We start from the raw sequence: 57671 nt of genomic DNA on the forward strand, positions 1-57671 counted from the left end.
GTGAAACGATGCATCGCCGATGGTAGTGTGGGGTTTCCCCATGTGAGAGTAGGTCATCGTCAAGATTAAATTCCAGAACCCCATTTGCGAAAGCAGATGGGGTTTTGTTTTAAGTGAAGGTCATAAATTTTCGCTGGAACGTTACATCAGTAACGGATCGGCTACAGAATTTCTTGACGACCATAGAGTGCTGGAACCACCTGATCCCATCCCGAACTCAGCAGTGAAACGGTGCATCGCCGATGGTAGTGTGGGGTTTCCCCATGTGAGAGTAGGTCATCGTCAAGATTGAATTCCGAAACCCCAGTCTGCTTACGCAGACTGGGGTTTTGTCGTCTAAACCACCGGCACTGAAACGCAGCAGGCCTAGGCTATGAGCGCATCACAGCTCCGGGCACGTTCTTCATCGCACCATCAGCAAAGCCCTGTAAAAACTTTCTGAATCCCTCAGCGCTCACCGGGTTGGCATCTGTAGGCTCGGCAACGATGGTCCAAGTAGCGACGCAGCTTGCACGGCCTTCGGGGGCGACCGTCATCGCGGCCCAAAGCCTGCTAACACCTAGATTGTTGTAGATGGTCGTCCATGTCATGAACATTCCGTCGTCGTCACGAGAGTTAAGTTGCTCGACAACCCGCAGACCACCCTCCTTGAATTTCTTGTAACGGACCGATCCCGGTCCTTCACCAATTACTTCGATGCTTTGAAGCTCCGGTATGAAATGGGTGAAACCACCGAAATCGCCTACGACCTTCCAGACCTCACGCGCAGGTGCGTTAATCGAAATTGCAGAAACCACAGGTTCTCCTCCAGGATTGGTAATCAGCGTATCGGGCGAAAGGGAGCCAAGGGTGTTGAGCGGCTGAATCGCGTTCATGTTGTTCTCCATAACTTAAGGGGAAGTTGCGTTGGGGTGTATCAGATGAAAGCAATCTCTTTCAGGTACTCGCAGCCCTTGCGCAGTAGCGCCGGGGTTTTCGAGGGGTAGCACTCGCCCATTCGCTTAACACCCGCATGAGCGTTCTGGTAGGCGATCATTGATATGTCTCCGATGTCTTCCTCAAACCCATCGAGGTAAAAGCCGAGCACGCCGAATAAAGCGTTCTGGCTGTCAACCCGATTCAACTGGGTTTGCCACTCACTGACACTGACCATCTCGAAATCACTGCCCGCTTCACGAAACGCGCTAACGTAATTGCTCCAGCTCAACGGCTCCGGGTTGTGGAGGTTAAAGACTGCGTGTGCCGGCTGGTAACGACTGGCGTGAAAGCCGATGAATCGGGCGAGGAAGTCGACAGGCATCAAGTCGAAGGTCATGGAGAAATCCGGGACCTGGCCTAGTTGCATCGACCCCTTGAGCATCAGCATCAGGCGATTCTTGTGCGGCTGGCAGACACCGGTCGTGCTGTTGAACGCGATATTACCGGGCCGGTAGATGTTCACCCACGCGCCTCGTTCACGGGCTTGCTGCAAGATCCGCTCGGCGACCCACTTGGAGAGGTTGTAGCCGTTCTTGATGTAGATCGGCGGGGTCTCGGCAGCAGGCGCTTCGAGGACGCGACCGTCAGCTCCGACGGCGCTTGAAGCAGAGAGCGTAGATACAAAGTTGAGCACCTTCTTGCTGCGCCCTTCACACAGCTTCAGGCATTCGAAAATCGGCTCGACGTTATCCTTGGCCAGCGTCTCGTAGTCCTGAACGTGGTTGACGTTGGCAGCGTTGTGCACCAGCGCGCCGAACTCGCGATCCAGCCGTTCGTATACCTCGTCACTTAACCCAAGCTGTGGCCGCGTGACGTCGGCGGCATAAACCCGTACTCGCGTCAGATCCAGATGCTCAAGACGGTTTTCGCGCAGTGCCTGGATAAAGCGGTCTTGAGCCGTCATCCCTGCGCTTTCACGTACCAGGCAGGCAACCTCGGTTGCGCCCCACGCCAACAGCGCTTCGACGATGTGAATGCCGAGAAAACCATTGGCGCCGGTGACGATGACTTTGTGTACGTCGCCCATGCGCTCCACAGGCAGTACCGGCAGCTCGAAGGGCGCCGAAGCATCCCGGAAGGCTTGCGGGCTGACGGTCCATGAGGTGGTGCCGTCACTGTCGAGCAGTGACGCCAGATTGGTCAGCGTTGGCGCCTCGATGAAGCGGTTGATCGGAATGCTGCGGCCGAACCGTTCGCGGATTCCCAGCAGCATCTGCGACAGCAGGATCGAATGGCCACCCAGATTGAAGAAGCTCTCGTCAGTTGATATTTCGTCAGGCGGAAGCTCAAGCAGGTCTGCCCACAACGTAAGAAGAAGCCTCTCGTTTTCGGTGTCGGGCAAACGACGTGGGGCTTGCTCCAGCAGGTTCACTGACAGCTGCAATAGCGCCTTGCGATCGACCTTGCCGTTGCTGGCAAACGGCATGCTCGCCAACTCCGTGTAGGCGGTCGGCCGCATATAGTCGGGCAACAACCCTGCGACGTGGGCCTTGAGCAAATGCCGGGCGGCGTCAGGTTCTACGCCGTGCGGTTGCGCGAGAAATGCCAGGATGCGTCGCTGGTCGTCAATCACCACCGCAACTTGGCGGTACAGCTGGCTGTCGCGCAGGCAATGCTCGATCTCCTCAGGCTCGACCCTGAATCCCCGGATCTTCACCTGGTTGTCACGTCGCCCGGACAACTCGATGCCCGCGCTTGTCCATTTGCCGATGTCCCCCGTGCGATAGGCGCGCACGCTTTGGCCATCACCCAGCGCGACATTCACGTAGCGCTCATCGGTAAGCGCAGGGTTGTTGATGTAACCCAGGCACACGCCTGGACCGACGATGTAGAGCTCGCCGGGCGTCTGGTCCGCGACGGGCTGCATATCCTCGTCGAGAATCAGGACTTGGCTGTTGGCGATCGGGCGACCCAGGTTGCGGTTGCTGCCGCCGGGTTGGAACCGTCCGGCTGTGATCAACACCGTGGCCTCAGTCGGGCCGTAAAGATTATGGAAGTGACATTGCGCTGCCAGGCGCTCAATCACATAGGGCTCGCAGACATCACCGCCGGTGCACAAGTGCTTGAGCTTCAGCGGTCGGTCAATCGACAGGATGCTCAACAGGGCTGGTGGCAGAAACGCGTGACTGAGATTCCGGTCCAGCAGCTCGAACAGTTGCAGCGGATCACGCCGCTGATCGTCGTTCGCCACGATCAGTTCGGCGCCGCTGAGCAGGGTGGGGAATATGTCGATGACCGACGAATCAAAACTCAGCGTCGAGAACTGCAGCACCCGGCTGTGTTCGGACAGCTCGACATAGTGGGCGTACCAGGCCGTGAAGTGGCTCAGGTTGCGCTGGCTGAGCATCACGCCTTTCGGGTATCCGGTTGTGCCCGAGGTGTAGAGCGCCATGCACGGCGCGTCGGTCTCCGGGCGATAACGCATCAGCGACTGCGCCGTCGGCACGATCTCGATGTCGCTGACATCCAGCCCCGGCACAGCAACCCCCGCCAGCGGGTGAGTCCCATCGTGCAACAGCAAACAGGCATGCGCGTTTTCGAGGATGTACTGCTGACGCTGTAGAGGCTGGCTGGGGTCCAATGGCAGATACACCGCCCCGTTGCCCAGAATGGCGAGAATCCCGGCGAACAGTGCCGCCGATTTCGGCATACAAATACCAATTACCACCGGATCAGCTGAAGCGCGCGGCAGCATGCCCTGAATCCGCGCCTGGATCGCGACGCTGTGCGCCCGCAACTGGTCATAGCTGATGCGCTCGCCGTCGATACCCAGCGCAGCGCGCCCGGCGAATTTGCTAAAGCTGCGATCCAGGCGTGCGACCAGCGTTTGCTCGGCAACACGCAGCAACTCTGGCGCCGCAGTGAAGTTGAAGCAGTGCTCGAAGGCCAGTCGGTCCAGTCGTAACAGGCTTTCCTGGCGCTCACTGTGCGGCGGATCGACGCGCTCGGCACGCGCGAAGTACTCGGTATCACGCGAGAACCGGCTGATCAGCAGCGCTACGTTGTCCACCAGCGTAGCGACCGCCACGTCGCGCAACCCGCGTCCGTTGCCGGAAAGCGTGGCAGCCACGGCATGACGTGCGATCAAGCGCTGCGCCGTAGCTGTCCCGAGCCAGCACAATATTTCCAATTCAGGCAGTGCCCGCTCACTCACCGGTGTAAGTCCTACCCGGAGACCAAGATGCACGGCTGCCTTGAACGCGCCCCATTCTGCATAGGGCAGTTCCAGCGTGCCGTCCTCGATGAGGATCGACGCGTCGTTCAGCGCTGTCAGCTCAAGCGTGGCCTCATCGCGCAGGTGGTGAATCAGATGCCCGTGGGCGTCCAGTTCTGCACTCAGCTCACTCATCGCCCGGCTGTGACCGATGAGCACAATTTCCAGGCGCTTCATTGCAAGCCTCCGGCCGGCAGATAGTCGGCAAGGGCGTGCTGGACGCAGGGGGAGTCGAGCATCGAGCTTGAGGTGAAGAAACGCATGATGTTACCCACCAGCGGATGGTGGCGATTGATCGGGAAGCACATCGCCTGTGTTTCTTGCTTCAGCGCCTGCTTGATCGGCTCGATGACCGGCAGGTTGTCGATCAGAACGAAGTCAAAAGACTTCTGAATGTCATTGGTCAAATACTGAGCAATGAACACGGGGAGGATCTGCGCGATCACTTCCTTGTCCTGTTGGGGCGCTGCGTGCCAGTAGATCCTGACCAGCCGCGACCAGAAGCCGGAGTGCCGTCCTTCATCAAGAAGGTGGTCGGCCATGAGGCCTTTGACGGACTGCTTCACCGTGTCGTCCTTGGCGAACGCGGCTACGTCGTTGGTCACGGTGTTCTCGGCGATCGCCACGCAGATGAGCTCGACCGCGCTGCGCAAGTGGTCTGGCGCCAATGCCAGTGCAGCGGGGATGGCTCTGCTGAGTTCGATTTCCTCCGGCAACGGGATCGGCTGGATGCCGGTCAATGCGATGGTTTGCTGCATGAAGTCCATTGCCACCAGCGCGTGGTAATCCTCATCGACGACCACGGTCATGGCGTCGTAGCGGCAAGCGAAGGGAAAGCGGATCGCGAAGTTGTCTTTGGCGATGCTTCGCGCGGTCTTGTCGACGATTTCGGTCTCGAAAATCACGACGTCGTTGATGAACTTGTACAGGCTCTGCACCAGCGCCAGATCGCGCAGATGAGCGCATTCGCGGGTGAACGTCTCGCTAAGCACCAGTGGCTGGCGGCTGAGCGGGTAGATCAGTTTTTCATCGTTTTCGACGATGCGGCGCGGGCGTGTCCGAATCGTCGCGCGGCCTTCCCAGGCATCAACGAATGACAAGTAGTCTTCGGCTTTCATGATGGCGTCCTTGTGTGGGTAACGAGTCGGTGGCGGAGGAGGAAAGGGCTCATGCGCTGACTTCCCGCGCCGTTTCACGCAGGGTCAGTTGCACGGCGTCCCACAGCGCGATGCGGCTGTCGACTGCCGCGATGGCGGCGGCATAGACCTCGTGCTGGTGCTGTTCATTGCCCGCGACTAGCCTGGTCAGCAACGATTCCGCAGCCGGGCCGTGGTCTTCGGAGTCCACCTCGATGTGGCGTTCCAGGTAGTAGCGAAAGGTCGGTGCCTTGTCGGCAGTGATGCCCCAGTCGTCAAGAATCCGCTGGAACATCTGTGGGATAACGCTTTCGCGACCGTGCAGGAACGCGGCAGCCACGCAATGCGCCGGCGCATTCAGCGCGATGTCGAGGGTGTCCCGGACGAAGTGCGTGGCCGCTCGGCCTGCGCCGACGCTATCGAGCGCGGTTTTGTAGTGAATGCCTTCGCGCAACAGTTCGACGAAATGCTCAATGCGCGCGGTGCTTGCGCCGATCTCGCGCATGGCATCCAGGTAGAGCTCGAAATGACTGTAATGATCGTGGCGTCCCGGGCGATCATCCGACTCCTCACCCAACACGATTTCGTTGATGAGCCGTGCTGCCTTCGGGTCTCGCGGCGGCAACCAGGGGAGTCGGGTGCAGGTCAGTTCCTGCTGCAGCCGTTTGGTCAGTGACATGAAGTCCCAGACCGCGAACACATGCACCTCCATGAACCGCTGCAGAGCGTGCAGTGAATCAATTTCGGAAAAAACAGGGTGCGCGCTGAGCACTGATTTCTTTGCGATAAGTTGCTGTTTCAACAGGTCCATTTTTACGTCCTTATGAGAATGAGTGCGTCACACACTCTTTTAATTGCCGAAATTAGCGGTCGTCTTAAGTGCCCGTATAAGAACGGCCGAAATGGACTCCCGTAACTATCGGGCAATAAGAGGCTGCGAACGTTACTTCGTTAATGGTCAACAATCGTGCAGGATTTGATAAGGCATGCTCACGTGGTCTATGCCATCGCTGACCAGCGTTTGTGGGCGAATGGCCCATAAGCGTTGGCGGCCAGAAAACGTTAGAACAGTTTCAAATGGTTTCGCAAATACTTTTTAATATAATTAATAGCGTATAAAAATCCGACATGAGCGAAGGCGATAAAACTTTTAAACATAGTTTTATTGGGGCGAACGCAACCCTTCCGGCTCATTAAGGCCAGAATTGAAATTAATGAACGAATACCTCGTTCAGCGTTGCGCTTTATCGGGCTAATACAGTTTTTTGAGATTTTTTGGTTTGGGCGACATTCGGGGTTTCACTTCAATGTCTCCGCCCAGGGCAATGCTCCTTTTGCCGCTCCATGAGAACTGCCTTCCTTGAAACGGCTGCAGACCGATTCGTCGTTCGAGTGTGCCTGAACACGGCGGTGCACCGCGTCAACGAGGGCCAAGTTTCACGATAGGTGCATTCGCGCCGGCCGAGCGTGGGACGGCCGGCTTTTAGTCGTAGGAGAGTTCAGAAGGAGGGCGTGAAGAGTTGATGCGGAAGGAGAGGGCGGCGGTGTTTCTTCAGCCGCCCAGCAAGCCGAGGTGCGTATTGATGATGTGCAGCAGGCGGTCGCGTTGCGAGCTGAGAAAGTCATGAGTGCCGCGGACTTCGATCAACTCAAACTCGCGACGCGTGAACTCCCGCCATTTCATCATGCTGGCGGCTGTAGCGACCGGATCATCGCTGCCGTAAAGGCCGGTCAACGGGATGTCCAGGCCCTCATCGGCGCAGTGCGACCAGATCTCCGACAGCTTTACGTCGCTGCGCACGACAGGCTCCAGCAGCTTCAGGCGTTTCTTATCCTGCGCGAACGTGTTCGGGAGCACGCCCAACTTGATAAGCGCTTGAATGAAGTCGTCATGCGGCAGCGTGTGCAGATACGGCCAGGGTTGTCGGCTGTCGGGGCTGCGGCAGCCGGAAACGAACAGATGGCGTGTCAGATTCGGGTAATGATTCTGCGCCAGCCTGGCCATTTCATAAGCGACCCGACCGCCGAAGCTATGGCCGTAAAACGCGTGGGGCTGGCTCAGATAGGGCTGCAAGGCGAAGAAGGTGTCTTGCAGCAAGGGCGCCCACTGATCGTAGGGCGTTTCCTTGAGCCGACTGCCGTGACCGGGCAGGCGCAGCGTTACCAGCTCGATGTGATCGGCAAGTCCTTCGGACCAGTCACGAAAATGCTCAGGATCGCCTCCTACGTGAGGACAGCAAATCAGGCGTGTTCTGACGGGTTGTCCGGAATTGACGACCATCAGCCATTTGTTCTTTTCGGCTTGCACTCAGCTTCCCCGAGCCTTGATAAAGGCGTCATAACCGTGGAGCCGGGTCCTTCGGCGCATACGCCGTCATGAACGGCGTTCGTTGATCCCTTGTGCTTCTCGGCCGGTTAGCCGGTAGCAAGCAAGGTCAAGATTGAATACAGCAGTGAATGTTACTGGGTGACGGCACGTTTTCGTGAGGCCGCTGCCGGTTTTGCCTCTTCCGCCTTACGGGCGCTCAAGTAGGCGTTGATGGCCTCAACACCCCGATTCAAGTGATGAGTCAGCGCCTCGATCGTGGCGTCCACTTCACCGGCACCGGCCATTTCCAGTAATTCGTAGTGGTCGTGCTGGGACACTTTGCCCAGGTTCATTTGCTTGAGATTGAAGCGCAGGAAACGCTCTTCCTCGTTCAAGCCGTCTTCGACCAGTTTGAGCAGGCGCGTGTTGTGCGCCCTGGAATACAGCGCCATGTGGAACTGGCGGTTGAGCGTGCCCATGATGCTGTAGTCGGTTTCGACCTCAAGCTGTTCGATGTACCCACGCGCCGTAGTGATGTCTTCGGCGGTCAGGAGCGGGATCGACTGGCGCAGGGCCTCGGACTCCAGCAGGATGCGCAACGCATAGGCATCCGTAGCATCCTCGTTGATCAACGGGGCAACGACCGCACCTTTGTGGGTCTCGACGCGCAGCAACGATTGAGCTTCCAGCTGACGCAGCGCCTCGCGGACGGGCATGCGGCTGACACCGAAAAGCGTCGCCAGCTCTTGCTGGCGCAGGGCGATGCCTGCCGGGAGGCGTCCTTCAAGAATAGCGCTGCGCAGTTTTTCTTCGATGACGGCACGCGCCAGATGCGCAGGCGGCTGCTCATCACCCAAGGTTTCCCGCAGAAATTGCTCTTTCTCAGTCCTGCGCATGCTTGATCTTCTTCGGCTGACCAGTTATTGGATCCAATGAAACACTAGAGATCGCCGCTGTCCTTGTCAAACTTTGATACAAGTTTAGCAGCCGGTCTCGGCGCGGCATTCTACAAGGGATTGAGCGTACAGGTATTGCCATCAATCGGGGATTGAGAACGGGATGCCCGGCCTCGATGACGCAAGTCCTTCGCGGCAACCGAGGCTGGCTTCGCAGTCAGTCTGTGTCAGATATAACGGCCCGTTACGAAATGCTGCACATCATTGAAACCCGGCGTGGAGGCATGCCCGGGTGTCACGAGGGAGTCGATGAACGCTTCGTCCTCGGCAGTGATGTTCACGCTGAGCGCTTTGGTGTAACTGTCCCATTGGTCCTCGGTGCGTGGCCCGACAATGGCAGAGGTCACGGCCTGATTGTTCAGCACCCAGGCGATGGCGAATTCGACCAGCCCTACGCCTTTGGCCTGGGTATACGCCTGCAGTTTCTGGGCGATGTGCAAGGACTCGCTGCGCCACTCGGTTTCCAGAATGCGCTTGTCCTGACGGCCGGCGCGGGTGCTGCTGTCCGGCGTTACGTCGGGGGCGTACTTGCCACTCAACACGCCGCGCGCCAGCGGGCTGTAGGGCACGACACCCAAGCCGTAGAACTTCGCCGCAGTGATCTGTTCCAGCTCGGCCTGACGGTTGACGATGTTGTACAGCGGTTGGCTGATCACCGGTTTGTCGACGCCCAGGCGCTGAGCGACGTTGACCACCTCAGCGATGCGCCAGCCGCGGAAGTTAGACACGCCCCAGTAACGGATCTTGCCCTCCCGGATCAGATCGCCGATGGCAGACACGGTCACCTCGAGTGGCGTGTTGTGGTCTTCCTTGTGCAGGTAATGAATGTCGATGTAATCGGTGTCGAGACGGCGCAGGCTGGATTCAATTTCATTGAAGATGTGCTTGCGATTAAGTCCGCTGGAGTTAGGGGCGGTATTGCCCGAACTGCTGCCGACTTTGGTGGCGAGTACCCACTCGCTGCGCCGTTTGGCGATGGCCTCGCCAACGATTTCCTCAGACCGGCCGGCGTTGTAGACGTTGGCCGTGTCGATGAAATTGACGCCTTCATCCCAGGCCTTGTCGATGATGCGCAGGGATTCTTCGGTGCCGGTCTGCACGCCGAACATCATGGAGCCCAGTGTCAGCGTTGAAACCTGGAGGCCGGATTGGCCAAGGGTGCGGTATTTCATTGCTCGATATCCTTTTCGTCGGGGAAGTGGAAATCAGGACAGTCTGGGACAGGCTTGCAAGGCGTCTCGTAAAGACCGATCAGACCGACAGCTCAAGGCCGGACATACTCACCTGTTTGGGCGGGTTTTGAAAAGTGACAAATTGACGGAACCGCGTGTGGCCGAGCGCGGGCTCAGAGCGCGATGTCTGCGTGAGCAAGCTTCGCGTGTCGCCCAGCCAGAAAGCACAACGTGCCGCCCATGGCGGTCAGGCACGCAAGGACATAAAACATGGTCGGCGCTGGGCTATTGATCAATAAGTAACCGCAGATCACCGGGCTCAACGCTCCGCCGAAGGCCGCCAGATTCTGCGCACCCAGGTAACTGCCGCGAAGGTGATCGGGCGCAATGGTGTCGACGAACAGGTATTCGGCGGGGTAAATGATCATCTCGCCTAACGTGAAGACGAACATCGCAGCGCACCAGGCCAGGGTCGTTTCGGCAAAACTGAAGCCGATGAGCCCGATCGCAAATAAAGCTGTGCCGAGGCAGATCCAGTACCGCAGTTGCTCGCGTTTTAGAAAACGGCCGATCTGGTACTGCATCAGGATGACTGTTACCGCGTTGCACGCCAGCACGGCTGACAGGATTTTCAACGCCTGTTCCGCCGTATGCGTGACCAGCAGAAACTGCGACAGGTACAACGTATACCGGCCATGCACGATGGTGCTGAGCAAGCTGCCGCCCGTGAACAGGATCAGCGTGCGGTCGTTTTTCAGCGTGATCAGGGTGTCGAGAAAGCTGCGCGGTGGGTGTTCGGTATCAGCGACTGTGCGCGGGATGCCGAGCATCAGGAAAAGACTGCAGAACGCGATGGCGCTGGCGATGAAAAACGGCGCTAGCGGCAGGTGTCCGGCAATGACCACGCCGAGCATCGGGCCTGTGGCGTAGCCGATGTTGGTGAGGGTGTAGCGCAGCGAGAACACCTTCGCCCGCTGCCCGATGGGAAGGTTTTCGCTGATGATTGCTTTGGAGCCGATGAGAAACAGCGCCGACGCCGTTTCAGTGATCACTAGCGTCAGGGTCGTCAGATAAACGTTATGGGCGAAGGTCAGCAGTGAGAAGCCCACAGCACTGGACAGCATCGCCAGGATGAGCAATTTGCGCTTTTCCAGCCGGTCGATGATGTAACCACCGTACAGCCCCAGCAGCGTAGCGATGAACACCGCGATGCCCATCAGCAGCCCGACGTCTTGCTGGTTGAGTCCCAGTCTTGTGCTGAGGAACAGTGACAGCAACGGGGTGGTCATCGCCCGGCTCATGACGATAGTCAGCGAGCAGATCATCAACCGGCGGATGACGAGGGAGTAGGTGGTCATTGGTGTTTTTCCGTCCTTGTTCAAGCCTCGGCGCAAATCCTTTGCGGGAGCACCGGTAAGGCGCTCCCACATGGGCGGCGTTCGCTGTCCGACCGTCTACTACTGACCTTGATTCATCCCGACCTTGGTCACCGCGCCCTGTTCCAGCTCCCACTTTTTGAGGATTTTGCCGTAGGTGCCGTCGTCTACCATGGCCTGCATCGCTTCGGCGATGGCCGCCGCCAGTTCAGGGTTGGACTTGCTGACGCCCAGGCCGGTGAACTGTTTCGAGATCGCCAGACCGAGCGGCTTGTACGTGTCCTTCTCCTGGGACATCAGGTAAGGAATGGTTTCGCTGCCCTGCATCGCGGCGTCAAGCCGGCCCTGCCGGAGCTGCGCGCGGGCATCTGCCGAGCCTTCGGAGCCACTGACGATGATCGCCGGCTTGCCTTTCGCTTCGCAGTTTTCCTTGCTCCACGCCGCGATTTCCGCAGGCCAGGTGGTACGGCGGCTGGTGCCGACTTTCTTGCCGCACAAATCGGCCGGCTCGTTCAGATCAGCGTTTTTCGTCAGCGTGTACAGCTGCGGGCCGCTGGCGAAGTAGTCGATAAACGTTACCGACTTCTGCCGCTCGGCCGTGTCGGTCATGCCCGACAGAATGATATCGAAGCGCTTGGTGACCAGGCCGCTGACCATCTGCTCGAAGGCGGTTTCCTGCCATTTGATCTTGACGCCAAGGCGCTCGGCCAGGGCGTTGCCGAGATCCACATCCAGACCGGTCAGCGTATTGGTGCTGGTGTCTTTGAAATCCATCGGCGGGTAATTCGGCACGATGGCGGCGGTGATTTCGCCCTTTTCCTTGAGGCTGGCGGGTAGCGCGGCGAACACCGATGCGGACGCCATCAGGCCGGCGAGCAAACTGGGGATGAGGATCTTTTTCATGGTCGTTCTCGTTTGTTCTGGTTTAAGTGCGAACGGCAGAAATGAAGCTTTGGGTTCTTGGGTTTTGTGGGCTTATTAGAATGTCTTCCGGGGTGCCGGCCTCCACAATCTGGCCGCCGTCCATGAACACCATCCGGTTGGAAACTTCGCGGGCAAAGCCCAGTTCGTGTGTCACGACGATCATGGTCATGCCGCTATGCGCCAGGTCACGCATGACCGACAACACTTCGCCCACCAACTCCGGATCGAGGGCGGAGGTGGGTTCGTCGAACAGCATCAGCTTGGGACGCATCGCCAAGGCGCGAGCGATGGCGACACGCTGTTGCTGGCCGCCGGACAGCTCGACGGGATAGGAATGGCGCTTGTCCGCCAGCCCGACACGGGCCAGCAACTCGGTGGCTTCCTCGGTAGCCTCTTTGGGCGAGCGCTTGAGCACCTGTATCGGGCCTTCGATCACGTTCTGCAAAGCGGTCATGTGCGGAAAGAGATTGAAGCGCTGAAACACCATGCCGGTGCTCAAACGCTGACGGGCAATCTGAGCGTCGGTCAGCTCGTGCAATTTATTACCGACGATGCGATAGCCCACCAGTTCGCCGTCGACCCACAAACCGCCCTTATCGATTTTTTCGAGCTGATTGACGCACCGCAGCAGCGTGCTCTTGCCCGAGCCCGAGGGCCCGATAATGCACAAAACTTCGCCTTGCTCGACTTCAATGCTGACGTCTTTGAGGGCGTGGAACTGGTCGTAGTATTTGTTCAGGCCGACGGCTTTGACGATGCTTCTCATGCTGATTCTCCTGGGCCTGACTTACGAACGCTTGCCGGCGCCGCGGGCAAAGCGCAGCTCCAGCCGGCTTTGGCCGAACGACAGGACAGTCACCACCGCCAGGTACCAGATCCCTGCAACGATCAGCAGCTCCATGACCCGGGCGTTGGCGTAGTAGATGTTCTGCGCGTTGTGCAGCAATTCGGAATACTGGATGACGCTGGCCAGGCTGGTCATCTTCACCATGCCAATGAATTCGTTGCCGACCGGCGGGATGATTACGCGCATGGCCTGGGGCAGGATCACCCGGCGCAGAGCCTGCAGGCGCGGCATGCCGATGGACTTGGCGGCTTCGTACTGACCGGTGTCCACGGACAGCAAACCTGCGCGCACGACCTCTGCGGTATACGCGCCCTGATTGATGCTCAGGCCCAGCAGTGCGGCAACGAAGGGTGTCATCAGACTGACCGTGTCGAGCTCGAACACGCCGGGAATGCCAATGACCGGGAAGATAAGCGCCAGGTTAAACCACAGCAGCAACTGCAGAATCAGCGGCGTGCCGCGAAACAGCCAGGTGTAGGTGATCGCGACGTAACGCAAAATCGGATTCGCCGACATGCGCATGATGGCCGTGACCACGCCGATTACCACCCCGAGGACCATCGCCAGAATCGACATGATGATCGTATTCAGCAGTCCCCACAGAATGGCCTCGGAGGTCAGGAACTGGCCGATGTAACTCCACTCGATCTGGCCGTTGGCAAACGCGCGGGCCAGGCCGGCGAGGGCAATGATGATCAGGGCCGCGAAGAAAATGCGCCCGTAATAGCGGCGCGGGACGTGTTCGTACTGGGTGATGTCGAACGCGTTTTCGGTTTTCCTGCGCTCGGCTTGCAGCTGCTCCGCCTGATTCTGATTCATGTGTCTCTCCGAAGCTGTATGCAGACCGTGCCTGCCTGATCTGGGCAACCCTAGCCAGCCTTCCTGCCACGACGTAGGCCCGCCGTTGCAGCATGGAATCGTCCTGGATAGAGGGCAGTTACGAATTGAAAGTCCTGATCAAAGTGTCAGGTTAATTAATGTTGGATCCGCTTTCGGCCTATGTAGTGGAGTACTGCGTGCGCGGTTGCCAATCAGGTTTTTCTGTGTTCATTATTATCAACCGGGCACGTTTTTGTTGTGAGTCAGAGCCTGTTGAATCCAATAGGCGAGGTCAATAAGCATTATGGAAACTCCACTTTCCAATTCTGGAAACGTGCCGCCTAAACCGGGAGTTCGCCCCCCTCTTACTCTCAGCGGAATGGACTTCAAGCTGTTGCGGGTATTTCAGGCCGTGGTGGAGGCGGGTGGCTTCAGCGCCGCCCAGAATGAGCTGAATGTGGGCCTTGCAGCCATCAGCAAGCAGATCTCGGATCTTGAAATCCGTATCGGCATGCGCCTCTGCACACGAGGTCGGGAAGGGTTTCATCTGACCGAAGAAGGCAAGCTGGTCTATCAGGCGGCTATCGAATTGTTCGCGTCGGTGGACAGTTTTCGCGACCGGATTAGTTCTGCGCAGAATGAGTTGATTGGCGATTTGAGTGTCGGCGTAATTGATAACACCCTGACCGATAAAAGTTCGCCGCTAATTGCCGCGCTCAGACTAATGCACGATGAAGCGCCTAAAGTCAGACTGCGCCTGCAAGCGTCCCAACTGGATGAAGTCGAGCGCGCAATGGTCGAAGGGCGCGTGAGTCTTGGCATCGTGCCGGTGTATCAGCGGCGCGAAGAGTTTGATTATTTCGAGCTGTACGAAGAGACCTCCCACGCGTATTGCGCAGTGGGGCATCCGCTGTTCGAGGCGGATGACAGCGCTCTGGGCATCGACAGCCTGCGCGCATTCGACATCGTCAATCATCGCTATGCGATCCATCGCGACAAGGCGAGCTTCGTTAATTCGGACAGCCAGTGCGCATCAGCCTCTCAGGTAGAAGCGGTGGCCATGATGATCCTGACCGGCCGCTTCATCGGCTTTCTCCCCGAGCACTACACGCGCAATCTGATCCGCGACGGCCAACTCCGCGCCTTGCGCCCCGACCTGATAGTTCTGCGCACACCCGTCAACCTCATCCTGAGACACAACGCCCCACGAAGCCCGCTGGTCAAAGCGTTCGCGCGGGCGTTGGGGGTGGATTTGAGGGTTGGGGTGTAGCGTAACTATCACGCGATTGCTGCGAACGTGAGCCCGGTGGCGTGTACCACTTGGCGCATGGTTTTCAACGTGGGATTGCCTTTGGGGGATAGCGCCCGACGAAGGCTTTCACGAGGTATTCCGGTTCTCTCTGCAATGAGTGCCAATCCGCCTCGCGCTTCAACGACATGTCTCAGTGCTGCAAGAAAGCCGGCATCGCCGCCTTCTTCGTCCAATTCTTCGAACGCAATTCGCAAGTATTCCGCAGCGAACTCCGGGTCGTCCCGAATCATCGCAATGACTGTTTCGTCGTGATCACGTGAGCTCGTCATGGCCTTCTCCGCTGATAGTCATGCCAGCAATCAATGGCTTTAACAATGTCAGATCGCTGGTGGCGCTTATCGCCTCCCAGAAGCAGCAAGATTAGCTGCTTACCTGCCAGGGCGTAGTAAACCCTATAACCCGGTCCGTGATCGACCCGCAATTCCCACACTCCACTTCCAACAGGCTTGCAGTCGCCCAACGCGCCTGCAGCAACCCGGTTGATGCGCATAGTGATTCTGGCTTTCGCGGATCGGTCCTTGAGCTCATCAAGCCATTCCTGATAAGGATCGTCGCCGTTTGCGCTGAGGTAATGTCTGACCTGGTTCATGGTGCGGACGATAGCTTTGATGCAACCGATCAATATGCCCGTCTGAACGGATGTGTCCGGTAGGAATTTTCAGCGCGAACGCTAGGCCTGGATTTTTTCTCCAAGAATCGAGGGCTAGCGCGCCTCTGCGTACGCAGATAATCAGTTGCTAAACCCCGGCAAACCCCAATCCTCCAGCGGAAACTCCGTCAGCGAACCCAGTATCAGGTCGGCGTGGGCGTACTGCTCGATCGGCATGTGCGAGTCCGGCACGGCCACGGCATACATCCCTGCGGTCTTGGCAGCGGTGACGCCGAAAGGCGAGTCTTCAAACACCACACAATCCTTCGGGTCCACACCCAAGTGGCGCGCCGCAGCCAGGAAGATATCCGGCGCAGGCTTGGCCGCTGTGACCTCGGCGTGATCCGCCGTCACCACGTCTTTAAACAGCTCAAACCAGGCGCGATGATTGCTCGTCTTCGCGTGGAAGTAGTGAAGGGAAGAACTGGTGCCCACCGCAATCGGGATGTTGTGCTCGGCAAGATGCCGCACCAGTGCCTCGGCGCCACGCATCGGTTTGGCGTGCGGGAAACGCTCGTCCAGCATCGGTTGGCGAACGGTCAGGAACTCCTCGGGAGACATCGGCAGCTCGAGCGCGCGGATCACGTATTCGGCAAAATCCTGCGAACCGCGGCCAATGGAGTGTTGCTTCACGGCCCAGTCGAACGTCTTGCCGTGCCACTTGGCGATGGTGTCGGTCACTTCGGTGTAGATGCCTTCGGTGTCCAGCAGCAGGCCGTCCATGTCGAAAATCACCGCCTTGACCGGACCCTTGGGCTTTTGCACTTCGCTCATCTCATCGATCCCGTTAGCAAATTGGCGTCCAGCCTAACGCTTCGGCGAACGTCGTGGCTAGGCGCAACGGCTGCAAAACGTTCTCGCCAAGTGCTAATCTCGCCGGGCTCTCGGCAGCCCAAGGTGCTGCACGGCCGCTCTGTGTGGCGCCGAAACCCTCCGGGGTCAAGGAAGGCAAGACCTCTCTTCAAGAACGGACATCTTCGAGTCGACACATGAAAAAATCAGTCAACATCGCCGTAGGCGTCATTGTGGTTGCGGGCGTCCTCGTCACCGCTGGGGCCTGGTACACCGGAAAACGGCTGGAAGGCGCGCTCAACGACGCCATCCAGCAAGGCAATCAGCAGCTTCAAGCCGCATTCGTCGGGCATGAAGGCAAGGCGAGTGTTGAACTCCTTTCTCTGGACCGCCACTTCTTCACCAGCACCGCGCACTACAAGCTGAACATCCAGGACCCCAAATTCAATGACGGGCAGCCGGTCGAGCTGCTCTTTGTCGACAACATCGAGCACGGGCCATTGCCGTGGAGCCGGGTCAAGTCGCTGCAACTGGTGCCGGTGATGGCCGCCAGCAACGTGCAGATCGAGAAGAACGCCTTCTCCGAAAAATGGTTTGCCATGACCAACGGCCAGCCGCCGCTGACCGGCCACTTCAGCATGGGTTACGACCGTGCCGCGTTGGGCCGTGTGGAATTGCTGCCGTTTGAATTCACCGATCAGACCGGCGCGTTCAAGTTTTCCGGTTTCACCGTGAATGCCTCGGGCTCGGGTGATGGCCAGAAACTTGAGGCCAACGGTGTGCTGGGCAGCGTCGACGTCACTGCCACTTCTGAAGAAGGGCCGGTGCACCTGACGCTCAAAGATTTCACTTTCAACACCGGTGGCACCAAGGGCCAGTCGGGTTTCTACCTGGGCCACACCGACGCGAAAATCGCCTCGGCTACGTTCCAGGCGGCGGGCCAGCCGGCCATTCAGCTCAAGGACTTCGTCAACACCAGTCTGTTGCAGGAAGTGGAAGGCAACCTGAATGCTCAGGTGAGCTACGACATCGGCAATATCAGCTTCAATGGCAATGACGTTGGCGCCATGCAGATGCTGTGGAAGTTCGGCAATTTCGACATTGCCTCAACCCAGGCGCTGATGAAGATCTATCAGGAGAAAGTGCAGCCTCAAGCCCAGGCCGCCGCGGCGGTGGGTGAAACCTACACGCCACATTTGAGCCCGGCTGATCAGGCGCTGGTGCAGGCCGAAGTCAGCAAGCTGCTGAGTGCCAAGCCGCATATCGAGCTGGAAAAGCTTTCGCTGAAAACAGCCAGTGGCGAGAGCCAGTTCAACCTGTCGATGGACTTGGGCAACCCTTCGGCGCTTGATCAGCCGGGCGCCGAATTGCTCAAGCAGTTGCTGACCCAGCTGGACGCAAAACTGGTGCTCTCCAAGCCGATGATCAAGGATCTGGCCGCACTGCGCGCCAAGTCTGCCGGCCTGACCGATCCCGCCGCCATCGCGCAACAGGCGCAGGGAGCAGCAGAGTCGGTGGGCGGCATGGCGGTCATGTTGCAGGTGGGCAAGGTCGAGGGCGACAACGTCGTGTCGAGCCTGCATTACGCCAACGATGTGGTGGACTTCAATGGCGTGAAGATGCCGGCGCAGCAGTTTGCCGCCATGATGATGGGCAAGTTCGTAATGTTCAGCGGCGGTCAGTGAGTCTGTTCCGGCCACCACTGGTGGCCGGGCAATTGGGTCTTATCTGTCTTCAGACTGGCGGCTGACGCGCAATTTCTGTCGGCGCTTCGTGGCCTTCGCGCTCTGGCTGTACGGTGCGCGAAGACATCTCCGCACGCAGTTGCGGCAGGCATTGCGGATACTGCCGGGCAACGAAACTGATCAGCCGCTCGCGCATGTGGCATCGCGCATCCCAACTGCGCGATGAATCCGCCGAGCTCAACAACACCCGCAATTGCATCGCCTTATCGGTGGTGTCCGTGACCTGCAACACGCAGACGCGGCCATCCCAGAGGTGCGGAATTTCCCTGCAGATACGCTCCGCTTCCTCGCGCAACTCCTCCAGCGGCAACGCGTAATCCACCCACAGAAACACAGAGCCAATCAAGCTCGACGTGCTGCGCGTCCAGTTCTGGAAGGGCTTCTCGATGAAGTACTGCAGCGGAATCACCATCCGCCGCTCGTCCCAAATCTTCAGCACCACGTACGTGCCGCTGATCTCTTCGATGCGTCCCCACTCGCCCTCAACGATCACCACGTCATCCAGGCGAATCGGCTGAGAGATTGCGATCTGCAGGCCCGCGATCAAGTTGCCCAGCACCGGCTTGGCGGCGAAACCGGCGGCAAGACCCGCGAGCCCTGCCGATGCCAGCAGACTCGTACCAATCTGCCGCACCGGCGGGAAGCTCATCAGAATCAACCCGGTGCCGAACAACAGCACCAGCACATTCAGGCAGCGCACCAGCACCCGCACTTGCGTCTGGATGCGGCGGGCTTGCAGGTTGTCTTCGATGTCCAGCGGGTTGCGGATCGCGACCGCTTCGCCAATGGCCTTCACGCAACTCAACGCCAACCAGGTAAATCCGGCCACCACCAGCATGCCGTTCAGGTGCCGAACGCCATTGATCAACATCAGATCATCGGGGGCAGAGGTCCAGACCGTTTGCAGGGCCAGCAGCGGGATCAGCCACAACGTCGGCGGCTCGGCGCGATGAAGGAGTTGCTGGGCGAAGACGAACGACTTGGCGACGCGCCGGAGCAAGATCAGCGCAATCCAGCGTCCCAACAGTGCGATGCCGATCGCGACGACGGCGGCCACGAGGGTATTCAGCCAGGGCAACGGCAGCGCGTTCAGCCAGGCTTCCGGGAGTACGTGTTCCATAGAGGGGGTCACCAACAGGACGGTTCAAAGGCAAGAGGTGTGAGCTCCCTCGTTGCTCAATGTTCCCTGATCCACCCGCCGCCGCTAAAATCATGACGGGCTGGAATCAGCGAGCCAGAGCATCCGACACGTTTACTACATGTCGAATGCGCTGACCAGATCAGGCTAATGTAAGGCGACGCCTGAACGTCTGGCTCATGCTGTAGCGGCCATGGCATTGCGTGCTCGCAACACCATGGTGAAGGCTCGTCTTTCACGCACGCTGAGCAATGAAAGTTACGACGCTCTTTGGTCTGTCTCAGCCTTAGCAGCCTTTGAACGGATTCCAGCCTTGTTCGCCTTTAATTTCCTTGAGGTAGTAGGCGTAGTTTGTGGTCCTTGCATAAAAGGCGTTTATGGCGATACCTACAGCAAGATCCAGCTGTTTGGCGTAGGCAAAGTCGGTGGCTGAATAGAAGATTTCCGACACGACACTGACGGCCAGCAAAATGCCGATCATCGTCAGGTTTTTTTTCCACAACCCCAGAACGAACAGGTAAATCGGGCCGAAAAAAAACGCAATGATGTTCGCGTTGATCTTGATCCTCTGCCGGAGAGGCAGCTTCAGCCATGCGGGCTTGAAAGTTGGTGAATTCGGCGCGCCATGCTCGTCAAAAAATGCGAAACGTTGCTGCCATTTCTCGCTGTAGCCGTCACGGCTTTGTACCTGATCTGTCGTGCTCATTTAGATCTCCTTATGGTCCTTGAGTGGTGTTTTTCTTCCCGGATATCCTGGATGTTGCTGGTTGTTATGCGTTGCTGACTCCTCGAAGTTCTTGAAGAGCGGCGAAACGCTCACGAGCGTGGCGAAGGCTTCATCGCGCGTCGCTGCAGCCTCATGAGTCGGAATATTCCTACAGGTGGGGAATTTTTTCTCATTTTTTTTACAGGTTACAAGAGCGTCCAGATGCCGGCCAGGCGTGGCCCTCGCTGAAGCCCGCCAAGCCCGCGAAGCCGTTAACGCAGCAGGCGGAATGTCTCACGCACATGCTCGGTCAGCGTTGCCGGGTTTTCCATGGCAGCGAAGTGCCCCCCGTGCTCGGCCTCAGCGAAGAACCGCAGGTCGTCGAAACGCGCCTCTGCCCAGCGCCGTGAGAGGCGAAGCAGCTCGCCTGGGAACATACTCACCCCCGCAGGGATAGGTAAGGCGGGAGCAGGGCCTTGCTGTTGCATTGCGCGCATCCCTTCCCAATAGAAACGGACCGAGCTGGGTCCCGCATTAGGCAGCCAATACAGCATGATGTCGTCGATCAGCGCATCAAGCTCGATGACCCGCTCGGGCTTCCCGTCGCTGTCCGAGGCATCCTGGAACAGCGCGTAAACCCACGCCGCTAAGCCAACGGGCGAATCTGCCAGGGCGAAGCCTATCGACTGCGGCCGGGTGCTTTGCACTTTCATGTAACCGGACAGCTCTCGCTCATAGCGTTGCGCATCAGCCAGCATGCGTTGCTCTTCAGGGGTGGCCTGCGCGATTTCATCTTCGGTGGGTTGGTACATCACCATATTCAGGTGAATGCCGATCAGGCCAGGCGGGCGCATGTGCCCAAGGGCGGTGGTTACGGCCGCGCCCCAGTCCCCACCTTGGGCGGCCCAGCGCTGGCCATATCCCAAACGGTCCATCAATTGCGCCCAGGCCGCCGCTGTCTTGCCCACGCCCCAGCCCGGCGAATGTGGCTTATCGCTGAAGCCAAAGCCCGGTAGCGCCGGGATCACCAAATGAAACGCATCGCTGGCGTTGCCACCGTGGGCGGTCGGGTCGGTGAGTGGCCCAACCATCGCCCTGAACTCAAGAATCGAGCCTGGCCAGCCATGGGTCATCAGCAAGGGCAGGGCATCAGCATGAGGCGAGCGCATGTGAAGAAAGTGAATGCCCAGGCCGTCGATCTCGGTCCGGCTGCTGTTCCACTGGTTAAGTTGGGTTTCGGTGGCCCGCCAGTCATAGCCGTTTCCCCAACGTTCGACCAGCGCGCGAAGACGCTCAAGCCTGGGCCCCTGGCTGTTGTCGGAGACGGTTTCCGGGTCAGGCCAGCGGGTTTGCGCCAAGCGCTGGGCCAGATCGTCGAGTTGCGCCTGGGGAATTTGAAGAGGAAACAGTTCGATAGGGTGTGTCATTGCTTGATCCCTTGCACATGAGTACGGGCCAATGTGTCACGGATGGATGCCCATTGACGTTGGCCGTAGCGGTCGTTGTCTAGGTTGAGCAGCTTGCCGCGGCCACTCATCATGTCTCGCAGGTATTGCATGCCTTGCCAGGCGGGGAAGGGCTTGTCACTGGCAGGCGTGAGCGCACGCACTGCATAGATAAGGGCGGACAGCGTGCCGATATTCCCCGGGCGCAATGTTCGGTAGTGCTGCCCGGTCAGCGCGGTCAGGATATTGGCGATCTGTGCAGGCGACACGCTGTTGCCGGCAATGCGCAGGAAGCGCGGCGTTTGGGGGTCGAGCGCAGCGTCGGCGGTGAAGGCGGCTACGTCGTCCTTGGCCGTGAAGTCCAGTAGCTGTTGCGCGTCACCGAAATGCAGCACTCGGCGTCCGGGGAGTACGATGGGCGCGTCGCCTTCGAGCAGCTCCAGAAAGCCTCCGTTTAGGATAGAGGTGACCGTGATGTCGGCCGTATTGAGTCGGGTGGCGAAGCGCCGGCGAAGGTCCAGGTTGCGGTTATCCCCAGGACGGGTGCGGGTGTAGTCGAGGGAATAATCCGAGGAAATGAACCGGGGCACACCTGCGGCAACAGCGGCCTCCAACAGCCTGCCTTGCTGTTCGATGATCACCTCCTCTAGGCCGTTGAGCGTGGACACCACGCAACCCGAGCCGGCAATGGCACCGCGCAGTCCCTGAGCATCATCTAGGGAAACGGGCGTGACGGTGACGCCGCTGCTGCGTAGACCAGTCAACCGGGCTGGTTCAGTGCTTGGCCGAACCAGTGCGATGACCTGGGCGCCGCGCTTAACCAGCGCCCTTACGACGCGCTGGCCCAAGTCTCCTGAAGCGCCAGCAACCACAATGGGTAAAGCAGAAGTGTGATTCACGAAGCGCCTTCCTGGTCGGTTTGAGAGGGATGAAAACGACGCGTGCCTGCGTCGATTTAACTGAACGTTACCGTTTAGTTGACTCGCTAACAAGAGCTATGTAAGTTGCCGGCCATGACCTTGATCAAGACCAAATCCAAAGGCGGCAGGCCCAGGCAAAGCGAGGCCGGGGAGGTCGAGCGTCGGTTGCTGGATGCTGCGCTGCAGCGGTTTTTGGCCAACGGTGTCGAAGGTGCTTCATACGAAGACATCGCCCGAACGGCTGGCGCCAGTAAAGCCACTCTCTATGCGCGCTATGCCAATAAAGAGGCCCTGTTCGAGGCCGTGGTGCGTCGCCACGTCGCCACCTTGTTGGTGCCCGCCGAGACAATTCCAACGCTCCCGCTTGCAGGCCGCTTGAGGCATGTGGGCCAGGGCATCCTTGAACATGCGCTGCAACCCGAGACCCTCGCCATGATGCGCCTGGTGATAGCCACTTCTAGTCGGACCCCGCTGCTGGCGGCCGAAGTGAATCGCATTGGGTGGGAAGGCGGATTCACCAGGGTGCGTTCAGCCATCCTGGCAGGCCCGGACCAACCCACGGATCCTGATGCACTGGCCGTTCAATTTATCGACTTGGTGTTCGCGCCCCATCAGCTCAGAGCATTGTTGGGGGGAGACCGGGAGCAGTTGGTCCAAACCATTCCGGAGCGGGTGGAATGGGGATTGAAGCTGGTTCGGGCCGCCGGATTGTTGCAGTGAAGTTATGCGTTCTACCAACTTGCCAAGCAAGGGGTCTGAACGGTAATACCTCGTGGGACTTAACGGATGATCAACTAATAGTAGCCTGCGTGAGTACTTATTCATTGAGCATCTCACGATGCTAAATATCTGAAGGCGAAATTGCCAGGTGATTGGCAGTGGCCACACTTGATTCAAAGAGTAAGTGTGTGTGTTGTGTGCGGCTGCCCCAACTTCAATTCACCGATGGTAACTTTCCTTAACGCTATAGCCTTGGAAGGCCAAACTCAGGCGCTCCTGGCGTGGCCCAATCCCAGCTCAACCCGCAAAAGCCCAAGTGGATCCCACGCCTCCGGTCAACGCAACCGTCCATCGGGCGCACAAAAAAATCGGCACATAGGTGGAACTTTCGATACTTAGATAGTATCGGCAATGAAGATTGGTTATCAGATCGATAGCGAATGAAAAAGTGATTTTTTACTCAAGTTTCGTTGCGTATGGCCGAAGTTTAATACGGTAGGAATGGCATGGAGTGGCCCTCTCCTATGTGAATACCTATAACTTTCAGAGGGCGCCATGCTAAAGAATATATTGATCAACATGACCGTGAGGTCAAAGCTCGTACTCGGATTCACCCTGGTAATCATATTTACTGTGCTTATCGCCTTCACGGGTTGGACAGGAATCTCCTCACTCAGTGAGCGAAGCGAACGCGTGTCTGATATCGCGAAGCTCACAACCCTGACCCGGGACATGCGCATCGCCCGGCTGGTCTACGGACAGAATTCCGACGACGCCAACGCTGCCACTTGGCTAAAAGCCTACGACAACCTGGACGCTCATTTGGCGTATTTGCGCGAGATCCTGGATTCCGAGCTCAATATCCCCCATGTAAAAACCGCGACGGCCGCGATGACGGTCTACAAAGGTTTTTACAACGACATCATCAATGCGACCCATACGCGTGAAGCAAGTCGAGCCGTGTCTGGCAGCGCCGCCGATGAGGCATTGGAGGTGCTGCTACGTTTAGCCACCCTCTCCAATTCGCCAGAGGGCACGTCCGCACAGCGAGATGCAATCGGGCAAGCACTGACGCTTTTTCAGAAAATGCGCTTTGATGTGCGTGGGTACACCTTCACGCTCAAGCCTGACGCGCAGCAGCTGGCGATCGCTTCAATCGCCGCAGTCATGAACAACGTCCAATCCCTGCAAGCCGCTGGATTTCAATCTGATGCCATCAAAGGCCTCCAGGCGTCACTGAGTAAATACCAGGCCGCCATTGCTCAGTTTTCAGAGGCACAGGCTGCGATTAACCAAGGGCAGGCAGGTATCACGAAAACCATCGAAGTCCTGCTGAGTTCCGCCGATCAGTTGGCACAAAACCAGGTCTCGCTGCGTATCGAGGACGTGGGACAAGCCAACAAGATGTTGATCATATGGCTCAGCATTGCGCTCATCATCAGCGCACTGGCTGCATGGGTCATCACTCGCCTGATCGTTGGGCCGCTTCGCGAGGCGCTGCAATTGGCTGATCGAGTCGCCAACGGCGATCTGACCTATAGCGAAGTCGCGGTAAGACGAGATGAGCTTGGCCTGCTGCAGACCAGCATGCACAGAATGACCACAAATCTGCGGCAATTGATTGGTGGCCTGCGCGATAGCGTCACCCAGATCGCGAGCGCTGCCGAACAGTTGTCGGCAGTCACGGAGCAGACCAGCGCAGGGGTCAATAGTCAGCGAACCGAAACTGATCAGGTCGCAACAGCCATGAATGAAATGGCCGCCACTGTTCAGGAAGTTGCCAGGAACGCAGAGCAGGCGTCAGATGCGGCGGTCAGCGCCTCGAAAGAAGCTCGCGATGGCGATGCCGTTGTGGCCAAAGCAGTGCTTCAGATCGAAAAGCTCGCAACCGAAGTGGGTCATTCGAAAACCGCCATGGATGAGCTCAAGCAAGAGAGCAACAAGATCGGCGGCGTGCTCGATGTGATCAAGGCCGTTGCCGAGCAAACCAACTTGCTGGCACTCAATGCCGCCATTGAAGCCGCGCGTGCTGGCGAAGCCGGACGAGGTTTTGCAGTTGTGGCGGATGAAGTGAGAAGTCTCGCGCAGCGCACCCAAGCGTCGACCGAGGAAATTGCGACATTGATTGGTGGCCTGCACAGCCGCACCGCACAGGTTGCGACCACGCTGGAAAACAGTCGGCTCTTGACAGATAACAGCGTCGAGCTGGCGCGGGATGCAGGGGCTTCGATCAGCAATATCAGTCGCTCAATTTCAACCATCGAGTCGATGAACCAGCAAATCGCCGCCTCTGCCGAAGAGCAAAGCGCCGTGGCTGAAGAGATAAACCGCAGTGTCCTCAGTGTTAGGGACATCTCCGAACAGACCGCTTCTGCGAGCGAACAGACAGCAGCGTCCAGTGTTGAGCTGGCGCGTTTGGGTGTGCATTTGCAGGGGTTGGTGAGTAAGTTTGTTGTGTGAGCGGCTGGGAAGGTGATCATCCAGTCACTGGGAGATCGGACGCCTGAACGCTTGTAGAACATCGGGCTGTCGTTGCAGGCTGCCCGATCCTCTGCTTTCGAGCCCATCGCACTGCGCAGCGAGCGTTTACTTGGTGCGTACGGAAGCTTTTTGATAAGCCGCTTCGCCTTCTCGTTTCGCGACGGCGACTACCAAGACTACGATTTCAAGCTCGATCACCTGATACACCAGCCGGTACCCGCTGCTACGGAGTTTGATCTTGTAGCAATTAGGTAACGAATGAAGTCGATTGGCTTCGATGAAGGGATCTAGCAATACAGCTGCGAGTTTTTTCTTCAATTGCTCCCTGACTGTATCGCCGAGCTTGCGCCATTCCTTCAGCGCACGAGCATCAAACTCCAGCCTCTAACTCATCCAGCGAAACCTTAACGCGCTGCGGCGCGGCAAGGCGCTCGCGCGCCACGGAGATCAACGCTTCGTCTTCTTGAGTGAGGAGGACCGGCCGGAACGGGAGTTGACCACGCTCGGCGACGTACTGCAGGGCTTGGCGCATAAGGTCGGACGGAGTAACGCCTAAACGCTCCAGCTCTCGGTAGGCGCGAGCCTTGAGTTCGTCGTCGACGCGAACATTGATGGAAGCCATAGTTTGAGCTCGTAAAGACAAGTGTCGTTACGGTAGATGCATCGTCCATCCCTGGCAAGTCGGTGCGACGGATAGCGCGTACCTTTGAGGACAGATCTAGCGTGGGATTGAGCCGGACACCTTTACGAACGCTCAGGTACAAAAAAGCCCGCTCAATGGCGGGCTTCTTCGTCTGTAGCGGATTTCCAGAACGCATTGCGCAAACTGGAATCAATAATGGTGCACCTGACGGGATTCGAACCCATGACCCCTGCCTTCGGAGGGCAGTACTCTATCCAGCTGAGCTACAGGTGCAACGCGGGCGCCATAATACTCATCTGGCCTGCACGCGTCCATGCCGATGACCCGCCGTTCACAATTTAGTGAGACCAGGCCAAGCCGCGAAGGCACCCCGCATGACAACCACATACGAACGCTCCCAGCTACGCTGATCCGAATTCATCCCACCCTGAGCTCCAGCCGTTCTTTTTTTCGAACGCACTATTGTCCTTTACCCCTGTTGTCCCTAGGATTCGTTTGAGATTTCAAACGCCCCGCCCGGCCTTTCTTCCATTCTCCAATCAGGGCCGGCGACAGTCTTATCCGGCGGCGGCCTCGCCCGAGGCGCCCGCACACAACCATTCGCTCCGCCGCGCGCGGTGCTGTTCAGGAGGCCGCAATGCAGCTCAAAGACTCGAAGTTGTTCCGCCAGCAGGCGTACATCAATGGCGCTTGGGCTGATGCCGACAGTGGCCAGACCATCAAGGTCAACAACCCGTCGACCAACGAGATTCTCGGCACCGTGCCGAAGATGGGCGCTGCTGAAACCCGTCGCGCCATCGAAGCCGCTGACAAGGCGCTGCCGGCCTGGCGTGCGCTGACCGCCAAAGAGCGTGGCGCCAAGCTGCGTCGCTGGTTCGAGCTGATGATTGAAAACCAGGACGACCTCGGTCGCCTGATGACCCTGGAACAGGGCAAGCCGCTGGCGGAGGCCAAAGGCGAAATCACTTACGCTGCTTCCTTTATCGAGTGGTTCTCCGAAGAAGCAAAGCGCATCTATGGCGACGTGATCCCGGGCCATCAACCGGACAAACGCCTTATCGTCCTCAAGCAGCCGATCGGCGTCACTGCGGCGATCACTCCGTGGAACTTCCCCGCTGCGATGATCACCCGCAAGGCCGGCCCGGCGCTGGCGGCAGGCTGCACCATGGTGCTCAAGCCTGCTTCGCAAACGCCTTACTCCGCACTGGCACTGGCTGAACTGGCCGAGCGCGCGGGCATCCCGGCTGGCGTGTTCAGCGTGGTGACCGGCAGCGCAGGCGATATCGGCAGCGAGCTGACCAGCAACCCGATCGTGCGCAAGCTGTCGTTCACCGGCTCGACCGAGATCGGTCGCCAGTTGATGGCTGAATGCGCCCACGACATCAAGAAGGTCTCGCTGGAACTGGGTGGCAACGCGCCGTTCATCGTGTTCGACGACGCTGACCTGGATAAAGCCGTTGAAGGCGCGATCATTTCCAAGTACCGCAACAACGGTCAGACCTGCGTGTGCGCCAACCGCATCTACGTGCAGGACGCGGTCTACGACGCTTTCGCCGAGAAGCTGCAGGTTGCCGTTGCCAAGCTGAAAGTGGGTGATGGCCTGGCGGAAGGCACCACCACCGGTCCGTTGATCGACGAAAAAGCCGTGGCCAAGGTCAAGGAACACATCGCTGATGCCTTGAGCAAAGGCGCGAAAGTGCTGAGCGGCGGCAACAGCCTGGAAGGCAACTTCTTCGAACCGACTATCTTGGTCAACGTGCCGAAAAACGCAGCCGTGGCCAAGGAAGAAACGTTTGGCCCGCTAGCCCCACTGTTCCGCTTCAAAGACGAAGCCGAAGTGATCGCCATGGCCAACGACACCGAGTTCGGGCTGGCGTCGTATTTTTACGCGCAGAACCTGAGCCGCGTGTTCCGCGTGGCGGAAGCTTTGGAGTACGGCATGGTGGGCATCAACACTGGTCTGATCTCCAACGAAGTGGCGCCGTTCGGTGGCATCAAGGCGTCCGGTCTTGGCCGTGAAGGCTCCAAGTACGGCATCGAAGATTATCTGGAAATCAAATACCTCTGCCTCAGCATCTGAACCCGCTGAGTGGCAGAGTGAAGTAACTGTTCTACAACCTGCGGGACGCGAGAGCGCCGTTTCGCAGGTTTCAGTGGCACCAACCTATTGGTGGCCGGGAGGCAGCGACAGTCGATCATCGTATGCTGTTGCTGTTGACCCCCGCTGCTTGATCCTTGAACCGCGCCGCCCGATGAGCGGCGAATGAGGAAATGATGAGCAAAACTAACGCATCCCTGATGAAACGCCGCGAAGCTGCTGTCCCACGCGGCGTTGGTCAAATTCACCCGATCTTCGCTGAGTCTGCGAAGAACGCTACCGTTACCGACGTCGAAGGCAATGAGTTCATCGACTTCGCGGGCGGCATTGCGGTACTGAACACCGGTCACCTGCACCCGAAAATTGTCGCCGCTGTTCAAGAGCAACTGACCAAGCTGACCCACACCTGCTTCCAGGTGCTGGCGTACGAGCCCTATGTCGAGCTGTGCGAGAAGGTCAACGCCAAGGTGCCGGGCGATTTCGCCAAGAAAACCCTGCTGGTCACCACGGGTTCCGAAGCGGTTGAAAACGCCGTCAAGATCGCCCGCGCCGCGACAGGCCGTGCAGGCGTCATCGCCTTCACCGGCGCTTACCACGGCCGCACCATGATGACCCTGGGTCTGACCGGTAAAGTCGTGCCGTACTCGGCCGGCATGGGCCTGATGCCAGGCGGTATCTTCCGCGCCATTTACCCGAACGAGCTGCACGGTGTCAGCGTTGACGATTCCATCGCCAGCATCGAGCGCATTTTCAAGAACGACGCCGAGCCGAAAGACATCGCCGCGATCATCATCGAGCCGGTGCAGGGCGAAGGCGGTTTCTACGTCGCGCCGAAGGCGTTCATGGCGCGTCTGCGCGAACTGTGCGACAAGCACGGCATTCTGCTGATCGCTGACGAAGTGCAGACCGGCGCGGGCCGTACCGGCACCTTCTTCGCCATGGAACAGATGGGCGTAAGCGCCGACCTGACCACCTTCGCCAAATCCATCGCCGGCGGTTTCCCGTTGGCCGGCGTGTGCGGCAAGGCCGAGTACATGGACGCCATCGCGCCCGGCGGTCTGGGCGGCACGTACGCGGGTAGCCCGATTGCGTGCGCTGCTGCGCTGGCGGTCATGGAAGTGTTCGAAGAAGAGCACCTGCTGGATCGTTGCAAAGCCGTTGGCGAGCGTCTGGTCACTGGCCTGCGCGCCATTCAGGCCAAATACCCGGTCATCGGCGAAGTTCGCGCGCTGGGTGCCATGATCGCCGTCGAGTGCTTCGAGAATGGCGACACTCACAAGCCTAACGCTGCTGCCGTCGCGCAAGTGATCGCAAAGGCCCGTGACAAGGGGCTGATCCTGCTGTCCTGCGGCACCTATGGCAACGTATTGCGCGTGCTGGTCCCGCTGACCTCGCCGGACGAGCAGTTGGACAAAGGCCTGAAGATCATCGAAGAATGCTTCGCTGAAATCGCCTGACTCATGCCGATGAGCTGCGGGAACGCTTGATCAGAATGTGAACGCTTCATCAGAAAAAACCTGCTTCGGCAGGTTTTTTTGTTTTTGACGTCAGAAAATTCTCTTTCGGTTTGTATCCCTGCGCAGTCTTTGACTAAGGTAAAGAGACTGATGCCGGAGAGTCATGATGACCGTTGTAGAGGCGCTAGCCGTTCCCCGCGTGTTGATCGCTGAATCGGACCCTTGGGCACGCGAGATGCTCAACGAATTGGTCTTGGATGTGCGTTGCGACGCGCAGCTGGACATCTGTTCGAACGGCCGGGAGGCCATCGAGCGGATGAGCGGGTACATCCCCGACCTGGTAATCGCCTCCCGCGAGTTGCCGGGTGTCGATGGGCTGAGCCTGCTGCGCGGGCTGAGGCAGTTGCGTCGTCAGCCGCCCGTTCGTTTCATTCTGCTGAGCAGTCGCAGCGACAGCGTCAGTGTGCGTGAAGCCGTGCAACTGGCGCCCACCGCCTACCTCACCAAACCCCTGGACCTGGAAGGCCTGCGCCAACGGCTGGAAACGCTGCTGTTGCAGGACGGTGCGCAGGTTGCCTGTGCGGTGCCAGGTCTGGCGCCGGGCGTCGGACTGGATGCGTTTCTGGAACAGCGCCGTGAAGTGGCAGACGGCGGACCCCTGTTCGTTGACGTGACCGCGGCGGTTGCCAGCAGTCGCGGGGCGTCGGGCGTTGATCTGACGTTGCTGGAACAGGCGTTGACTCATGATCCCCACGTCACCGCGCTGTTGATCGCTGCCGCCAACAGCGCGTCCCACCATCAGGGCAAGCCCGTGCAAACGCTGGGGCAGGCGCTCGCTGTATTGGGCGGTACCCAGAGCGTCAATCTGGTTCAGGGTCTCGCTCTCAAGCGTGGCGCGGTGCTCACGGATGCAGCATTGTTGCTGCAAGCCAGCGAAATCTGGGAGGTCTCGCAACGCACCGCCGAATGTGCGCGAACGCTGGCGCTCAAGCTGGATCTGAACCACGAGCGCTGTTACTGCGCTGGCTTGCTCAGGGGCCTGGGCGAATTGACGGTGTTGCGCTGTTTGCAGGACTGGCTGATCGCCGGCGGCGCGCTGGATGAAGCCACCATTCGCCGCGCGTTGGCGCAGTATTCAGCCTCTTTCGGCTCGGCATTGCGCACGCGCTGGCGCCTGCCGTTGGAGCTGCGTGAGCTGATTGCGGCCGTGTACCAATACAACACCGGCGTGTTCACTCGCGAGGTCCTGGCGATGAATGTGGCGGGACAGATGGGCTCGCTAGGGCTCGAAGACCCGCTGGAAGCACTGGCGAAAAGCAAATCGGCGCGGCTGCTGAAGGTCAGCGAGTCAGATCTGGAAGGGGTGCGCAGCAAGACGGTGGCTTAGCCAGATTTTGGTTTCAGAAAGGCAGGCTTACACCAGTACGATCTGATTCTTGCCCAGGCGCTTGGCCTGGTACATCGCAGCGTCCGAGCGAGCATACAGCGCTTCCAGGCTCTGGTCCTGCTCGCCGAGGTTGGTGAGCCCCTGGCTGGCGGTGATGCCGAAGGTTTTGTCATTGCACTGAAAGCTCAGGCGTTGAATCTCACGCTGCAACCGCTCGGCAATCTGCTGGGCCATTTCCGGCGCACAGCCCGGGAACACCGCAGCAAATTCCTCACCGCCAATTCGCCCGAACAGATCACCACGACGGAGCGTCTTGCGCCCGCATTCGGCAATGCGTTGCAGCACCAGATCGCCTTCCTGGTGGCCGTAGGTATCGTTGACCAGCTTGAAGTCATCCACGTCCAGCAACAGGAATGCCATCGGCGTGCCCTGCAAACGGGCCTGCTCGAATTCCCGCTGGGCGCATTCGAAGAAGTGCCGGCGATTGCTGCTCTGGGTGAGGACGTCGGTGGTGGCCAGCCGCTGCAGCTCGTCTTCGAGGTGCTTCTTCTCGGTGATGTCTTCGGCGATGCCGACCACGATCAGGCGCTGGCTGTGCTCGGCCTGATGACTGACGAAGCACTTATCGCTCAGCCAACGGACCTGGCCGTCGGCGCGAATGATGCGGTACTCACGGTCCTCGATGGAGCCTTTCTCGAGCACTTCGCTCAGGCTGCGCTCGGCGTAGTCAAGATCGTCGGGGTAGATGCTGTCGCGCCACTCGCTGTAGTCCGCGAGCAACAAGCCGGCGGAACGGCCGAAAATGCGCTCGTAGGCGGGGCTGACATAGATCATGCGTTGCGTCTGCCAGTCGAACGCCCACAACACGGCGTTCACGCTGACCAGCAGAGAACTGAACAGCTGCTCGCGCTCACTGAGACGCGCCACTTCCGCCTGGGCATGCATCAGCGCCAGAAGGGTTTCTGCTGCGGCGGGGGTCTCAACGTGGGGAGTCTGGTTGTCCATGAGCACTGCATCTCAGAATAAGGTGCGGCGCATGCCACAACATGTCACACAGCATAGTGCGAAGGTGTTAATGAGATAGGAGTAAAGGCACTAAGTTCCGATCGGCGCCACTCGGACGAATGGTCACCGATCAACGGCATCAGGCGTGATGAGGCCGCAGTGAGTAGGTTTTCAGCTGATCGGCGAAGTCACGCAGCGACTGAATACCGCTGGCTTCCGCCTCGTGGACCCAGTCCTTGATGGCCGCCAGCATGTCGTGGCCATTGCTGCTGGTCTTCGCCCAGATCTGCTGCAGCGCGAGGCGTTTTTCATAGATCACTTTCAGTGCCTGACTGTGCTCCAGCATGGTCTGGATGCGCGCTTGATGCTTGTCTTCCAGCAGGCTTGGCTCTCGGGAAAGCAGGCGTTTGGCGCGGCGGAACTGGTGACGTACCGAGGCATCGGCTTTGGCCAGCTCCTGAGCCACCAACGGCGCGATCACCAGCTTGCGGTACTGAGCCATGATCTGGAAACGGTTGTTGAGGATGGCCATCGCCGTGTCCATGTCCAGATGGCCTTTGCCTTCCACACGGTGCGCGATCGGCGCGACCCGCTGCACCTTCGCCAGGCGCAACCAGCTGAACACTTTGATCCACGCCCAGCCCATGTCGAACTCCCAGCGCTTGACCGACAGCTTGGCCGAGTTGGGGTAGGTGTGGTGGTTGTTATGCAGCTCTTCGCCGCCGATCAAAATGCCCCAGGGCACCAGATTGGTGGCAGCGTCGCGGCATTCGAAGTTGCGATAGCCGACCGCGTGGCCGAGGCCATTGACCACACCCGCTGCCCACACCGGAATCCACATCATCTGGATCGCCCAGACGGTGATGCCGATGACGCCAAACAGCGCCAGATCGATCACGCCCATGAGCGCGACGCCTAGCAGGGGATAGCGCGAATACAGGTTGCGCTCGATCCAGTCCTCGGGGCAGTTTTTGCCATAGATGCGCAGCGTCTCGGGGTTCTCCGCTTCGGCGCGGTACAGCTCGGCGCCTTTGCGCAGCACCGTCGACAGACCCTTGATGACCGGGCTGTGCGGGTCATCGACGGTTTCGCATTTAGCGTGGTGCTTGCGGTGGATAGCGGTCCACTCGCGGGTGTTCTGCGCCGTGGTAAGCCACAGCCAGAAGCGGAAAAAGTGCTTAAGCCCTGCGTTGAGTTCCAGGGAGCGATGCGCTGAATAGCGATGGAGATAGACCGTGACGCCGACGATGGTGACGTGTGTCATCGCCAGGGTGACTGCGACCAATTGCCAGACGGAAAGGTCGAGCAGACCGTTGTTCCACATAGGCTGAGTTGCCCTCGGTTGTAACGCGTGCGATGTACGGATCCGCCTGAGCAGACCCTGAGACAGAAGCGGGCATTATCACTTAGCTCACAGATAAAAACAGTCGGTCTTTCAGAGAAGCGTCGCAAGATGTTTCTTGTTCTATAATTTCCGACTTTCACAAGGTTGTTTCTTTCTATGTCGAGCATTACCCGGGATGCGCTACGCACCGCAACGTTGTACGGGCTTTTGTCGATGGTGTGGCTGGCGATCAGTGACTACTTACTGCCGCGGCTGATCGAGGACGCGACCGTGCTGGGGCGAGCGCAACAGACCGGCGATTATCTCTGGCTGGCCGTCAGCGCAGTGCTGATCTATCTGGCTCGCTCGCGACTGCTGCGATTCATGGGCGTCACCGAGCTGGCGCGCCGGCATGAGGACATGCAGCGTCTGCGACTGGCAGCGGCCGTATTCGACACCACGCTGGAAGGCGTGCTGGTCACCGATGCCACGGGCGTGATCGTCCACGTGAACCGTGCCTTCAGCGAGATCACCGGGTATCAGCAGGACGAAGTGGTGGGTTTGCGGCCGAGCACGTTCAAGTCAGGCCGCCATGGCCCCGAGTTCTACGAACGGATGTTCAAAACCATCCTCAGCGCCGGGCAGTGGAGCGGCGAAATCTGGAACCGGCGCAAAAGCGGCGAGATCTACCCGCAGTGGCAGAGCATTCGTCCGATCCGGGACGAGCATGGAGAGATCACTCAGTTCGTCGCCGTGTTTTCCGATATTTCTTCGATCAAGCATTCCGAGCGCGAGCTGGCGCATCTGGCCCATTACGATCCTTTGACCGGTCTGCCCAATCGCTTGCTGTTCACCGACCGTGCCGAGCAGGCTCACACCCACGCACGCCGCAATAAGCGCACCCTGGCGCTTCTGCTCGTCGATCTCGATCACTTCAAGCACATCAACGAAAGTCTCGGCCACAACGCCGGGGACGAAGTGCTGAAAGCCGCCGCCGAGCGGCTGCAAACTTATCTAGAAAAGGGCGTCACGCTGGCGCGGCTGGGCGGCGACGAATTCGCGATTCTGCTCGAAAATGCCCAGCAGGTCGCGCAATCCGCCGAACTGGCGCAGAGCATTCTGGAAGGGCTGCGCGAGCCTTTTCTGGTCAGCGGGCAATCGCTGTTTCTCACCGCCAGCGTAGGCATCAGCATCTTTCCCCAGGATGCGCTGACCGCCGAGCAGTTGCTGCGCAATGCCGACGCCGCGCTGTCACAGGCCAAGCATCAAGGCCGTGAAAGCTACGCGATGTACACCGCCGAACTGACCGCCCACGCCCAGCGCCGCGTCGAGTTGGCCGCCGAGCTGCGACAGGCCGTCGAGGAGAACGAGCTGCGGGTGTTTTATCAGCCGATCCATAACCTCCACAGCCGCTGCATCGAGGGCGTCGAGGCGCTGGTGCGCTGGCAGCACCCCGCACGCGGCATGGTCTCGCCGGGTGAATTTATCCCCATCGCCGAGCAAAGCGGGCTGATCGCCGACATCGACAACTGGGTGCTGACCCAAGCCTGCCGGCAGATGGGCGAGTGGCTGGCGGAGGGTGTGAATATCGCCTTCGTCGCGGTCAACGTGTCCAGCCGGTTATTCGGTCGCGGCGACCTTGATCGCCGGGTGGCCAAGGTGTTGAACGAAACCGGTCTGGCACCGGAGTTTCTGGAGCTTGAGGTGACCGAAAGCGCGATCATGGATGACCCTGATCAGGCCATCGAGCAGATGCACCGTCTGCGGGATCTGGGTCTGAAACTGTCCATCGACGATTTCGGCACGGGGTACTCGTCACTGCTGCGGCTCAAGCGCATGCCGGTGCAGAAACTGAAAATCGACCAGGGGTTTGTGGCCGGGTTGCCGGACGACGATGACGACATCGCGATCGTCAACGCCATCATTGCCCTGGCGCGTGCCATGGGCATGCGCGTGCTGGCAGAAGGCATAGAACAGGCCAGTCAGGCCGGTTTTCTGCTGAGGCACAACTGCGAACTGGGACAGGGCTATTGGTTCGCGCGCCCCATGCCGGCGGAGCAGATCAACTGGCAGCATGCGCCGGTGTTTGTCTCTGCCTGACACGGCCGTGTGGCGCGCGCCACACGTTCAGAACCGCTTTATCGGTCGTTCTCGGCCAACCTCAGGCGCAAATGCCTTTTGGTTATATCTGCATTCTTAAATAGTATTTTTAAGAATATCTCAGCGTCTCTACTATCGCGCTCACGCCACAAGCAGCGTTTGCCCCCACGCTGCGGCAAATCTTTCAAGGAGCACGAACATGAGCGCATCTCTACGTAGCGTTGACGGCCAGGACGAAGCAAGCATTTTGCGTGAAATTCAAAGCGCGCTGCGTGACCTGCGTTTTGGCGCGGTTGAAATCACGGTGCACAACGCGCAGGTGGTGCAGATCGAGCGCAAGGAAAAATTCCGTCTGCAAAACCCGAGCAACAAGCAGGGCTGAGCCACGCTCCCGCATAACGAACACCGCATGACCTAAAACTAGAAAAAGCCAACAACACACATTTGTCCAGGAGCCTGATTCATGTCCATTCGTCGTTATGCGCTGGCCGCGCTCGCCAGTGCGGTGTTTGCCGGTTCTGCTGTCGCCAAGGATTTCACCCTGCTGAACGTCTCGTACGACCCTACGCGCGAGCTGTATCAGGACTACAACGCCGAATTCATCAGCTACTGGAAAAAATCCCATCCGGGCGACACCGTGAAGATCAACCAGTCCCACGGTGGCTCGGGCAAGCAGGGCCGCTCGGTGATCGATGGCTCGCCTGCCGACGTGGTGACCCTGGCGCTCGCCGGCGACATCGACGAAATCGCCAAACTGGGCAAGACCATTCCTGCGGATTGGCAGACCAAGTTGCCGGACGCTAGCACCCCGTACACCTCGACCATCGTGTTCCTGGTGCGCAAGGGCAACCCGAAAGGCATCCATGACTGGGCTGATCTGATCAAGGACGGCGTGTCGGTGATCACGCCCAACCCGAAAACCTCGGGCGGCGCTCGCTGGAATTTCCTGGCCGCTTACGGCTATGGCTTGAAATCCAATGGCGGCGATGAGGCCAAGGCCAAGGAATACATCGGCAAGCTGTTCAAACATGTGCCTGTGCTGGACACCGGTGCACGCGGTTCGACCATCACCTTCGTCAACAACGGTCAGGGTGACGTGCTGCTGGCGTGGGAAAACGAAGCGTTCCTGGCGCTGAAAGAAGACGGCGGCGCGGACAAGTTCGACATCGTCGTACCTTCGCTGTCGATTCTGGCCGAGCCTCCAGTGGCCGTCGTCGAGAAGAACGCCGAGAAGCACGGCACCACCGAAATCGCCACCGAATACCTGAAGCACCTGTACAGCAAGGAAGGCCAGGAAATCGCGGCGAAAAACTTCTATCGTCCTCGTGACGCGGAAGTCGCCGCCAAGTACGAGAAGCAATTTCCTAAACTCAATCTGCTGACCATCGACAAAGACTTCGGTGGCTGGAAATCGGCTCAGCCCAAGTTCTTTGATGACGGCGGTGTGTTCGATCAGATCTATATCGCGCAGTAACCGCAGCGCCCCACGGAATAAATGGACCCGGACTTGTTCCGGGTAACGTGTGTAAACCAAGGACTTTTATGTCTCGACGCATATCCCCCGTCATACCCGGCTTCGGGCTGACGCTGGGCTACACATTGGTGTACCTCAGTCTGATTGTGCTGATACCGCTTGCGGTCATGTTCATCCACGCCTCCCAACTGAGCGCCGTTCAGTTCTGGAACGTCGTCACGGCGCCTCGCGTGCTTGCAGCACTCAAGCTGAGTTTCGGGACAGCGTTTTTCGCGGCGATCATCAACGGCATCATCGGCACGCTGCTGGCCTGGGTGCTGGTGCGTTACACCTTCCCCGGTCGCAAGATCATCGACGCGATGATCGATCTGCCCTTCGCATTGCCCACCGCCGTTGCCGGTATCGCGCTGACCGCGCTGTACACGCCGACGGGCTTCATCGGCCAGTTTGCGGCCGACCTGGGCATCAAGATCGCCTACACCCCCTTCGGCATCACCCTGGCGTTGACCTTCGTCACCATGCCCTTTGTGGTGCGCACGGTTCAGCCGGTGCTGGCGGACATCCCTCGCGAAGTCGAAGAAGCGGCGGCCTGCCTCGGCGCCAAACCCCTTCAAGTCTTCCGTCACATCCTCGTGCCGGCCTTGTTGCCTGCCTGGCTGACCGGCTTTGCGCTGGCCTTCGCCCGGGGCGTGGGTGAATACGGTTCGGTGATTTTCATCGCCGGCAACATGCCGATGAAGACCGAAATCCTGCCGTTGCTGATCATGGTCAAGCTCGACCAGTACGACTACACCGGCGCCACGGCGATTGGCGTGATGATGCTGCTGGTGTCGTTCGTGCTGTTGCTGCTAATCAATCTGTTGCAGCGACGCATCGAAACCCCTAACTGAGGAGGCGCACGTATGTCTGGTTCATCGCTCATTGCTGCGTCCTCCGCCAATGCTGCCCGTCGTGGCAGCGCGGTGTCCCGGCGCATTCTGATCGGCCTTGGCTGGCTGGTCTTCGCGTTCTTCCTGTTGCTGCCGTTGGTGGTGGTGATCGGCCAGGGTTTGAGCAACGGCCTCGGCGGATTCTTCGCGGCCATCCTGGAGCCCGATGCGCTCTCGGCCCTGAAGCTCACCGTGTTTGCGGTGCTGATTTCGGTGCCACTCAACGTCGTCTTTGGCGTCGCGGCGGCCTGGTGCGTGAGTAAATACTCGTTTCGCGGCAAGGCGATTCTGGTCACGCTGATCGACCTGCCGTTCTCGGTCTCGCCGGTCATCGCCGGTCTGATTTACGTGCTGATGTTCGGCGCCCGTGGCGTGTTCGGCTCCTGGCTGCAGGAGCACGACATCCAGATCGTCTTCGCCCTGCCGGGCATCGTGCTGGCGACCATCTTCGTGACCGTGCCGTTCGTGGCCCGCGAGCTGATCCCGCTGATGCAGGAGCAGGGCACCCAGGAAGAAGAAGCCGCGCGCCTGCTCGGTGCCAATGGCTGGCAGATGTTCTGGCACGTGACCGTCCCCAATATCAAATGGGGCCTGATCTACGGCGTGGTGCTGTGTACCGCGCGAGCCATGGGTGAGTTCGGTGCGGTGTCGGTGGTCTCGGGCCACATTCGCGGCGTGACCAACACCCTGCCGCTGCATGTCGAGATTCTCTACAACGAGTACAACCACGTGGCTGCATTTGCCGTGGCGAGCCTGTTATTGATCCTTGCGCTGTTCATCCTGCTGCTCAAGCAGTGGAGCGAAGCGCGCATTAGCCGTCTGCGCAAAAACGCGGCGGAGGAATAATTCATGTCGATCGAAGTCCTTAACGTCAGCAAGAATTTCAACGCCTTCAAGGCCCTCGACGGCATCAGTCTGGATATCCAGAGTGGCGAGCTCGTGGCGCTGTTGGGCCCGTCCGGCTGTGGCAAGACCACGCTGCTGCGCATCATTGCCGGGCTGGAAACGCCGGACAAAGGCAGCATCGTGTTCCACGGCGAGGATGTCTCCGGCCACGACGTGCGCGATCGCAACGTGGGGTTCGTCTTCCAGCATTACGCGCTGTTCCGCCACATGACGGTGTTCGACAACGTCGCCTTCGGCCTGCGCATGAAGCCGAAAAACCAGCGCCCGAACGAGAGCCAGATCGCGGTCAAAGTGCATGAGCTGCTGAATATGGTGCAGCTGGACTGGCTGTCGGATCGCTATCCGGAGCAATTGTCGGGCGGTCAGCGTCAGCGGATTGCCCTGGCCCGCGCCCTGGCGGTGGAGCCCAAAGTGTTGCTGCTGGACGAGCCGTTCGGCGCGCTGGATGCCAAGGTGCGCAAGGAACTGCGTCGCTGGCTGGCGCGGCTGCACGAAGACATCAACCTGACTTCTGTATTCGTGACCCACGATCAGGAAGAGGCGATGGAGGTCGCGGACCGCATCGTAGTGATGAACAAGGGTGTGATCGAGCAGATCGGCTCGCCGGGCGATGTCTATGAGAACCCGGCCAGCGATTTCGTGTATCACTTTCTGGGTGACTCGAACCGCCTGCATCTGGGCGAAGACAACCACGTGTTGTTCCGCCCCCACGAGGTGTCGTTGTCACGTCATGAAGTGGAAGGGCACCACGCGGCGGAAGTGCGGGACATTCGTCCGTTGGGCGCAACGACGCGGGTGACGCTGAAGGTCGAAGGGCAACCCGAGTTGATCGAAGCCGAAGTGGTGAAAGACCACGACAGCCTGACCGGACTGGCGCGGGGCGAGACGCTGTTCTTCAAGCCGAAGGTCTGGCAGAAGCGGGAGAGCATCTAAGCGCTTTTTTAGACTGATCCACACCGCCGATTTGCCTGCCGATAAATCACTTGTGGGAGCGAGCTTGCTCGCGAAGACTCAGGTACAGCCACTAAATCTTTAGTGGCTGGAATTAAGTCTTCGTGAGCAAGGTGGAGCGCCACCCCGGCCACTCCCACAACGTGTCATCCGCATGGAATCAGCGGTGTCTTCCGATGATCGATCAGATCGGTGTCAAACCACAGTTCTAAACCGCAGCTTTCTTCAAATCCCGCCGGTGCGTCTTGCCCACCCGCGCCTCGATGGCGTGTTGCAACTTCTTTCGCATTCCCAGCAAAAAAGCCGCTTCGGCGACGACAAACAGCGGGCCGATGATCAGGCCTGTGAGGTCGTCGACAAACGCCGGCTTGCGGCCCTCGTAATAATGGCCCACAAACTGAATCGCCCAACCGAGCACGAACAACCCGACGCCTGCGCTGAGCCAGACCATGGTGGTCTGTTGCGCCAGGCTTGCGCCGAGCCACAGGCACAGCGCGAGCAGGGCGCCCATCAGCACGCCGAAGAAGGCATCCAGCCGCAGGTAGAAAAACGTCGCTGCGAGACTCACCAGCAAGGCCGGCGACACCCAGATTCCTCCGAGGGACCAACTGGTCCAGCCGGGGCGTGACAACAGCACGGCCACCGCGATCACGATCAGGGGAATGCCGACGAAGTGGGTGACGATATTACGGATGTCGCGGTGGTAGGCCGCGTACTGGCTGAGGTGATCGACGAGGTTTTTCATTGTTATTCCTCTCTGGATACATGGATCATGCCGCTGATTTTTTTCGGCTGAGGCCGCTGCACGGCTCAGCCTGCAACAAAACGCCGGCTATCAAAAGGAGATTCACATGACGAATGGAACCCAATGGCGCTCATGGTTTATCAACGACCGATGGTTCCGCGATCTGCCTGCGCTGTTGCAGGATAGCTTGCTGATCGGCATGCGACAGCGCCGGGTGACGCCCGGCAAGTCGATCTTCCAACGCGGCGATCCGGCGCCCGGCCTGTACGCGCTACTAACGGGCTCGTTACGCATCAATCCCCTCAAACCGCAGCAAACAGACATGCCCCCGGCAGAAGGCTATCGGCCCTTCTGGTTTGGCGAAGCCTCGTTGTTCGACGACCTGCCCGCGACCCACGATGTCTTCGCCCAGGACGCGGTCATTCTCTTGCACATGCCCCACGCGCCACTCAAGCAACTGCTGGCTGAACACCCGGCCTTGTGGCGACATTTTCGCGAACTGCTGGGGCGCAAGCTCGGGCTCGCCGTGCCCGCCCTTGAAGACATCACCCTGATGCCCACCGAAGAGCGCGTAGCGTTTCGGCTGCTGATGCTGGCCGAAGCTTACGGCGAGATGGACCGCTCGGTGCGCAGCGTGCCTCTGTCCGACATGGCCTCCAATCGCTGCCTCGGGCTGAGCGCTGAGGTGGTCGAGCGGGTACTTGGGGCGTTCGCCGAACGGCAAATAGTGCGCCGCGATCACGACCTGATCCATGTGCTGGACACCGAATGGCTGCGCGAGACGGCGCTTCATCGCCTGACCGGCGCAGGCGCGTGATGGCCTCACCGATCAGCGGTTCAGCCCTTCGCGATACTGGCTGGGCGTCATGCCGGTCCAGCGCTTGAACGCGCGGCTGAAACTGCTGGTGTCAGCGAAGCCGAGCAGATAGGCCACTTCACTGAGTGAGCAAGCCGGGTCGCGCATGTGTTGCAGCGCCAGATTCTGCCGGCACTGATTGAGCAGCAGATCGTAGCGACAACCTTCGTCGGCCAAGTGGCGCTGAAGACTGCGCAGGCTCAGGTGCAGCGTGTGGGCGATGTGCTCAGCGGACGGCTCGCCTTCCGGCAATTGAGTTTCGATGGCGCCACGTACTTTGCGCTCCCAGGTCAGTGCGCTGAGTTGCTCAAGGGTGCGGTTGAGCACGGCCTCGTTGTGCTCGGCCAGCTCGGGATTGGCGTCGTCCAGATGGCTGTCGAAATCCTCACAGGAGAAGATCAGCAGATTCTCCGCCGCACCGAAGAACAGCGGCGCACGGAAGACGGCATACCAGGGCTGCGGATCTTCCGGTTGCGGCCGCATCAGGTGAACGGCCAGCGGCGCGTAATGACGGCCCAGGCGATTGCGGCAAGTGCGCACATAGATTGCGGCGAAGGCGTCCATCGCCTCATTGGCCGGCATTGGGCTGCCGTCGGGTACGCGGAAACGAAACTCGTAATGCTCGTCCACGCGTTCAAAACTCATGGCCAGCGCGTCGCTCACCACCGGGTGATAACGCACGATGCGCTCGAACACCTCACGCAACGACCCGCTGGCAACCAGCGCATAACCGAGCGCATGAAAGGTCGTCGGGCTGACGAACCGTGACACTCGCAAGCCCAGCGCCGGATCGCCGCTGGCCTGCACGGCCAGTTCCCAAAAACGGGTGGTGACCGTCACCGGGTATCGCGCGTTGGGGTCATCCATCAGCTGCGGATCCAGGCCCGCAGCCCGGCTCAGTGCGAGGCTGTCGAGGCCGAGGGCATCGAGTTGCTTGCGCAGGGCGCGGGTCCAGCTGGCGAGGATGCTCGGCTCAGGCATACAAGTTGGCGCTTCCGGTCTACAGATTGGCGTTCACGGTCAGGCAGCATCCGGGCTTAAGCGGCACAGTGGTGCCACGTTTTTTTATCCTGAAACCGGAGAATGGAATCATGCACGACACTTCTGCAAGTGCTGCCGGACTGAATGCACAACAACGATCAGCGCATATTCGTGCGGTGGTTTCCGCCCACGGCGCCGCGCTGCGAGAGCGCTATCCCCTGCTGCGGCACCAGGACGCCATCGGTGCCGGCATCCTGTTCTTCGCACTGGCCGGCATGATCGGCAGCGCGGCGCTCTATCTCGGGGGTTACCTGGCGTGGTGGGCGTGTCTGCTGCTGAATGCGTTCTTCGCCTCGCTGACACACGAGCTTGAACACGACCTGATCCACAGCATGTATTTCCGCAAACAGCGCGTGCCCCATAACCTCATGTTGGCGCTGGTCTGGATGGCGCGGCCGAGCACGATCAATCCCTGGATTCGTCGGCATCTGCACCTCAATCATCACAAGGTCTCCGGCACCGAGGCGGATCTGGAGGAAAGGGCCATCACCAATGGCGAACCCTGGGGGCTCGCGCGGTTGCTGATGGTCGGGGATAACATCATGTCGTCGCTGATCCGCATGCTGCGGACCAAAACATGGGCGGAGAAACTACACATTCTCAATTTGACGCTGCGCGTCTATGCACCACTGGCGCTGCTGAACTGGGGCGCGTGGTACGTGTTTCTTGGCTTCCATGCCGCCAACGGCATTGCCGGTCTGATGGGCAGCCCGATTGCCTGGTCGGCGAATACGCTGGCGGTCATGCACGTCATTGACGTCGCTGTCGTGGTCCTGGTCGGTCCGAACGTGCTGCGTACGTTCTGTCTGCATTTCGTCAGTTCGAACATGCATTACTACGGCGACGTCGAACTGGGGAATGTCATGCAGCAGACCCAAGTGCTCAATCCGTGGTGGATGTGGCCGATGCAGGCGTTCTGCTTCAACTTCGGCAGCACCCATGGCATTCATCACTTCGTGGTGAAGGAGCCGTTCTACATCCGCCAGATGACGGCACCCGTTGCGCACAAGGTGATGGCTGAGATGGGGGTGCGCTTCAATGATTTCGGCACCTTCGGACGGGCCAACCGGTTTGAACGAGCGACAGAAGACGACTCGGTGCTCAAGCCTGCACGCGGTTGATACCTGGCGGCCCATTGCGCCAGTCTCGCCGGCTTGTGGGAAATTTCTCTGGATAAAAATTTCTGTAACAACCGCCCCTTAAGCTCTGCTCATCCCCGGCGAGCTGGGGGCAGACAGCGTGATTCTCAGGGTCACCCCTTTAAGGCAGGGGGTGGCCCTCTTTTTTTGCGCCATGCCCTGAAGCTGCGGCATATATTTTCGAGCTATTAATAAATAGCTTCTTATTCTTTTTCGAATATATGTCCGATCCCTATACTCGCCCCCATGAACGCAACATGCAGGAGGCGAAGGCCATGCATACCGAATCGATCCGTTACCTGATCGTGCCAGGCTGGAAAGGATCTGCCGACGACCATTGGCAAACTCACTGGCAGAACAGCCTGCCCAACAGCGTGCGTGTGGAGCAGGCCGACTGGCTCAAGCCGCGCCGAGAAGATTGGGTGGGTGAGCTGCAACGCGCTATCGCCTCTGACAGCACACCGGTGATTCTCATCGCCCACAGCCTGGGTTGCGTGACCGTTGCCCATTGGGCGCAGCTGGCGCCACTGGCGAGTTTGCGTCAGGTGCGCGGGGCCTTGCTGGTGGCGCCCGCTGACGTCGAACGGCCCAATTGCCCGCCGGCGATCCGCAATTTTGCGCCGATTCCCGAGCACCTGCTGCCGTTCCCGACCCAAGTGGTCAGCTCCGATAACGATTCCGCCGTCAGCGCATTGCGCGCGATGGAAATGGCCCGCAACTGGGGGGCCGAAATCGGCATTCTCAGCGGCGCGGGTCATATCAACGTGAAGTCCGGGCATCAGCGCTGGGAACAGGGTTTCGCCTACCTGTACCGGCTGCAAGGGCGCATCGAGCATTTCAACCGCCGCCGCGCATGACCATCGCATTTGCAACGGTAGTTGCGCCTGAGACCTCTTTTCTCACGATCACTTTCGCCGCAGTGAACCGACAGGCGCTGCGGCCTTTTTTTTAAAAACGCCTCGGTCAATGGATGGCCGGGGCGGGAGCCTGCCATGAGCCTTTCCGACCTATCGAGCAACCCGCTGTTGACCTTCCCTGATGCTGAAAAAAGCCCGCTGAGCATCCGCGCCAAGGCCTTGGTGTTCATCGATCCACGATCGCGGCAGTTGCGCGAAGAGATGGAGCTGCTGGCGCCGCTGGACTTGCCCGTGCTGATCCGCGGCGAATCCGGCACGGGCAAGGAATTGCTCGCGCGTCACATTCATCGAGGTAGCGACCGGGCCGGGTTGTTCGTGTCGGTCAACTGCGGCGCCATCAGCTCGACCTACGCCGACGCCGAGCTGTTCGGTTACGCCGCCGGCGCCTACAGCGGTTCTGCCAGCAGTCGTGCTGGCTGGTTCGGCTCGGCAACGGGCGGCACGTTGTACCTGGATGAGATCGCCGACCTGCCGATGGCGATCCAGATCAAGTTGCTGGCAGCGCTGGAAAACCACGAAGTCACCCGCGTCGGTGCTACGCAGCCCAGCCAGGTCGACGTCAGGCTGGTTGCAGCGACCAGCATCGATCTGCGCCTTTCAGTCGCCGCTGGCAAATTCCACGAGCGGCTTTATCGCTACTTGAACGAAGGGCGCCTCGACCTGCCGGCGTTGCGCGAGCAGCCCGGCAACATCCTGCCGTTGGCAGAATACTTTCTGGGCATCTACAGTCAGCGCTTCGATTTCGAGATGCCGCTGATCAGCGACGACGCGCAGCGGGTGCTCGAAGCGCATTACTGGCCGGGCAACACGCGGGAGCTGGAGAACGTCATTCACTTCGCGTTGCTGGTCAGCAGCGGCGCGGAGATCCTGCCTGAGCATCTGAATCTACCGGTCCGGTAATGGCTCTTGAGCTCACTGGGCAGGTAGCCGGGTGGCAAAATGCCCGCTGATAACGAAAAAGCATAACCATCCGACTAAAAAGTATTGTCTCGGAATAAAAAATCTCGGTACTGTCCGCATCAGCCGCTCCCCTGCCAAGGGTCGACCCCGCGGCAGACCGAAGACAAAGTCGCCCACGAGGCGACCCGATTTCTATTAAGGACATCGCATGAAGAAGACGTTTTTGTTCACCGCACTGGCGGCTGCTCTCTCTCTGGGCATCGGCGCTGCACAAGCTGCCGAGAAGCTCGTCGTGGGCGCCACCGCTGTTCCGCACGCCGAGATCCTCGAGCTGATCAAGCCTGAACTGGCCAAAGAAGGCGTGGACCTGGAGATCAAGGTCTTCACTGACTACGTGCAGCCCAACGTGCAACTGAACGAGAAGCGTCTGGACGCCAACTACTTCCAGACCAAGCCTTACCTGGATGGCTTCAACAAAGGCAAGGGCGCTACCCTGGTGACCGGCGTCGGCGTACACGTCGAACCGTTCGGCGGCTACTCGAAGAAGTGGAAGTCCATTGACCAGTTGCCTGAAGGCGCAACCGTTGCCATTCCGAACGAAGGCAGTAACGCCGGTCGCGCCCTGCTGCTGTTGCAGAAGAACGGCCTGATCACCCTGAAGGACCCGACCAACGCGCTGGCGACGCCGAAAGACATCGCCACCAACCCGAAAAAACTGAAGTTCCGCGAGCTGGAATCGGCGCTGCTGCCCCGCGCACTGGATCAGGTTGACCTGGATCTGATCAACACCAACTACGCGCTGGAAGCCAAGCTCAGTCCTAAAAAGGATGCGCTGATTCTGGAAGGCTCCGACTCGCCGTACGTGAACTACCTGGTGACCCGTGCTGACAACGCTCACACCGACGCGATCGAGAAGCTGTCCAAAGCGCTGACCAGCCAGCAGGTCAAAGACTTCATCAACAAGAAGTACGACGGCGCGGTTATCCCGGCGTTCTGATGAGGGCCTGAATGCGCGATTGCAGCGCGTTCATGTGTACAAGACGCGTTTGCCCGCTGTTGCTCCCGCTCCGCTGACGCACTGTCATCGGGTGCATGGAAGTGACGGCGGGCAAGCGCGTTTTTTGCGTTTACAGCTCATCATTCTTCAACGTTTCCGGGCCTGCGACTGCCTTGATGACGATGATGGCCGACAGCTGTCGCTAGGTCGTTCTGCGCTATGCATATGCTCTAACGATATTTAAACTTCGCTTCTTATAGCTTTAAAGTCCTCCCTCCTTAGCCACACCTTTTGGAGTCGGAGTTCTCATGCCAGCAGCCTCCCAAGCTTCGTCCGCGCAAGCGCCCGGTCAGCAGTTCGATGTGCGTCCATTCGCCGAAAAGGTGGGCGCGGAAATCGTCGGTCTGGATCTGTCCCGTCCGCTCAATGACGCCGATTTTGCCCGTGTGCATCAAGCGCATCTCGATTACCACGTGGTTGTTTTCCGCGATCAGCACATCACCCCGCAGCAGCAGATCGATTTCAGCCGCCGTTTTGGCGTCCTGCAGATTCATGTGCTCAAGCAATTCCTGCTCGCCCATCATCCCGAGATTTTGATCGTCTCCAATATCGTCGAAAACGGCCAGCCGGTCGGGCTGGGCGATGCCGGCAAATACTGGCACTCGGACCTTTCTTACAAAGAGCTGCCGAGCCTGGGCTCAATGCTCTACGCCCAGGAGCTGCCAAGCGAAGGCGGCGACACCCTGTTCGCTGACATGCACCTGGCCTGGGACACGCTGCCGGAGCATCTGCGCAAGGCCGTCGAAGGGCGCAACGCCGTGCACAGCTATACGTCCCGCTACAGCCACGGCCGCAATGCCGATAACTGGCGCCCGACCCTCAGCGCTGAACAGTTGGCGCAGGTCGCGGTGGTCAGCCATCCGATCGTGCGCACCCACCCGGAAAACGGGCGCAAGGCGCTGTTCGTCAGCGAAGGCTTTACGACCCACATCGTCGGCCTGCCGGAAGACGAGAGTCGGGCGATTCTGACTGAGCTGTACGCCCACAGCGTTCGTCCGGAAGGCGTCTACCGCCACACGTGGCAGGAGAACGACATGGTGTTCTGGGACAACCGTTCGCTGATTCACCTGGCCGGCGGCACCCCCGACCACCTGCGCCGTCGCCTGCACCGCACGACCATTCAGGGCGATGCGCCGTTCTGATTCAGGAGAGCTCCATGAACGCTGTTCTGCAAAGCCACACGGCTAGCGATCGCTTGAACGCGCAACAGGCCAATCAGCCCACCGCTGAAGCGCTGCTGCAAGTACAAGGCGTCAGCCTTGAATACCGCACGCCGGAACGCGTGGTGCGGGCCACCCATCAAGTCAGTTTTGAAATCGATCCTGCCGACCGTTTTGTCCTGCTCGGCCCGTCGGGCTGCGGCAAATCAACGCTGCTCAAAGCCGTGGCCGGGTTCATCCAGCCCAGCGAAGGGCAGATTCGTCTGGCCGGCCAGGAAGTAAAGGAGCCGGGGCCCGACCGCATCGTGGTGTTTCAGGAATTCGACCAGTTGCCGCCGTGGAAGACGGTGATTCAGAACGTCATGTTTCCGCTGCTGGCCTCGCGCACCCTCAAGCGCCGCGAAGCCGAGGAGCGTGCGCGGTATTACCTGGAAAAGGTCGGCCTGAGCGCTTTCGCTGACGCTTACCCGCACACCCTGTCCGGCGGCATGAAGGCACGCGTGGCAATTGCCCGGGCGCTGGCGATGCAGCCCAAGATCCTGTTGATGGACGAGCCCTTCGCCGCGCTCGATGCATTGACCCGCCGCAAGATGCAGGAAGAGCTGCTGGAGCTGTGGGAAGAGGTGCGCTTCACGCTGCTGTTTGTGACCCACTCCATCGAGGAAGCGCTGGTGGTGGGCAATCGGATTCTGCTGCTGTCGCCCCACCCGGGCCGCGTGCGCGCCGAGATCAACAGCCATCAGTACAACTTGAAAAGCCTCGGCGGCGTCGAGTTCCAGGCGTCTGCCCAGCGGATTCACCGGCTGCTGTTCGACGAGGGCGAAGCGCCTGCGGTCGAGCCGGATCTGCGGTTTCAGGATGTTCGTATTGCCTACTGATCGCGGTTCGCCAAGCTGCCCCATTAAGAGATTGCACTCATGAGTCTTTCACCCCCTCTGCGGGAAGAATACGAAGTCGTGCTGGAGCCTTTCACTCAGGAAGATCTGGCCCGCGACATTCCCCTCGCGCAACGCATCTGGCAGATCAGCTGGGTGCGCAAGGCCGTCATCCTCGTCGCCCTGGCGATCATCTGGGAAATCGCCGCGCGCATTCAGGGCAACGACCTGCTGCTGCCGAGCTTTCTGCAAACCGCGTCGGCGTTTATCGACGGCATCGCCAGCGGTGAATTGCTGACCAAGGTCTGGATCTCCCTGACGGTCCTGGTCAAGGGCTACCTGATCGGCATCGTCCTGGCGTTCGGCCTGACCACGCTGGCGGTGTCGACCCAACTGGGTCGCGACCTGCTCGGCACGCTGACGGCGATGTTCAACCCGTTGCCGGCCATCGCGCTGCTGCCGCTGTCGCTGCTGTGGTTTGGCCTGGGTGAGAACAGCCTGATCTTCGTGCTGGTGCATTCCGTGCTCTGGGCGTTGGCATTGAACACCTACGCAGGGTTTCTCGGTGTTTCGGAAACCCAGCGAATGGCCGGGCGCAATTACGGGCTCAAGGGCCTGCGGTTCGTCTGGTACATCCTGATCCCCGCTGCACTGCCGTCGATTCTCGCGGGCCTGAAGATCGGCTGGGCCTTTGCCTGGCGAACCCTGATCGCTGCGGAACTGGTGTTCGGCGCTTCTTCAGGCAAAGGCGGTCTGGGCTGGTACATCTTCCAGAACCGCAACGAGCTGTACACCGATAAGGTATTCGCGGGTCTGGCGGCGGTGATCATCATCGGTCTGCTGGTGGAAAACCTGCTGTTCAGTAACGTCGAGCGCCTGACCGTGAAGCGGTGGGGCATGCAGCGCTGATCTGCTTTATCAAACGAACGCTCCGCCTTGTGGCCGCTGAATGGGCCATGAGTCCGTCACCCCTTTCGCCTTCATCGTGAGACATGTATGGAATTTCTGAAAACAGCTGCACCTTTCAAGCGCCCGACACTGGCCGCGCTCGCCGCCGCCCTGGGTCTGGCTGGCGCGTTGTTGAGCAGCGGCGCTCACGCTGAAGGCAAGATCAGCATCGCCCAGCAGTTCGGCATCGGTTATCTGATTCTGGACGTCGTTCAGCAGCAAAAGCTGATCGAGAAACACGGCAAGGAGCAGGGCCTGGACATCAAGGTCGACTGGAACAGCATCTCCGGCGCCACCGCGATGAATGAAGCCCTGCTGGCTGGCGCGCTGGACGTGGTGTCGGCGGGGGTGCCGCCGATGCTGACCATTTGGGACCGGACCAAGGGCAAGCAGAACGTCAAGGCGATCGCCTCGCTGGGCTCGATGCCCAATTACCTGCTCAGCAACAACCCCAACGTGAAAACCCTCAACGACTTCACCGAAAAGGATCGCATCGCGGTGCCGGCGGCGGGCGTGGGATTCCAGTCGCGTACGTTGCAGATCGAAACCGCCAAGCTGTTCGGGAACGACAATTTCAAGAAATTCGACAACATCTCGGTCAGCCTGCCGCACCCGGACGCCACGTCGGCGCTGATTGCCGGCGGGTCGGAGATCAGCGCGCACTTCTCCAGTCCCCCTTTTCAGTATCAGGAGCTGGAAAACCCCAATGTGCATAAAGTGCTGAGTTCGTACGATGTGCTGGGCGGCCAGGCGACGTTCAACGTCCTCTACACCACGCAGAAATTCCACGACGAAAACCCGAAGACCTACAAGGCGTTCTATGACGCGCTGGCCGAGGCCGAGAAAATCATCAAGGCCGACAAACCTGCGGCGGCGAAGACCTACATCGACGTCGAGAAGTCGAAACTGCCGTTGCCGCTGGTGGAGAAGATCGTCTCCGACCCTGAAATCGACTTCACCGTCGTGCCCCAGCGCACATTCATCTACGCCGAAAAACTGCACGACCTGGGTGTGCTGAAAAACAAGGCTGACAGCTGGAAGGACTTCTTCTTCGAAGAAGCCCACGGTGGTGCGGGGAGTTGATCCTCAGCGTTGGTCGGGCTGTTTAGACCTGCCTGATGGGGGGCGGTGTGTCAGCCACACCGCCTTCGCGACCGTCGTAACCTCCGATGGCTCCTACAGGGGATTTACGTCTGGCCTGGATTGTGAGGACCCTCGTGGAACTGTAGGAGTGAGCTTGCCCGCGAAAGCACTCGGTCAGCTGACATTGATGCCACTGGTCCACCGCCTTCGCGACCGTCGTAACCTCCGATGGCTCCTACAGTGGATTTACGTCTGGCCTGGATTGTGAGGACCCTCGTGGAACTGTAGGAGTGAGCTTGCCCGCGAAAGCACTCGGTCAGCTGACATTGATGCCACTGTTCCACCGCCTTCGCGACCGTCGTAACCTCCGATGGCTCCTACAGTGGAGTTTGCGTCCGACCCAGATGTTTGGCACGCCGTGAACCTGTGGGAGTAATCGGGGTGGCGCTCCACCTTGCTCACGAAGGAGGTGTGTCTGCCAACATCGATGTCACAGACTCCCCCCATCGCGAACAGGCGTGCTCTAGCGTAGATTGGCGTGCGCTGTAGATGCCGGCAGAGTTCGGTGCCCCAAGGAACCCTGATGTAAGCTCACAGTCGCATGATCACATCGCAACGGCGTCCGGCGGCGCGGTGTCGCAACGGCATTGGCACAAGGAGCTTGCATGCCCGCCCAAACCTTCTTTTTTCATGGTCGTCTGACTGTTCTTTCCCTCGGTCTGTGCCTGGCCGTGCTTGCTGGCTGCGAGAAGGAAAAGCCCCAGGAGCCGGTGCGCGCACGCGTGCAGGCCCAGGAGGTCAAGACGGCCGATTTCGCTGCGGACGTCGCGCTGACCGGCGATGTCCAGGCGCGGGTGCAGACCCAGCTTTCATTCCGGGTGGGCGGCAAGATCATTCAGCGATCGGTTGATGTCGGCGATCGGGTGTCGGCCAAACAAGTGCTGGCCAAACTCGACCCCAAAGACTTGCAAACCAACGTCGATTCCGCCCTCGCTGCCGTTGCCGCCGAGCAGGCTCGCGTGAAACAGACTTCCGCCGCCTTCGTGCGTCAGGAAAAGCTTCTGCCCAAGGGCTATACCAGCCGCAGCGAATACGACTCCGCCCAAGCCCAGCTTCGTGGTAGCCAGAGCGCGCTCAAAGCCGCCCAGGCGCAACTGGCCAACGCCCGCGAGCAACTGGGTTACACCGCATTGATCGCCGATGCGCCGGGCATCATTACCGCGCGGCAGGCCGAAGTCGGCCAGGTCGTGCAGCCTACGGCGCCGATCTTCAGCCTGGCCCGCGATGGCGAGCGCGATGCCGTGTTCAACGTCTACGAGTCGCTGTTCGTCAACCCGCCGACCGACCAGCCGGTCGAAGTGACGCTGCTGGACAACCCGAAGGTCAAGGCCGTCGGCAAAGTGCGCGAAGTCACACCAGCCGTATCGGCGCAAACCGGCACGCTGCAAGTGAAGATCGCCCTCACCTCGCTGCCGCCGGGCATGGACCTGGGTTCGGTGGTCAGTGCCGCCCTGAGCGTGCCGGCCAGGACCAGTGTCGAGCTGCCATGGTCCGCGCTGACCAAAGGCCTGGGCGATCAGCTCGGCAAGCCGGCGGTGTGGGTGGTCGATGGCGATAACAAGGTCAGCCTGCGCAGCGTCACAGTCGGGCGCTACCTGACCGGCAAAGTGATCATTGTCGACGGTCTGAAGAATGGTGAAAAAGTGGTCGTTGCCGGTAACCAGTTGCTGCACCCGGACATGCAGGTGGAACTCGCCGACGTGTACCCAGATTCCTCGAAACAGCCGACAGGAGCCCAGCAATGAAGCGCTTGTCGGGGGTTGTGCTGGCGGGCCTGTTGTTGAGCGCTTGCAGCAAGGAAGAGCCGGCGCCCGAGCCGATTCGGCCGGTGCTGTTCATTGAGGTGAAACCCCAGGCCCAGGAAAGCCTGGGTCGGTTCGCCGGTAACATCGCCGCGCGCTATGAAAGCACTCTGGGCTTTCGCGTCTCGGGCCGCATCGCCCAGCGCAGCGTCGACGTCGGCGCACAGGTGAAGAAGGGCGACATGCTGGCGGTGCTCGACCCGACGGACCAACAGAACCAGGTGCGCTCGACCCAGGGCGATCTGGCCCGGGTCGAAGCGCAGCTGATCAACGCCCAGGCCAACGCCCGTCGGCAACAAGAGTTGTTTGATCGCGGCGTTGGCGCCCAGGTCGCGCTGGATGTCGCGGTCACCGACCTGAAAACCACGCAGTCTTCCTACGATCAGGCCAAGGCCGCGATGCAACAGGCCAAGGATCAGCTGAGCTACAGCGAGCTGCGCGCCGATCACGATGCCGTCGTCACCGAGTGGAAAGTCGAGGCCGGCCAAGTGGTCAGCGCTGGCGAGCAGGTGGTGACAATGGCGCGCCCGGACATCAAAGAGGCGGTCATTGATTTGCCGGCGCAATTGAGTGATCAACTGCCCAGCGACGTCGTGTTCAAAGTCGCCAGCCAGCTGGAGCCGGAGATCAACACCACAGCGACGGTGCGAGAACTCGAGCCCCAGGCCGAAAGCACCACCCGCACCCGTCGCGCACGTTTGACCCTGGCGGATACGCCGGCGGCCTTTCGTCTGGGCACAGCGATCAGCGTCACCCTGAGCTCGGCGATCAAGCCGCGCATCGAGCTGCCCGCCACCTCCTTGCAGGAAGTCGACGGCAAGACGCAGATCTGGGTCATCGACATGCAGAACCAGACCGTTTCCCCACGCGTCGTCACAGTCGTCAGCCGCAGTGATGATTCAGTGGTACTGGCCGGTGGGGTCAACAACGGCGATCGAGTTGTAACCGCCGGGGTCAATAGCCTCAAGCCGGGGCAGAAAATCAAAGTCGATAAGGAAAGCCCGCGATGAAAGGGAAGTTCAACCTCTCCGATTGGGCGATCAAGCATCAGTCTTTCGTTTGGTACCTGATGTTCGTCGGCCTGCTGATGGGCGTGTTTTCCTACATGAACCTGGGTCGTGAAGAAGACCCTTCGTTCACCATCAAGACCATGGTCATACAAACCCGCTGGCCGGGCGCGACCGTGGATGAAACCCTGGAGCAGGTCACCGACCGCATCGAGAAAAAGCTCGAAGAGCTCGACTCCCTCGATTACGTGAAGAGCTACACCCGGCCGGGCGAGTCCACTGTTATGGTTTACCTGCGCGACACCACCAGCGCTGAGGCCATTCCTGAAATCTGGTACCAGGTTCGCAAGAAGATCGATGACATTCGCGGGCAGTTCCCCCAAGGTATTCAAGGCCCGGCGTTCAACGATGAGTTCGGCGATGTTTACGGCTCGATTTACGCCTTCACCTCCGACGGCCTGACCCTGCGCCAGTTACGCGACTACGTGGAGCAAGTGCGCGTCCAGATTCGCGACGTGCCGGGTCTGGGCAAAGTCGAAATGATCGGCGAGCAGGACGAAGTGCTGTACCTGAACTTCTCCACCCGCAAACTGGCGGCACTGGGCCTTGATCAGCGCCAGGTCGTGCAGAGCCTGCAGTCACAAAACACCGTGACGCCCGCCGGGGTCATCGAGGCCGGTCCGGAGCGCATTTCCGTGCGCACCTCCGGCCAGTTCGCCTCGGAAAAAGACCTCGAAAACGTCAACCTGCGCCTCAATGATCGTTTCTATCGCTTGAGCGACATCGCCGAAATCACCCGCGGCTATGTGGATCCGCCCAAGCCGTTGTTCCGCTTCGACGGCAAGCCTGCCATCGGCCTGGCCATCGCCATGAAGAAGGGCGGCAACGTTCAGGAGTTCGGCAAACAGCTGCACGAACGCATGAGCGCCGCGACCGCCGACCTGCCGATTGGCGTCGGCGTGCATGTGGTGTCCGATCAGGCGCAGGTGGTCGAGAAGGCCGTCGGCGGCTTCACCAGCGCGCTGTTTGAAGCGGTGGTGATCGTGCTGATCGTCAGCTTCATCAGCCTTGGCATGCGTGCGGGGCTGGTGGTGGCCTGCTCGATTCCGCTGGTGCTGGCGATGGTCTTCGTGTTCATGGAGTACAGCGGCATCACCATGCAGCGTATTTCTCTGGGCGCCCTGATTATTGCCCTTGGCCTGTTGGTCGATGACGCGATGATCACGGTGGAGATGATGGTGTCGCGCCTTGAAAAAGGCGAAACCAAAGCCCAGGCCGCGACCTACGCCTACACCTCGACGGCCTTCCCGATGCTCACCGGTACGCTGGTGACGGTTGCGGGCTTCGTGCCGATCGGCCTGAATGCCAGCTCGGCGGGGGAATACACCTTCACCCTGTTCGCGGTGATCGCTGTCGCCATGCTGGTGTCGTGGGTCGTTGCCGTGCTGTTCGCCCCGGTGATCGGCGTGCACATCCTTAGCGAAAACGTAAAAAAGCACGACGAAAACGCCAAGCCCGGACGCATCGCCAGAGCCTTCAACGGCTCGATGTTCTGGGCCATGCGTCATCGCTGGCTGACCATCATCATCACGATTTTGCTATTTGCCACGTCGCTGTTCTGCATGCGCTTCGTGCAGAACCAATTCTTCCCGTCATCGGACCGCCCGGAGATTCTGGTCGACCTCAACCTGCCGCAGAACGCGTCGATCAACGAGACCCGCCGCGCGGTGGACAAGCTCGAGGCGACCCTCAAGGACGATCCGGACATCGTCAGCTGGAGCACCTACATCGGCGAAGGCGCGGTGCGTTTCTACCTGCCTCTGGATCAGCAGCTGGAAAACCCGTATTACGCACAGTTGGTGATCGTCAGCAAAGGGTTGGAAGAGCGCGGCGCGTTGACCGAGCGCTTGCAAAAACGCTTGCGTGACGACTTCGTCGGCATCGGCACTTATGTGCAGGCGCTGGAAATGGGGCCGCCGGTGGGGCGCCCGATTCAGTACCGGGTCAGCGGCGAAAACATTGATGAAGTGCGCCAGCACGCCATCGAGCTCGCCACCCTGCTCGACAAGAATCAACACATCGGCGAGATGATTTACGACTGGAATGAGCCCGGGAAAGTCCTGCGCATCGACATCAATCAGGACAAGGCGCGGCAGTTGGGGCTGTCGTCCGAGGACGTTGCGCAGCTGATGAACAGCGTCGTGACCGGCTCGGCGGTGACCCAGGTGCGCGATGACATCTACCTGATCAATGTCGTCGGGCGCGCGGTGGATGCCGAGCGGGGGTCGCCGGAAACCCTGCAGAATCTGCAGATCGTCACGCCCCAGGGCACGTCGATTCCGCTGCTGGCGTTTGCCAACGTGCGCTACGAGCTGGAACAGCCGCTGGTGTGGCGTCGTGATCGCAAACCGACGATTACGCTCAAGGCGGCCGTGAGCGACGACATGCAGCCGACTGACCTGGTCAAGGAGCTCAAGCCCGAGATCGACAAATTCGCCGCCGGTTTGCCGGTGGGCTACAAGGTCGCCACGGGCGGCACGGTGGAGGAGAGTGGCAAGGCCCAAGGGCCGATCGCCAAGGTCGTGCCGTTGATGATCTTCCTGATGGCGACGTTCCTGATGATCCAGCTGCACAGCGTGCAGAAGATGTTCATCGTCGCCAGTGTCGCGCCGTTGGGGTTGATTGGCGTGGTGCTTGCGCTGGTGCCGACCGGAACGCCGATGGGCTTTGTGGCGATCCTCGGGATTCTGGCGCTGATCGGCATCATCATCCGCAACTCGGTGATCCTGGTGACCCAGATTCACGAATACGAGGTGGCGGGCTATCTGCCGTGGGATGCGGTGGCGGAAGCCACGGAACACCGGCGCCGTCCGATCCTCCTGACCGCTGCGGCGGCGAGCCTGGGCATGATCCCGATCGCTCGCGAAGTGTTCTGGGGGCCAATGGCTTACGCGATGATCGGCGGGATCATCATCGCGACCCTGCTGACGTTGCTGTTCCTGCCGGCGCTGTACGTGGCCTGGTACAAAATCAAGGAGCCGAGTGACGAGGAGCGGCGCAAGCATCAGGAAAGCCAAGAGGAAGACAAGCAACTTGGTGACGACGATTCGGACGAAGGCGCGTCCTCTCCCGCGCACTAATACCCATGGTTCAGGCGGAAGCGGTCGGGTGGCCACTTCCGCTTTTATTTGCGCACCGTTGAGGGGGGGTGTCAGGTCAGCTGGAAATTTCTGAAATGCACCTGCCCTGCCTGAGCTCTCAGCTTTTCCGGATCGGAGGCGGTATGGACTTGTACCGTCACCGTACTGGCCGGTATCGGTTTGCGGTCGATCTTCAGCGTAATCCGCTGCCAGTCCTTGGTTGCTCCCGAGATGTCGGCGAACAATTCGGCTCCATCCGCCGTGGTGACGAGAGCCGCGTGACTGAACACCACGAAATCGCCGGGTTTTACGACTTCGCCTGCCCGAACTTCGAACGTCAGAGCCGTGGGTTTAAAACTGCCCTCCAAGGTGGCTTTTGACAGGTTCCCTGCCTTGGCCAACTGCATGTAATGACCCGAGGCATCTTGCTTGATCTCCCAGCTCTCCTCACTGGAGGTCGTAGTCCAGGGTTCTAATTCGCCGGATGCGAAGTCACCGTTTTTCAATAAATTACTCATCGTCATTCCCTTGCTGATTGGCGATTGGCAGCCTGTGTTCATCAGGCAACCGGATCGTGGTTGGCACTCATGGCGCGGGTCCAGTGTGTGCGCTGGGACAGGAAGGGGCTACTGTCAGAAATGACAGTCCCGGCCCCCCTCCAATAGAGCGAGCATTGGCGAGGTGGGGCGAGGCCAGTCGTGATTTAGGAACGATCCGACAGACACTTGTCGGGCGCTGCCTTACTGTGCCCCGCTGAATTGCTTCGCGGGGCTCGACATGTCTTTTTCCTTGGTACGCCTGTGTGTCTGCCTCTTGTTGGGCTGGATGCTCCCATTCGGCAGTTCGGCTGAAACGTTGGAAAACGACTTCTGGCGGGTGGAAGTTGATCCGCAGACACTCGCGATTCGCGTCTCGCCGAGCGGGCAATCTGCCTTGCAGGCGTCAAGTGGGGTCAAGGCGCATAGCGTCAGTGAGCTCAAGACTTCGCAGGACTACCTCGCGTGGCAGTGGGACGAGGGCGCCTGGCAT

The 57671-nt window shown here is 59.6% G+C and carries 50 protein-coding genes, 1 tRNA gene, 1 rRNA gene and 1 pseudogene (1 of these 53 running past the window's edge); 27 read left to right on the top strand and 26 right to left on the bottom strand.

What is annotated here, in order from left to right:
* Window positions 1-172 precede the first annotated feature (172 nt).
* Window positions 173-288, top strand: a 5S ribosomal RNA gene (gene rrf / locus QWI20_RS17760).
* 83 nt (window positions 289-371) lie between these two features.
* Here rrf and QWI20_RS17765 read toward each other — a convergent pair.
* From QWI20_RS17765 to QWI20_RS17815, 11 genes are all read right to left on the bottom strand, one after another.
* Window positions 372-875 (bottom strand): SRPBCC family protein, encoded by a 504-nt coding sequence (locus QWI20_RS17765; RefSeq protein ID WP_369306565.1) that lies wholly within the window; start codon window positions 873-875, stop codon window positions 372-374.
* Window positions 876-916: 41 nt separating this feature from the next.
* On the bottom strand, window positions 917-4369 hold the full coding sequence (locus QWI20_RS17770; protein ID WP_369306566.1) for a non-ribosomal peptide synthetase: 3453 nt from the start codon (window positions 4367-4369) through the stop codon (window positions 917-919).
* A complete protein-coding gene (locus QWI20_RS17775) occupies window positions 4366-5310 on the bottom strand; it encodes a diiron oxygenase (RefSeq protein WP_369306567.1) in 945 nt (314 codons plus the stop codon). The genes QWI20_RS17770 and QWI20_RS17775 overlap by 4 nt, the downstream gene beginning before the upstream one ends.
* A 49-nt stretch (window positions 5311-5359) precedes the next feature.
* Complete coding sequence (locus QWI20_RS17780; protein WP_369306568.1) at window positions 5360-6139, bottom strand: DUF3050 domain-containing protein; 780 nt, start codon at window positions 6137-6139, stop codon at window positions 5360-5362.
* Between the two features lie 741 nt (window positions 6140-6880).
* On the bottom strand, window positions 6881-7636 hold the full coding sequence (locus QWI20_RS17785; RefSeq protein WP_369306569.1) for a thioesterase II family protein: 756 nt from the start codon (window positions 7634-7636) through the stop codon (window positions 6881-6883).
* 152 nt (window positions 7637-7788) lie between these two features.
* Window positions 7789-8532, bottom strand: coding sequence for a GntR family transcriptional regulator (locus tag QWI20_RS17790; RefSeq protein WP_369306570.1), 744 nt, complete (start codon window positions 8530-8532; stop codon window positions 7789-7791).
* 227 nt (window positions 8533-8759) lie between these two features.
* Window positions 8760-9764, bottom strand: coding sequence for an aldo/keto reductase (locus tag QWI20_RS17795; protein ID WP_369306571.1), 1005 nt, complete (start codon window positions 9762-9764; stop codon window positions 8760-8762).
* Between the two features lie 173 nt (window positions 9765-9937).
* Window positions 9938-11122: an MFS transporter gene (locus QWI20_RS17800; protein WP_369306572.1), complete on the bottom strand. Its 1185-nt coding sequence runs from the start codon at window positions 11120-11122 to the stop codon at window positions 9938-9940.
* A 99-nt stretch (window positions 11123-11221) separates the two neighbouring features.
* Window positions 11222-12043, bottom strand: coding sequence for an ABC transporter substrate-binding protein (locus QWI20_RS17805; RefSeq protein ID WP_369306573.1), 822 nt, complete (start codon window positions 12041-12043; stop codon window positions 11222-11224).
* A gap of 22 nt (window positions 12044-12065) precedes the next feature.
* Complete coding sequence (locus QWI20_RS17810) at window positions 12066-12830, bottom strand: amino acid ABC transporter ATP-binding protein (RefSeq protein ID WP_192173068.1); 765 nt, start codon at window positions 12828-12830, stop codon at window positions 12066-12068.
* A gap of 21 nt (window positions 12831-12851) precedes the next feature.
* Entirely contained in the window at window positions 12852-13730 is an 879-nt protein-coding gene (locus QWI20_RS17815; RefSeq protein WP_369306574.1) for an amino acid ABC transporter permease, read from the bottom strand.
* Between the two features lie 304 nt (window positions 13731-14034).
* Between QWI20_RS17815 and QWI20_RS17820 the strand changes: the two genes are divergently transcribed.
* A complete protein-coding gene (locus QWI20_RS17820) occupies window positions 14035-15000 on the top strand; it encodes a LysR family transcriptional regulator (RefSeq protein ID WP_369306575.1) in 966 nt (321 codons plus the stop codon).
* Between the two features lie 8 nt (window positions 15001-15008).
* Here QWI20_RS17820 and QWI20_RS17825 read toward each other — a convergent pair whose 3' ends face one another.
* From QWI20_RS17825 to QWI20_RS17835, 3 genes are all read right to left on the bottom strand, one after another.
* The gene (locus tag QWI20_RS17825) at window positions 15009-15311 is read right to left on the bottom strand and encodes an addiction module antidote protein (RefSeq protein ID WP_369306576.1); all 303 of its coding nucleotides are present in this window, start codon (window positions 15309-15311) and stop codon (window positions 15009-15011) included.
* Window positions 15308-15631 carry a type II toxin-antitoxin system RelE/ParE family toxin gene (locus QWI20_RS17830; protein WP_369306577.1) on the bottom strand — a complete coding sequence of 108 codons (324 nt, stop codon included), beginning with the start codon at window positions 15629-15631 and terminating at the stop codon, window positions 15308-15310. The genes QWI20_RS17825 and QWI20_RS17830 overlap by 4 nt, the downstream gene beginning before the upstream one ends.
* A gap of 141 nt (window positions 15632-15772) precedes the next feature.
* The gene (locus QWI20_RS17835; protein WP_369306578.1) at window positions 15773-16465 is read right to left on the bottom strand and encodes an HAD-IA family hydrolase; all 693 of its coding nucleotides are present in this window, start codon (window positions 16463-16465) and stop codon (window positions 15773-15775) included.
* A gap of 215 nt (window positions 16466-16680) precedes the next feature.
* On the opposite strand from QWI20_RS17835, the gene QWI20_RS17840 reads away from it, so the two are divergent.
* Window positions 16681-18168, top strand: coding sequence for a YdgA family protein (locus QWI20_RS17840; RefSeq protein ID WP_369306579.1), 1488 nt, complete (start codon window positions 16681-16683; stop codon window positions 18166-18168).
* Between the two features lie 49 nt (window positions 18169-18217).
* Here QWI20_RS17840 and QWI20_RS17845 read toward each other — a convergent pair whose 3' ends face one another.
* The 4 genes from QWI20_RS17845 to QWI20_RS17860 form a co-directional block, all read right to left on the bottom strand.
* Window positions 18218-19348, bottom strand: a complete 1131-nt coding sequence (locus QWI20_RS17845; protein ID WP_369306580.1) for a mechanosensitive ion channel family protein — start codon at window positions 19346-19348, stop codon at window positions 18218-18220.
* A gap of 304 nt (window positions 19349-19652) precedes the next feature.
* Window positions 19653-20072 carry a DUF2628 domain-containing protein gene (locus QWI20_RS17850; protein WP_346627298.1) on the bottom strand — a complete coding sequence of 140 codons (420 nt, stop codon included), beginning with the start codon at window positions 20070-20072 and terminating at the stop codon, window positions 19653-19655.
* 272 nt (window positions 20073-20344) lie between these two features.
* Window positions 20345-21499, bottom strand: coding sequence for an epoxide hydrolase family protein (locus QWI20_RS17855; RefSeq protein ID WP_369306581.1), 1155 nt, complete (start codon window positions 21497-21499; stop codon window positions 20345-20347).
* On the bottom strand, window positions 21496-22416 hold the full coding sequence (locus QWI20_RS17860; protein WP_369306582.1) for an NmrA family NAD(P)-binding protein: 921 nt from the start codon (window positions 22414-22416) through the stop codon (window positions 21496-21498). Before QWI20_RS17860 ends, QWI20_RS17855 begins: the two co-directional genes overlap by 4 nt.
* 114 nt (window positions 22417-22530) lie before the next feature.
* Between QWI20_RS17860 and QWI20_RS17865 the strand changes: the two genes are divergently transcribed.
* Together QWI20_RS17865 and QWI20_RS17870 are read left to right on the top strand one after the other, a co-directional pair.
* Window positions 22531-23157 (top strand): TetR/AcrR family transcriptional regulator, encoded by a 627-nt coding sequence (locus QWI20_RS17865; protein WP_369306583.1) that lies wholly within the window; start codon window positions 22531-22533, stop codon window positions 23155-23157.
* 555 nt (window positions 23158-23712) lie between these two features.
* Window positions 23713-25617, top strand: a complete 1905-nt coding sequence (locus tag QWI20_RS17870; RefSeq protein WP_369306584.1) for a methyl-accepting chemotaxis protein — start codon at window positions 23713-23715, stop codon at window positions 25615-25617.
* Between the two features lie 126 nt (window positions 25618-25743).
* On the opposite strand, the gene QWI20_RS17875 is transcribed toward QWI20_RS17870, so the two are convergent.
* The 3 genes from QWI20_RS17875 to QWI20_RS17885 form a co-directional block, all read right to left on the bottom strand.
* Window positions 25744-26019, bottom strand: a complete 276-nt coding sequence (locus QWI20_RS17875) for a type II toxin-antitoxin system RelE/ParE family toxin (RefSeq protein ID WP_369306662.1) — start codon at window positions 26017-26019, stop codon at window positions 25744-25746.
* Entirely contained in the window at window positions 26009-26260 is a 252-nt protein-coding gene (locus tag QWI20_RS17880; protein ID WP_369306585.1) for a type II toxin-antitoxin system RelB/DinJ family antitoxin, read from the bottom strand. The genes QWI20_RS17875 and QWI20_RS17880 overlap by 11 nt, the downstream gene beginning before the upstream one ends.
* Before the next feature lie 217 nt (window positions 26261-26477).
* Window positions 26478-26554 (bottom strand) — tRNA-Arg (locus QWI20_RS17885).
* Window positions 26555-26918: 364 nt separating this feature from the next.
* Between QWI20_RS17885 and gabD the strand changes: the two genes are divergently transcribed.
* The 3 genes from gabD (at window position 26919) to QWI20_RS17900 (ending at window position 31223) form a co-directional block, all read left to right on the top strand.
* A complete protein-coding gene (gabD, locus tag QWI20_RS17890; protein WP_369306586.1) occupies window positions 26919-28361 on the top strand; it encodes an NADP-dependent succinate-semialdehyde dehydrogenase in 1443 nt (480 codons plus the stop codon).
* A gap of 194 nt (window positions 28362-28555) precedes the next feature.
* Entirely contained in the window at window positions 28556-29836 is a 1281-nt protein-coding gene (gene gabT / locus QWI20_RS17895; protein ID WP_192135860.1) for a 4-aminobutyrate--2-oxoglutarate transaminase, read from the top strand.
* A 163-nt stretch (window positions 29837-29999) separates the two neighbouring features.
* Complete coding sequence (locus tag QWI20_RS17900; protein WP_369306587.1) at window positions 30000-31223, top strand: HDOD domain-containing protein; 1224 nt, start codon at window positions 30000-30002, stop codon at window positions 31221-31223.
* 27 nt (window positions 31224-31250) lie between these two features.
* On the opposite strand, the gene QWI20_RS17905 is transcribed toward QWI20_RS17900, so the two are convergent.
* Complete coding sequence (locus tag QWI20_RS17905; RefSeq protein ID WP_369306588.1) at window positions 31251-32228, bottom strand: GGDEF domain-containing protein; 978 nt, start codon at window positions 32226-32228, stop codon at window positions 31251-31253.
* Between the two features lie 139 nt (window positions 32229-32367).
* Window positions 32368-33552, bottom strand: a complete 1185-nt coding sequence (desA, locus tag QWI20_RS17910; protein ID WP_133775675.1) for a delta-9 fatty acid desaturase DesA — start codon at window positions 33550-33552, stop codon at window positions 32368-32370.
* A 177-nt stretch (window positions 33553-33729) separates the two neighbouring features.
* On the opposite strand from desA, the gene dibA reads away from it, so the two are divergent.
* The 6 genes from dibA (at window position 33730) to QWI20_RS17940 (ending at window position 39894) form a co-directional block, all read left to right on the top strand.
* A complete protein-coding gene (dibA, locus tag QWI20_RS17915; protein WP_369306589.1) occupies window positions 33730-35652 on the top strand; it encodes a phosphodiesterase DibA in 1923 nt (640 codons plus the stop codon).
* Between the two features lie 199 nt (window positions 35653-35851).
* The gene (oscA, locus tag QWI20_RS17920) at window positions 35852-36034 is read left to right on the top strand and encodes a sulfur starvation response protein OscA (protein WP_065990977.1); all 183 of its coding nucleotides are present in this window, start codon (window positions 35852-35854) and stop codon (window positions 36032-36034) included.
* Between the two features lie 81 nt (window positions 36035-36115).
* Window positions 36116-37126, top strand: coding sequence for a sulfate ABC transporter substrate-binding protein (locus QWI20_RS17925; protein ID WP_369306590.1), 1011 nt, complete (start codon window positions 36116-36118; stop codon window positions 37124-37126).
* A 68-nt stretch (window positions 37127-37194) separates the two neighbouring features.
* The gene (gene cysT, locus QWI20_RS17930; protein ID WP_346627287.1) at window positions 37195-38016 is read left to right on the top strand and encodes a sulfate ABC transporter permease subunit CysT; all 822 of its coding nucleotides are present in this window, start codon (window positions 37195-37197) and stop codon (window positions 38014-38016) included.
* A gap of 12 nt (window positions 38017-38028) precedes the next feature.
* On the top strand, window positions 38029-38901 hold the full coding sequence (gene cysW / locus QWI20_RS17935) for a sulfate ABC transporter permease subunit CysW (RefSeq protein WP_369306591.1): 873 nt from the start codon (window positions 38029-38031) through the stop codon (window positions 38899-38901).
* A gap of 3 nt (window positions 38902-38904) precedes the next feature.
* Window positions 38905-39894: a sulfate/molybdate ABC transporter ATP-binding protein gene (locus QWI20_RS17940; protein ID WP_369306592.1), complete on the top strand. Its 990-nt coding sequence runs from the start codon at window positions 38905-38907 to the stop codon at window positions 39892-39894.
* A 226-nt stretch (window positions 39895-40120) separates the two neighbouring features.
* Here the strand turns inward: QWI20_RS17940 and QWI20_RS17945 are convergent, their stop codons facing one another.
* Window positions 40121-40657 (bottom strand): DUF962 domain-containing protein, encoded by a 537-nt coding sequence (locus tag QWI20_RS17945; RefSeq protein WP_369306593.1) that lies wholly within the window; start codon window positions 40655-40657, stop codon window positions 40121-40123.
* Between the two features lie 106 nt (window positions 40658-40763).
* On the opposite strand from QWI20_RS17945, the gene QWI20_RS17950 reads away from it, so the two are divergent.
* Window positions 40764-41474, top strand: coding sequence for a Crp/Fnr family transcriptional regulator (locus QWI20_RS17950; RefSeq protein WP_369306594.1), 711 nt, complete (start codon window positions 40764-40766; stop codon window positions 41472-41474).
* A 12-nt stretch (window positions 41475-41486) separates the two neighbouring features.
* Here QWI20_RS17950 and QWI20_RS17955 read toward each other — a convergent pair whose 3' ends face one another.
* Window positions 41487-42494: an AraC family transcriptional regulator gene (locus QWI20_RS17955; RefSeq protein WP_369306595.1), complete on the bottom strand. Its 1008-nt coding sequence runs from the start codon at window positions 42492-42494 to the stop codon at window positions 41487-41489.
* Window positions 42495-42604: 110 nt separating this feature from the next.
* On the opposite strand from QWI20_RS17955, the gene QWI20_RS17960 reads away from it, so the two are divergent.
* The 11 genes and pseudogenes from QWI20_RS17960 (at window position 42605) to QWI20_RS18010 (ending at window position 56642) form a co-directional block, all read left to right on the top strand.
* Window positions 42605-43675: a fatty acid desaturase gene (locus QWI20_RS17960; protein WP_369306596.1), complete on the top strand. Its 1071-nt coding sequence runs from the start codon at window positions 42605-42607 to the stop codon at window positions 43673-43675.
* A 293-nt stretch (window positions 43676-43968) separates the two neighbouring features.
* Entirely contained in the window at window positions 43969-44550 is a 582-nt protein-coding gene (locus QWI20_RS17965) for an alpha/beta hydrolase (protein ID WP_369306597.1), read from the top strand.
* Between the two features lie 135 nt (window positions 44551-44685).
* Window positions 44686-45501, top strand: a pseudogene (locus QWI20_RS17970) (sigma 54-interacting transcriptional regulator); the annotation flags it as partial.
* Window positions 45502-45718: 217 nt separating this feature from the next.
* Window positions 45719-46507: a MetQ/NlpA family ABC transporter substrate-binding protein gene (locus tag QWI20_RS17975; RefSeq protein WP_369306598.1), complete on the top strand. Its 789-nt coding sequence runs from the start codon at window positions 45719-45721 to the stop codon at window positions 46505-46507.
* 308 nt (window positions 46508-46815) lie between these two features.
* Window positions 46816-47709, top strand: coding sequence for a TauD/TfdA dioxygenase family protein (locus tag QWI20_RS17980; RefSeq protein WP_369306600.1), 894 nt, complete (start codon window positions 46816-46818; stop codon window positions 47707-47709).
* 53 nt (window positions 47710-47762) lie between these two features.
* Complete coding sequence (locus QWI20_RS17985) at window positions 47763-48605, top strand: ABC transporter ATP-binding protein (protein WP_172612996.1); 843 nt, start codon at window positions 47763-47765, stop codon at window positions 48603-48605.
* Between the two features lie 39 nt (window positions 48606-48644).
* The gene (locus QWI20_RS17990; protein WP_369306602.1) at window positions 48645-49511 is read left to right on the top strand and encodes an ABC transporter permease; all 867 of its coding nucleotides are present in this window, start codon (window positions 48645-48647) and stop codon (window positions 49509-49511) included.
* Window positions 49512-49598: 87 nt separating this feature from the next.
* Complete coding sequence (locus tag QWI20_RS17995; RefSeq protein ID WP_369306603.1) at window positions 49599-50633, top strand: ABC transporter substrate-binding protein; 1035 nt, start codon at window positions 49599-49601, stop codon at window positions 50631-50633.
* A gap of 665 nt (window positions 50634-51298) precedes the next feature.
* Window positions 51299-52438, top strand: a complete 1140-nt coding sequence (locus tag QWI20_RS18000) for an efflux RND transporter periplasmic adaptor subunit (RefSeq protein ID WP_369306604.1) — start codon at window positions 51299-51301, stop codon at window positions 52436-52438.
* Window positions 52435-53505, top strand: coding sequence for an efflux RND transporter periplasmic adaptor subunit (locus QWI20_RS18005; RefSeq protein ID WP_369306605.1), 1071 nt, complete (start codon window positions 52435-52437; stop codon window positions 53503-53505). Before QWI20_RS18000 ends, QWI20_RS18005 begins: the two co-directional genes overlap by 4 nt.
* Window positions 53502-56642: an efflux RND transporter permease subunit gene (locus QWI20_RS18010; RefSeq protein WP_369306606.1), complete on the top strand. Its 3141-nt coding sequence runs from the start codon at window positions 53502-53504 to the stop codon at window positions 56640-56642. Before QWI20_RS18005 ends, QWI20_RS18010 begins: the two co-directional genes overlap by 4 nt.
* A gap of 71 nt (window positions 56643-56713) precedes the next feature.
* Here QWI20_RS18010 and QWI20_RS18015 read toward each other — a convergent pair whose 3' ends face one another.
* Window positions 56714-57160, bottom strand: a complete 447-nt coding sequence (locus QWI20_RS18015) for a hypothetical protein (protein WP_369306607.1) — start codon at window positions 57158-57160, stop codon at window positions 56714-56716.
* 307 nt (window positions 57161-57467) lie between these two features.
* Between QWI20_RS18015 and QWI20_RS18020 the strand changes: the two genes are divergently transcribed.
* A protein-coding gene (locus QWI20_RS18020; protein WP_369306663.1) for a glycoside hydrolase crosses the window boundary here: on the top strand, window positions 57468-57671 show its beginning. It continues 2001 nt past the right edge of the window; only the first 204 of its 2205 coding nucleotides appear in the window; it begins with the start codon at window positions 57468-57470; its stop codon lies beyond the right edge, outside the window.

It is taken from the genome of Pseudomonas sp. W2-17 (genome assembly GCF_041060445.1).
Lineage (GTDB): Bacteria > Pseudomonadota > Gammaproteobacteria > Pseudomonadales > Pseudomonadaceae > Aquipseudomonas.

Coding starts and splice junctions, on each gene's coding strand:
- QWI20_RS17800 (WP_369306572.1), bottom strand. CDS start 11,122: ATGACCACCTACTCCCTCGTCATCCGCCGGTTGATGATCTGCTCGCTG.
- QWI20_RS17810 (WP_192173068.1), bottom strand. CDS start 12,830: ATGAGAAGCATCGTCAAAGCCGTCGGCCTGAACAAATACTACGACCAG.
- QWI20_RS17980 (WP_369306600.1), top strand. CDS start 46,816: ATGCCAGCAGCCTCCCAAGCTTCGTCCGCGCAAGCGCCCGGTCAGCAG.
- QWI20_RS17880 (WP_369306585.1), bottom strand. CDS start 26,260: ATGGCTTCCATCAATGTTCGCGTCGACGACGAACTCAAGGCTCGCGCC.
- QWI20_RS17830 (WP_369306577.1), bottom strand. CDS start 15,631: ATGAACCAGGTCAGACATTACCTCAGCGCAAACGGCGACGATCCTTAT.
- QWI20_RS17855 (WP_369306581.1), bottom strand. CDS start 21,499: ATGACACACCCTATCGAACTGTTTCCTCTTCAAATTCCCCAGGCGCAA.
- QWI20_RS17840 (WP_369306579.1), top strand. CDS start 16,681: ATGAAAAAATCAGTCAACATCGCCGTAGGCGTCATTGTGGTTGCGGGC.
- QWI20_RS17825 (WP_369306576.1), bottom strand. CDS start 15,311: ATGACGAGCTCACGTGATCACGACGAAACAGTCATTGCGATGATTCGG.
- QWI20_RS17790 (WP_369306570.1), bottom strand. CDS start 8,532: ATGCGCAGGACTGAGAAAGAGCAATTTCTGCGGGAAACCTTGGGTGAT.
- QWI20_RS17865 (WP_369306583.1), top strand. CDS start 22,531: ATGACCTTGATCAAGACCAAATCCAAAGGCGGCAGGCCCAGGCAAAGC.
- QWI20_RS17845 (WP_369306580.1), bottom strand. CDS start 19,348: ATGGAACACGTACTCCCGGAAGCCTGGCTGAACGCGCTGCCGTTGCCC.
- cysW (WP_369306591.1), top strand. CDS start 38,029: ATGTCTGGTTCATCGCTCATTGCTGCGTCCTCCGCCAATGCTGCCCGT.
- QWI20_RS17925 (WP_369306590.1), top strand. CDS start 36,116: ATGTCCATTCGTCGTTATGCGCTGGCCGCGCTCGCCAGTGCGGTGTTT.
- QWI20_RS17990 (WP_369306602.1), top strand. CDS start 48,645: ATGAGTCTTTCACCCCCTCTGCGGGAAGAATACGAAGTCGTGCTGGAG.
- QWI20_RS17905 (WP_369306588.1), bottom strand. CDS start 32,228: ATGGACAACCAGACTCCCCACGTTGAGACCCCCGCCGCAGCAGAAACC.
- QWI20_RS17900 (WP_369306587.1), top strand. CDS start 30,000: ATGATGACCGTTGTAGAGGCGCTAGCCGTTCCCCGCGTGTTGATCGCT.
- QWI20_RS17955 (WP_369306595.1), bottom strand. CDS start 42,494: ATGCCTGAGCCGAGCATCCTCGCCAGCTGGACCCGCGCCCTGCGCAAG.
- QWI20_RS17815 (WP_369306574.1), bottom strand. CDS start 13,730: ATGAATCAGAATCAGGCGGAGCAGCTGCAAGCCGAGCGCAGGAAAACC.
- QWI20_RS17975 (WP_369306598.1), top strand. CDS start 45,719: ATGAAGAAGACGTTTTTGTTCACCGCACTGGCGGCTGCTCTCTCTCTG.
- QWI20_RS17770 (WP_369306566.1), bottom strand. CDS start 4,369: ATGAAGCGCCTGGAAATTGTGCTCATCGGTCACAGCCGGGCGATGAGT.
- QWI20_RS17775 (WP_369306567.1), bottom strand. CDS start 5,310: ATGAAAGCCGAAGACTACTTGTCATTCGTTGATGCCTGGGAAGGCCGC.
- QWI20_RS17805 (WP_369306573.1), bottom strand. CDS start 12,043: ATGAAAAAGATCCTCATCCCCAGTTTGCTCGCCGGCCTGATGGCGTCC.
- QWI20_RS17780 (WP_369306568.1), bottom strand. CDS start 6,139: ATGGACCTGTTGAAACAGCAACTTATCGCAAAGAAATCAGTGCTCAGC.
- oscA (WP_065990977.1), top strand. CDS start 35,852: ATGAGCGCATCTCTACGTAGCGTTGACGGCCAGGACGAAGCAAGCATT.
- QWI20_RS17960 (WP_369306596.1), top strand. CDS start 42,605: ATGCACGACACTTCTGCAAGTGCTGCCGGACTGAATGCACAACAACGA.
- QWI20_RS17940 (WP_369306592.1), top strand. CDS start 38,905: ATGTCGATCGAAGTCCTTAACGTCAGCAAGAATTTCAACGCCTTCAAG.
- QWI20_RS17795 (WP_369306571.1), bottom strand. CDS start 9,764: ATGAAATACCGCACCCTTGGCCAATCCGGCCTCCAGGTTTCAACGCTG.
- QWI20_RS18010 (WP_369306606.1), top strand. CDS start 53,502: ATGAAAGGGAAGTTCAACCTCTCCGATTGGGCGATCAAGCATCAGTCT.
- dibA (WP_369306589.1), top strand. CDS start 33,730: ATGTCGAGCATTACCCGGGATGCGCTACGCACCGCAACGTTGTACGGG.
- gabD (WP_369306586.1), top strand. CDS start 26,919: ATGCAGCTCAAAGACTCGAAGTTGTTCCGCCAGCAGGCGTACATCAAT.
- QWI20_RS17945 (WP_369306593.1), bottom strand. CDS start 40,657: ATGAAAAACCTCGTCGATCACCTCAGCCAGTACGCGGCCTACCACCGC.
- QWI20_RS17820 (WP_369306575.1), top strand. CDS start 14,035: ATGGAAACTCCACTTTCCAATTCTGGAAACGTGCCGCCTAAACCGGGA.
- QWI20_RS18000 (WP_369306604.1), top strand. CDS start 51,299: ATGCCCGCCCAAACCTTCTTTTTTCATGGTCGTCTGACTGTTCTTTCC.
- QWI20_RS17850 (WP_346627298.1), bottom strand. CDS start 20,072: ATGAGCACGACAGATCAGGTACAAAGCCGTGACGGCTACAGCGAGAAA.
- QWI20_RS18015 (WP_369306607.1), bottom strand. CDS start 57,160: ATGAGTAATTTATTGAAAAACGGTGACTTCGCATCCGGCGAATTAGAA.
- QWI20_RS17870 (WP_369306584.1), top strand. CDS start 23,713: ATGCTAAAGAATATATTGATCAACATGACCGTGAGGTCAAAGCTCGTA.
- desA (WP_133775675.1), bottom strand. CDS start 33,552: ATGTGGAACAACGGTCTGCTCGACCTTTCCGTCTGGCAATTGGTCGCA.
- cysT (WP_346627287.1), top strand. CDS start 37,195: ATGTCTCGACGCATATCCCCCGTCATACCCGGCTTCGGGCTGACGCTG.
- QWI20_RS17965 (WP_369306597.1), top strand. CDS start 43,969: ATGCATACCGAATCGATCCGTTACCTGATCGTGCCAGGCTGGAAAGGA.
- QWI20_RS17765 (WP_369306565.1), bottom strand. CDS start 875: ATGAACGCGATTCAGCCGCTCAACACCCTTGGCTCCCTTTCGCCCGAT.
- QWI20_RS17835 (WP_369306578.1), bottom strand. CDS start 16,465: ATGAGCGAAGTGCAAAAGCCCAAGGGTCCGGTCAAGGCGGTGATTTTC.
- QWI20_RS17950 (WP_369306594.1), top strand. CDS start 40,764: ATGACGAATGGAACCCAATGGCGCTCATGGTTTATCAACGACCGATGG.
- QWI20_RS17995 (WP_369306603.1), top strand. CDS start 49,599: ATGGAATTTCTGAAAACAGCTGCACCTTTCAAGCGCCCGACACTGGCC.
- QWI20_RS18005 (WP_369306605.1), top strand. CDS start 52,435: ATGAAGCGCTTGTCGGGGGTTGTGCTGGCGGGCCTGTTGTTGAGCGCT.
- gabT (WP_192135860.1), top strand. CDS start 28,556: ATGAGCAAAACTAACGCATCCCTGATGAAACGCCGCGAAGCTGCTGTC.